Here is a 57671-nt window from a genome sequence, read left to right on the forward strand (position 1 = left end):
CACCTGGGCGAAAACTTCGCGACGGATCAGACCGTCCGTTTCCAGCTCACGCAGCTGCCGGGCCAGGGAGCGTTCGTTCACGTCACCGACCGAACGGCGGAGTTCGCCGAAGCGCATGGTGCCGTTTTCCAACAAGCAGCTGAGCGCAGTGAGTTTCCAGGCACCGCCGATCATGCAGATGGCGACTTCCACCGGACAGACCTCGATTGCTTTGGCGATAGAATCTCTCATGGCTCAATACTGACATATTTGACGGTATGTGTAAGTAAGATCGGTACTTATATTAAATCGCGCTACGCGATATTTTCATAGGTATGACAACAAGGAAGCAAAAAGCGCTCTGGGTGTACGCGAACCCGTCCAACCCCTCCTTCAACCAGCAGATCTTCGAGGCCGGGGTCGTAGCCCTGGGCGATGGCTACGACGTCGAGACGTCCGACCTGTATGCCATGGACTTCGACGCGCGCCTGTCCAGCCGGGACCTGGGCACGGTAGGCGAGCAGGCCGAACCGGGCAGCTCGTTCGTGGAATTGACCGGGGATGCTTTTGCGGCTGGCCAGTTGCCCGAAGAGGTGCAGCGGGAGCAGGCCAAGCTGGCCGAGGCAGATCTGCTGGTGCTGCAGTTCCCGCTGTGGTGGTATGGCGCCCCGGCAATGGTCAAGGGCTGGTTCGACCGGGTGCTGACCAACGGCTTCGCCTTCGGCGATGACATCGATGGCGACGCCGGAGTTCCGCGCCGTTACGGCGATGGAAAATTCGTCGGACGCAGAGCACTGATCGTGGTGACCGCCGGTGAGGACGCGGCTTCGATCGGCCCGCGTGGCATCAGCGGCGACATCGACTCGTTGCTCTTCCCGATCACGCACGGCACTTTCTGGTACCTGGGCATGTCCTCCTTGCCATTGCACGTGATCACCGACGCGGACGGACTCGGTGCCGAGGACGTGGAACATGAGATCAACCGGTTGGTGGAGCGGCTCAAGGACATCGATTCGGAATCCCCGGTCCCGTTCCGGAAGCTGAACGAGGGCCAGTACCGCCCCGGCCGCGCACTCAATCCGGAAATCCTGCCCGGGCGCACCGATCTCGGCATCCACTTGCACGCCTGATCGGCGTGGCCTTGCTGCGGCAGCAAGCAAAGACGAAACTCGGAATTGATGGACCAAGATGGACCAAGATGAACCGGGAACAACCAAGCAGAACGAAACACGTAACTGGAAACGAATATTTGGTGCTCGGTGCGAGCGGAAAGACCGGCAGCCGCGCGCTGCTCTTGTCGTCGCGCAATCTGGAAGGCAATTTCCTGTTCGAGGCCTCGATGGAAGTCGCTGAAGCCGCGTTGCAGCAAAGCAGCCTGGAGTGGACGATCGTCCGGGCGAACTTCTTCATGCAGAACTTCGGCGAAGAATTCCTGCTCCCGACGATTGAAGCAGACCGGCTGGCGGTGCCGACCGGGGGCACGCCGGAGGCGATCACTTATGCCGATGCCGTGGCGCAGATCGCCGAAGCCTCGGGACGGTCTCTACTCGGAAGTGACCGAAACCGTGCGTCAGGTGACCGGTCACGGTGCCTGCTGGGCCTTGAGCGCGCTCAGTTTCCGGTTCAAATAGCGCTGTTCCGCCTGGCTCCGGGTGATCTGGGCGGCCAGCGCGAAATGTTCGACGGCGGCCGGCCGGTTGCCGGCCGCGTCGAACAAGTGCGCCAAGACCGCATGGGTCCGGTGGTGTTTGCGCAGCACCGGGTCCGCCAGCAGCTTTTCGACGATCGCGATGCCGGCGTCGGGGCCCAACACCATCGCGGTGGCGACCGCGCGGTTCAGCGTGACCGCTGGACTGGGCGCGATTGAATCCAGCATTCCGTAGAGCAGATTGATCTGGAGCCAGTCGGTCTCCTGCCAGGAGGCAGCCTCTGCGTGGACTGCGGCAATCGAAGCCTGCAATTGGTAACGGCCCACATGTCCGCGGGGCAGCACGGCCTCGAGCAGCGCCACGCCTTCGGCGATCAGCTTCCGATCCCATTGCGAACGGTCCTGGTGTTCCAACGGAACCAGGTTGCCGGCGGAATCTATGCGGGCCGCCGAACGCGCGTGCGTCAGCAGCAGCAACGCCAGCAGCCCGGCCGCCTCGTCGTGGTCGGGCAGCGCCGCGCGCAGCATCCGGACCAGGCGGATCGCCTCCTGCGCCAATTCGGGGCTGTGCAGCTCCACTCCGGAACTGCGGATGTACCCCTCATTGAAAATCAAATGGCAGACGTCCAGGACTGCGGCCACGCCGTGCGGCAGCTGCTCCGGTGCCGGAAAGCTGAACTTCGCCCCGGCCTCGCGCAATGCCGTGCGGGCCCGGGAAAGCCGTTGCGCCATGGTCGACGCCGGCACCAAATAGGCGGCCGCGATCTGCTCGGTGTCCAGGCCGGCCACGCAGCGCAGGCTCAAGGCGACTTGCGAAGCCCGGCTCAACGCCGGGTGGCAGCACAGCAGCAGCAATTGCAGCGAATCGTCACGGTCCGGGACCGGTTCGGATTCCACGGCGGAATCGAGGCGTTGTGCACCGGCGTCGAGCATTTCCCGTCGTCGCCGGCTGGCATCGCTGCGGAACTGATCGGTCAACCGCCGTCCGGCGACTCGGATCAACCAGGCCCTGGGATTGTCCGGCCGGCCTTCGTCCGGCCACTGCTGGGCCGCGGCAAGCAGCGCCTCCTGGGCCGCATCCTCGCAATCGGCGAGGTTGCCGTGCTTCCGCAGCAACGCGCCGAGGACGTGCGGCGACTCGCGCCGCCACACGTCCTCCAGCGCGTCAGGAGTCACGAGTCGTCGCCACCGGGCCACATCGCGGGCCGCAGCTCCACGGTGTCGCCGGGTCCGCTGAACTGGGCTGCGATTTCTTCAGCCCTTTGCTGCGATGCGACATCGATCATGAAGAAGCCCGCGAAGTGCTCTTTGGCCTCGGAGTAAGGGCCGTCGGTGACCACCGGCTGCCCGGCGGACCATCGGTACAGTTTCGCGCTCGCCGGATCGGCCAGAGCCTCGCCGGTGACGAGTTCGCCCTGTGCTTGCAGCTCGCCGAGCAACTTCTCGAAGTCCGCGTTCATCTGTTCGCGTTGGGCTTGCGGCAGGGCCTGGAATTCGGCGACGAAGTCCGAGGTCGGGTGCCCCCAGGGCTGTGGGTTGGAATGGATCAGGATCACGTATTTCATGGTGTGGATTTCCTTGTCTCGTGGAAACATTTGCCGGCTGATAACGATGCTACGTCGGAGCCGGTGTGCAGGACTCGACATCGCGGCCGGGATTTTTTCCCGGAGATCTGTTCAGAGTCCGGCAAGGAGCAACCGCATTTCGTCGATTTCGCCCTGCTGGGCGCCGATGATGTCCTTGGCCAATTGCACGGCTTCGGGGTTCGAGCCGGTGCGCAGCTCGGTTTTGGCGGATTCGACCGCGCCTTGGTGGTGCGCGATCATCTGGCTGAGGAAGAGCTTGGCAGCTTCGACTCCGTTCGCGCCGGCCAGCTCGGCGAGTTGGCTTTCGTCCAGCATCCCCGGCATGGACATCGATCCGGACATGGTTTCAGGCTCGCCCCAGGTGCCGAGCATGGTTTTCATCTTCTCGATTTCCGGGTCCTGGGCGGCCTTGATCCGCTGGGCCAGTCCGGTGACCCGCGAATCGATGCCGGGCGCGGCGAGCACGGTGTCGCTCATCGACACCGCCTGCCGATGGTGCACGATCATCATTTGGGCGAACATCGTATCGGCGGCATTGTGGTTCGAGGACGCCGTCGCGGATCCGGTCGGCATGGCGCCATGATCCATTCCGCTCATCGAAGATCCGGTCGGATTTCCGGCACAGCCGGCAAGCAGCAGGATCAGTGCCGAGGCGGCAAGGGCATGGCTGGTGGTCTTTTTCATGGTTCAACTTTCAGTAAGCGAAGCGGAAGGAATCGGCCGACCCCGGAAACGGGCGGGCCGCAACAAGGTCTCCGGACGGCGTGCTGCCGGCGGAGTCCGCTGACGCTATCTGCGATCGATGGAAAGTTGCTCGAGCGATGGTGGCTGTGGATCGACGTCGGCCGGGAACGCCAGTGCCTCCGGGACCGGCATCGAGGGTGCGGACGGTTGCAGCCGGGACTCCGCGTGGATCGCCGCGCTGAAGGCGTCGCTTTGCAAGGGCACGCACGGGGTGGCCATCCCGGTTCCCGGTTCCGTCGGGTTGCCGCAGGGCATTGCCGGCGCCGGGTCGGCACTGCGGTTGCCGGAGTCCGGCTCGCCGGTAGCCCGCGGTGAATGTATTCCAGAAGCGGAATATTCCGCCGATGCCATGTTTCCCGACATGGAGGTCTGTGGCATGCCCATCGGTGCACTGCCCTTCGCGACTGCGTGCATGCCGACGAATCCGAGCAGCAATACCGCGACCGCGAGCACCAGGAACACCGGGTGGAACCCGGTTCTGGTGCTGATTCGCTTCCTGCTGGTCATCGGATCGCTGCCGTCCATCGGTTGTCTGCCAGTCGCCGTGGGAGTTCGCCGCCGAGTTCGGATCCAGGCGGTCCCCAGGCTGAGCATACCCCGGTTTTCCCGGACTTCGTGGAAGTTCGGGCACGATTGACATATACCCCCCCGGGGGTATATGTTCACTGGCATGAAAGACATGGTGCAAACGCACGGGCATGCCGGCCATCCAGTTGCCGCAACGCAGACGGACCACCCCGAGGCCGCTCAGGCAATGGACCACGGGCACGGTGGTCACGGTGATCATGTGGCCAGATTCCGGCGGCTGTTCTGGATCATGTTGCTGATCGCTGCCCCCGTGGTGCTGCTGAGTCCGATGTTCGCGATGATTGCCGGCTATTCGTTGCCCGACCTGCCGGGCCTGCCCTGGGTTTCGCCGGTGCTGGGCAGCGTGGTGTACTTCTGGGGCGGCGCGCCGTTTCTGACCGGCGCGGTCAGTGAAATCAGGAGCCGCAAGCCCGGGATGATGCTTTTGATCGGATTGGCCATCACGGTGGCCTTCCTCGCTTCTTGGGGATCGAGTCTGGGTCTGCTGGACCATGAATTGAACTTCTGGTGGGAGCTCGCGCTGCTGGTAGTGATCATGCTCCTGGGGCATTGGATCGAGATGCGTTCGCTGGCCCAGACCTCCTCGGCTCTGGACTCGCTGGCCGCCCTGCTGCCGGACGAGGCCGAACGTCTGGTGGACGGGCAGATCGTCAAGGTGGCACCGGCCGGGTTGGCGCTCGGGGACGTGGTCATCGTGCGGCCGGGCGGATCGATTCCCGCCGACGGGCGGATCCTGGAGGGCTCGGCGAGCATTGACGAATCCATGGTCACCGGCGAGTCGCTGGCGGTGCGACGGGGCGTCGGTGCTGTGGTGGTGGCCGGCACCGTCGCGGTGGACTCCGGTCTGCGTCTGGAGATCACCGCGGTCGGCGAGGATACCGCCTTGGCCGGGATCCAGCGTTTGGTGGCCGATGCGCAGAACTCCTCCTCCCGGGCGCAGCGGTTGGCGGATACCGCGGCCGCTTGGCTTTTCTGGTTCGCGCTCGGCGCAGCAGCGGTCACCGCGGTGGTCTGGACGCTGCTCGGGGTACCCGACATCGCCGTCGTCCGCACGATCACGGTGTTGGTGATCGCCTGCCCGCACGCGCTCGGCCTGGCGATACCGTTGGTGGTCTCGATCGCGACTGAGCGCGCGGCGCGCGGCGGCGTCCTGGTGAAGGACCGGATGGCGCTGGAGAGCATGCGCACCGTGGATACCGTGCTGTTCGACAAAACCGGTACCTTGACCAAGGGCGAACCGGCGGTGCTCGGCATCGCGCCCGCCGCGGGATACACCGAAGACCAGGTCCTGGCTTTAGCTGCGGCTGCGGAGCTGCCCAGTGAACACCCTTTGGCCCGGGCGGTCGTGACCGCGGCGGAGGCCCGTGGGCTCCGGATTCCGGAGGCCGTCGATTTTTCCTCGGTGCCGGCGGTCGGTGTCACGGTCACCGTCGGGGCCCGGTCGGTCAGCGTGGGCGGGCCGGCGTTGCTGGAAGCGCAACAACGGGCCGAGCTGCCGATCAGCCGGCCGTGGAGCGCCGAGGGTGCCATCATCCTGCACCTGCTGGTCGACGGAGAAGTCGCCGGGGCGTTGAAATTGGCCGATGAGATCCGCGCCGAATCCCGCCAGGCCGTGGCCGCACTGCGGCGGCTGGGCGTGCAGGTCGTGATGATCACCGGCGATGCTGAAGCGGTGGCGCAATCGGTGGCCGGGGAACTGGGCATCGACCGGGTCTTCGCCAGGGTCCGTCCGGAGGACAAGTCCGCCAAGGTGGCGCAGTTGCAGCAGGAAGGCCGGAAGGTGGCCATGGTCGGCGACGGGGTCAATGATGCTCCGGCCTTGGCCCGGGCCGACGTCGGCATCGCGATCGGCGCCGGTACCGATGTGGCGATCGCTTCCGCCGGGGTGATCTTGGCCAGCGACGATCCGCGTTCGGTGCTTTCGGTGATCGAGCTTTCCAAAGCCAGCTACCGGAAGATGAAGCAGAACCTCTGGTGGGCCGCCGGCTACAACCTCCTGTCGGTGCCGTTGGCCGCCGGAATACTGGCACCACTCGGGTTCGTCTTGCCGATGTCGGTGGGTGCGATCTTGATGTCGCTGTCCACGGTAGTGGTCGCCGCGAATGCCCAGCTGCTGCGCCGCTTGGACTTGTCACCGGAAGCCAGCACCGCCGCGGTGCTGCGCAAGGCCGGGCTGCCGTCGGGTACTTCCCGTTGACTCCGGGCGCCGGTCGACCCGGCTGAACCTGGGTGCTGCCTGGGAATTCGTCCCGCGTGGAACAAACTCCGGCCGGCCGGAGTTTCCGATGGATGCAAACGCATTTATTGGCAGACGAGGCAAGGAAGCAGCAGATGACCACGGTATGGGATTCATTCGTTTTGGGGCAGGTTGAGTTGAAGAACCGCCTGGCGATGGCACCGATGACACGGAACCGGGCGACCGTCGGCGGGGTGCCGACCGACCTCATGGTGGATTATTACCGGCAGCGTTCCGGTTTGGGCCTGTTGATCACCGAAGGCACTCAGCCCTCCGCGGAAGGCCAGGGGTACATGCTCACCCCCGGCATTTACAACGATGCGCAGATCGCCGGTTGGTCCAAGGTCGCGGATGCGGTGCACGCCGAAGGCAGTGCGTTGTTCATCCAGGTGATGCATGCCGGTCGGATCAGCCATCCGGACAATACCCAGGACGGCACTCTGCCAGCGGCTCCTTCTGCGGTGAAGCCCGAAGTCCACGAGATGAACACCGCCAATGGACCGCAGGAAATCCCGACTCCGCGCGAGTTGGCGACCGATGAAATCCCCCGCATCGTGGAAGAATTCCGGACCGCAGCGCGATCGGCGGTCGCTGCCGGGGCGGATGGCATCGAACTGCACTCCGCCAACGGCTACCTGCTGCACCAGTTCCTGTCGCCGAACACCAATCTGCGCAGCGATTCCTACGGCGGCAGCGTCGAAAACCGCGCCCGGCTGATCGTCGAGATCGCCAAAGCCGCAGCCGAGGAAATCGGCGGGGACCGGGTCGGCATCAGGCTTTCGCCGAACAACGGCGCCGGTGGCACGGTGGAGGGCCCGGATTACGCGGACACCTACCGGCATCTGGTCGGCGAACTGGCTCCGCTCGGTTTGGCTTATCTGCACCTGATGCATATCGGTGACCAGGAATTGTTGTCCTGGGTCCGGGCCAATTGGCCGCAGGCTTTGATCATCAACCGGCCCGGACGCGACGCGGCCGAGGTGGGTGCCGATGTCTCGGCCGGGGTGGCCGACCTGGAATCAGTGGGCCAGCTGGCCTTGTCGAACCCCGATCTGGCTGATCGGCTGAAAGTCGGCGGCCCGCTCAATGCAGCCGATCCGGCGACCTTCTTCGCCGGTGCGGAGCGCGGCTACATCGATTACCCGGCTTTGGTTTCCTAGGCCGCGACTCGCCCGCAGCTGACCGCAGTGTCCCGCCGAGCAACTCGACTCGGCGGGACACTGCTGTTTTTGGCCGCCTCGGTGGCGGTCCGGGCGGGCAGAAAACAAGGTGCCGTTGGCAACTAGATTAATCCAGGGTGAAATCAGCGTGAATCTCTACAAGTGGTGTGTCGAGAAAACCGCGTGAATACGCGGAATGTAGATGAACATGTCCAATTGGCTCGCAGCAACCCTGCGTATATTCAACTCGGATGATCACACTTGTATAGACATATTGAGGTGATCTGAACACTTTTTCGCCGCGACGGTTGCTTCAGCTTTGATTTAATGTGATTGTTTTGTCTGTACTTGATTCAAATCTGTTCACTGTCGAATGATTTGGGAGTTGCTGATGCGTCGCCTCGTCGCCGTCTTGGTCGCGGTTTTCGTCACGATGCTGGCTGTGCTGCAGCCAGTGCATGCCGAGCCGGCCGGGAGCTTTTCATTGCAGAACCAAGTGGCCGTCGTCGGCGACACGCTGACCTTCAACTACCGCACCGGGCTGCCGGATGCACTGAACTGGATCGCGCTCTACGACGATCCGGGCAAGGGCCCAAGCGACCAGAAGTACCACGCGCCGTCGAGCACCTGGGACCGTGCGCCGAAGGCTTCCGGAAGCCTGAGCCTGAGCAGTGCGAAACTCACCGCCGGGCACGACATCGCCGCGTACTTCCTAGCCAAGGACGGTTACACCTGGCTTGCCCCGCCGATTACTTTCCGGCTGACCTACGCCGGTGCCAGCGGAAGCCTGGTGCTGACCAATCCGGCGCCCAGCCAAGGCGATGGGCTCAGCTTCAGCTACCGTACGGACCGGCCGAACCCGATGAACTGGATCGGCCTGTACGACCCGCCCAGCGGCGGGCCGAGCGACCAGAAATACCATTCCGGGTCCACCACCTGGCTACGTGCCCCGGAGGCGTCCGGCACGATCACGATTCCTTCCGGCGCTTTGCGGGACAGCCGCGACATCGCCGCCTACTTCCTGTTCGACGACGGATATTCCTGGCTTGCCCCGCCGGTCACCTTCCAGCTCAAACCCCAACCCCCGTACGACGGCGGTCCGCGCGGTCCGCACTGGGTGACCGATGCCTTCACCACGGCGACTTCGGCACCTGGTTCCAAGGTATCCGTTCCAGTGAGCGGACTGTGGTTCGGTACCGACGACCGGCCGCCCGCCGCTCCCGTGCTGAGCAAGACCGGGGGCGACGATTGGTTGTCCCTGGGCCCGGACGGGGTGATCACTGGCACTGCCCCCGAGGCCCGCGACGAGCCCTACCGGATCGAGGTCGCCGCAACGGATCCCGCCGGGGCCAAGGCCAGATTGCTGGTCGACGTTCCAGTGGGCCGAGATGCCGTGACGCTCAAAACCGCGAGCCTGAATGCCTGGAACGGCGGGGGCCACGTCAACAACCCGGTGGAAAAGCTGGCCAAAACGGTGCTGCTCAACCGATTCGACGTGGTGGGCCTGCAAGACTCGTCGGGCCTCGCCGCCAAGCTGGCTGCCCGGCTCGCCGGGAACACTGCAGCGGCTTCCTGGCAGTCCAGTGAGGACCGGGCCGGGAATGCGCTGCTCAGCCGGTACCCGATGCAGACCAGTGCCGATCAGCAGCCCGCGGCATCGGCGGCAAGCAGTGCGGCAGCCGCCGACCTGCCTGCAATTCACGCCAGTGTGCAGATCGGCGACCGCGCGGTTTCGTTGTGGTCTGCGGCTTTGGACCCTGCGGACTATGGGCCGGCGATTGCTTGCGGGCCGGATGCGCCGACCTCGGACGCTCTGATCCAGCGGGAAAAGAACACCAAGCGCTTCGCCCAAGCCCAATCATTGGCCAAGGTTCTGGCCTCGGATATCGCAGCCAAGACGCCCACCATTGTGTTTGGCTCCTTGGCCTCGCCCAGTGCTGCCGACTGGACCGCGGCGACCGACCGGTGCGCAGCCGGCGCAGTTGCCTGGCCGGTTCCGGAGCAGCTTTCCGGAGCCGGACTGCACGACGCCTTCCGGGCGCTGAACCCGGATCCGCAGGCCCAGCCGGGCAACACCAACAATGCAACCGGCCCCACGGCGGTTCCGGACCGCACCGATTACGTGTTTGCTGCGGGAGCGCTCAGGCCACTCGAGGCGCATGTGCTCGTCGACGGGTTCCCGAAACCGCAACCGGACGTGTTGGCCAATTCCTGGATTTCCGACCACGCTGCGGTAGTGGCCAGTTTCGAGTTGTCGGCCGTGCCGGAAACCGTGAATCCCGGTACCGGGGACCCCAGCGCCGGAGACCCTGGCAGTGGTTCCGCAGGTGCTGTACCGGGCAGCCGGCCGGATGGCTCGCCGACCGCCGACCGCCTCGCCCAGCCGGATGCCGAGGCCTTCGCTTTCACCGGTGCGGAGGCCTGGCTGTGGCTGGTCGCCGCAGTCGTCCTGATCACCCTGGGCGGCACGGTATTGATCGCCAAAGGAAATTTCCCCGCCAGATTCCGCCGCTCCGCCGGCCGCAAGTAGAAAGCACCCAATCATGAGCACCAAGAAACCCGAACACGGCAGCCCCGAGATCAGCTGGCCGGAAAACCGATTGCCAACCGCCGAACAACTCGCGGCCCCGCCCCTGGCACCGCAGTTGAAGCATGCTTCGACGGTACCGGCCGGACTGAGCCGCCGGGCCGCCTTGGCGCTCGGCGCTGCCGCCATCGCCGCCGGTGTGACCGGGGTGCAGGCACTGCGCCAGGCCGCACCGGCAAGCGCCGCGGATCTGAGTGCAGCGCCGCTCACCGGAACCATCAAGGACGTCAAGCACATCGTGGTGCTGATGCAGGAAAACCGGTCGTTCGACCACTATTACGGCAGCATGGCGGGAATCCGCGGGTTCAGCGACAAGCAGGCCCTGGAGTTGCCGCCGTCGGGCTCGTATCCGGGCGGAACCGTTTTCCAGCAGCCTTCCAGCTCGCGCAGCGACGGCGGCGCGGTTTTGCCTTTCCACATGGATTCGGCCAAGTTCAATGCGCAGAACGCCGACGGACTGGACCACTCCTGGTCCGGTGGCCATTCGGCTTCGAACAAGGGTGCCTGGAACCGCTGGATCGACGCCAAGTCCCCGCAGACCATGGGCTATTTCACCCGGGATGACCTGCCCTACCACTACGCGGTCGCCGATGCTTTCACGATCTGCGACCACTACCACTGTTCGGTCACCGGCCCCACCACGCCGAACCGGCTCTACCAGTGGTCCGGCACGATCAATGCCGAAGGCGGCAAAGGCGGCCCGGCGAACAGCAATCCCGCCGACTACAATCCGGTGTACTCCTGGGGCACCTACGGCGAGGAGCTGGAAAAGGCGGGCAAGACCTGGAAGACCTACGCCAATGACGAGGTCGGCGACTCCGGGTCGCACCCCTATGTGGGCGACTACGGCGACAACCCGCTCTGGCTCTTCCAGGCCTACCACGATGCGCTGGCCTCGAAGGATCCGAAGCAGCGCCAGCTCGCCGAGCACGGCGGCCTGCACGACGGTTGGAAGCCGGATTCCGGCAAAGGCCTGGACGTGAACTACCTGCTGCGCGATTTCGGTGCCGACTGCGCTGCGGGCACGCTCCCGGAGGTCAGCTACGTGGTGGCGCCGTACGGCTGGAGTGAACACCCGGCGGCCAGCCCGGACTACGGCGCGCATTTCACGAATGCGGTGGTACAGGCGATTTTGAGCAACGAACAGACCTGGCGGAACACCGTGCTGTTGCTCAACTTCGACGAAAACGACGGCTACTTCGACCACGTGGTGCCGGCTACGCCGGAGCCGGGAACGGTCAATGAATTCGTCGAGGGGCTGCCGATCGGCCTCGGCGTGCGCGTGCCGATGACCGTGGTTTCGCCGTGGAGCCGCGGCGGCTGGGTCAATTCGCAGGTCTTCGACCACACCTCGGTGATCCGTTTCATGGAAGCCTGGAGCGGCGTCAAGGACAAGAACATTTCGGCCTGGCGCCGGTCCATCTGCGGCGATCTGACCAGTTGCTTCGACTTCGCGAATCCGGACTTCAGCATTCCGAAGCTGCCGGATACCGCGCCACTGCTGGCTGCCGCCGACGCGGACAACGGCAAACCCCGGGTCAAGGCGCCGGCGGCCGGAGAGCAGAAACTGCCAGCCCAGGAACCCGGCAGCAAACGCCGTCGGCCGATCCCGTACGCGCAGAACGCGAATGTCCGGGTGGACCGGAGCACCGGCCTGGTCGAGGCGACGCTGTCCAATGACGGTTCGACGGCGGTCTCCATGGGCGTCTACCCGAATGCCTATCTGCCGTTCCAGATCACGCCGTTCGACGTGGCCAAGGGCAAAGCGCGCAGTTACCAATGGCAGGCGGCGAGCCATGATGGCCGCTACGATTTCAGCATCTACGGGCCGGACCGGTTCCTCCGGCGGTTCGCCGGAACCGTGATTTCGGGCAGCCACACGGATCTCGGACTGCCCGCCGTGAGCGCGGAATTGCTGCCCGGCGGCGGGTTGCGTTTGACGCTCGGCAACACCGGCTCGGCAGGGGTGCGGTTCAGCTTGGCCGCGAATGATTTCGTCGACCGCAAGGAAGACTCCTGGGTGCCGGCGAATTCCAGCAAAACCGTGGACTGGACGCTGGCCGGCGGCTATTACGACGTCGTGGTCACGGCGAATACCGGTACCGGATTCCGCTACCGCTTCGCCGGTTACGCCGGCTGAGCTCGACGGAGCCCAAAGCTCTCCGCTCTCCGCTCCCTTCCATCCCTACCCTCCCCGCCCCAGCGCGAGTGCACAGTTGTTGCGGGTGTTTTCCGAAAACACCCGCAACAACTGTGCACTCGCGCGAAATAGTTGCGGGTTACGGTAGCGGTTGTGGGGCTGCTGGACCGACGTATCGGGCGGTGGGCCGGATGATCTTCGGGTCTTCGCATTGCTCGATGATATTGGCGCACCAGCCCAGCACTCTGGCCACCGCGAAGGTGGGGGTAAAAAGTGCTCGGTCCAAACCGCAGATTTCCATCACAATGGCGGCGTAGAACTCCAGATTGGTGTGCAGTTCACGCCCTGGTTTGAGCTGCGCCAACAGTTGCGGAATCCGTTCCTCTACTGCCACCGCGAAATCGACCCGGGGACCGCCGAATCGCAACGCCACGCTTTTCAGCAGTGCCGAGCGGGGATCTTCGGTTCGGTAGACCGGATGGCCGAAGCCCATAATCCGATGCCCGGCAAGGACCTGCTCGGTGATCCAGGGGTCGATGTTAGCCAACGAACCGATCGCATCCAGTGTGTCCAAGGCTCGGCTCGGCGCTCCACCGTGCAGCGGTCCGGACAGCGAGCCGAGCGCCCCGAGCAGGCAGGAAACGGCGTCAGCTCCAGTGGAGGCGATCACCCGGGCGGTAAAGGTCGAAGCATTCAAGCCATGGTCGACGGCGGCCACCAAGTAGGTGCCGAGGGCATCGGCGTGCGCCGGGTCCGGCCGTACTCCGTTGAGCATGTAAAGATAATTCGCCACGTAGCCGAGCTCCGGGTCCGCCGGGATCGGCTGTGAACCTCGCCGCAGCCGGTGCAATGCCGCGATGATCACCGGCACTCGGGCGGCTAGCGCGAGCAGGGCTTCGGAGCGGGCGTCCCGGTCGAGGTCGAAAAGCGGCACGCCCCATGATCCCGGCGCCGTTATGGACTCGAAAGCCAGGGCCGCTTTAAGCCCGGCCAAATAGTCACCGTTTGCAGCCAGCCTGGGCAAGACGCCCTGTAGACCGACAGAGAGCCGGGATTGGGCGGCAATCCGCGCGGTAAACGCTTGAAGCTGCCCTGCTGATGGCAGATTCCCGGCCATCAGCAGGAACCAGACTTCCTCGAGGCTTCGGTGCTCTGCGAGCTCGATTGCTGAGTACTGCCGGTAATGGTAAAAGCCCTCGGTCCCCCGGACGTCGCTCAGCGCGGTTTCGGTAACGATCACGTTGGCCAGTCCGCGAGGAACCTCGATCGGGGTCTTGTCGAGTCTGGAAGGTGTTTGCATAAGCTCATGAGAACATTGATATTGATTGCCATGTAGTCAATGTTGATTCGGTCAAGATCGGAACCGGATGGATTCGCAACCGAGATTGAGCACTGCCCAGGCGGCATCCCGGCTGGGCATCAAGCCTGCGACCCTGTACGCCTATGTCTCCCGCGGCTTGATTTCGAGCGAGCCGGCGGTCGACGCATCCGGTTCCACGTTCGATGCTCTGGACGTGGAAGCGCTGGCCCGGTCTCGGAGCAACGCTTCCCGCAGCAGTGGTGTCAAGAGCGGAGCGCCCCGGCCCGCAACGGCCACCGGTGTGCCTTTGATGGTCCTGGACGCACCCTTCGCCTTGTTGAGCGATGAGGCGCTCTACTACCGGGGCCTGTCGGCTGATCGACTGGCGCGCGAGTACAGCTTCGAGCAAATCGCTGTCTGGCTGTGGGGAGATGGGCCGGCTCCCAGCGCCGATCCGGTGTTGTTCCGGGCAACCGCCGCGGGTGCCCGTGCCGCAACGGCGGCCGGTCGATTGCTGGGTCCCGGGGCGCGGGGCATCGATTTCATGCTTCAGGCCTTGCTCTCGGCGGCAAGCCACGATCCGCTGAAGCGAGATCTCCGTGATCGATCCACGGCAGCCCTGGGCGGTGATCTGATTGCGCAATTGGTGGCGGCCCTCCCGGGCGGACGAAGTTCCCGGGCCGGCATTGCGGAGTCCCTTTGGCGCAAACTGACCGGGCGGGAGTCCCGGCCCGTCGAGTTGCGATTGGCCACCATGGCGTTGGTGCTTTCGGTCGATCACGATCTGGCCGCCTCGACGTTTGCGGGCCGGGTCGCCGCCAGTGCCGGAGCCCACCCGTATGCGGCCATGATCAGTGCGTTGGCTGCAGCGGATTCAAGTCGGCACGGATCTGCCAGCGTCGCTGCTTGGGAGATGTTGTGCGCGGTGCATTCCGGACAGTCTCCGGAACAGGCGATTTCACATGAATTGAGCCGTGGCAACGGCATTCCCGGATTCGGACACCGAATCTACCGACGCCAAGACCCGCGGGCTAAGGCGTTGCTGACGGCTTTGCAGCAGGCACCCGAATACCGGCCGGCGCTGAAGGCTGCCGCGGCTTTGATCGCCGTCGTGCATTCTCGTACGAATTACCCGGCGAACATCGATTTAGCATTGGCGGTTCTGATGCTGGGTTCCGGCATGCGCGAGGACGCCGGGCAAACGTTGTTCACCGTTGCCCGGAGTGCCGGCTGGTTGGCGCACATCATGGGCGAATATCGGCAGAAACCGCTGCGTTTGCGGCCGATAGGCGAATACACCGGCCCGATGCCGGCTTAGCGCCAGCGGGTGGTCATCAAGAAGCCGACAATGACGATGCCGAAGCCCACCGCGATGTTCCAGGCGCCGATGCCGGGAATGGGCAGCGGGGTCGCCGTGTTGGAGGTGATGTAGAAAGCGATGATCCACAGGAGCCCGATGATCATCAAGCCGAACATGACCGGTTTGTACCAGACCGGATTCGGCTTGATGGCTTTGCTCGCGCCGGAATCCGGCTGCGGGCGGTTGGAACGGCGGCGCGACTTCGATTCGGGCACAGGTTCTCCTTGACGGGCGGGCGGCACCGGCCGACCACCGAACTGGGGCGCTGACCAAAGCTGTTGATATCCTGCTAAAGGACATCGACTGCCGGTCCACACGGTTTCTCGCAGCAATTCTAGCGGCAAAACCAAAGTACGGCCTTAGCCGAAGAGGCAGAGTGGACATCAGGAGCGGTATTGGGCACCTCCAGGAGCAGCCAATCGGCTGACGTGGGCATGGACGAACTGATTTCGTCTGCCCAGAAACGGGATCGCTCGAATCGTTCCGGCACCCGGAAGACCCGACCCAAAAAAGGCGTGTTCCGCACCATCGTGCAGGTTTTCGGCGAGCTCCTGATCACGGTCGGCGTGGTGCTGATGCTGTTCGTGGGCTGGGAGTTGTGGTGGACTAATATCCAGGCCGATCAAACCCAGCAGGCCGCGGTGCAGGAATTCGCCAAGGGCTTCCAAGGGCCGGTCACCCCGCAGGATCCAGGGAAAACCGACTACGGCGAGCCGGTAGTGGCGCAAGCGCCGAGCACCGCCGGCGAAACACTCGGCTTGGTTTACATTCCCCGGTTCGGTGCCGACTACAAGCCGCGTCCGGTGGTGCAGGGCACGGCGTTGCGCGAACTGAACACTTTGGGCTTGGGGCATTACACCTCTACCGCGATGCCGGGAGCCGTGGGCAACTTCGCCGTGGCCGGGCACCGGCAGACCAACGGCGCCACTTTGGACGCGATCCACACCCTGGTGCCGGGCGACCGCATTTATGTGCAAACCGCGGACGGTTACTACACCTACGTGTACCGCAACAATGAGATCGTGCTGCCGAATCAGACCAATGTGCTCGCCGCGGTGCCGACCCAAGCCGGGGCGCCGCCGAACGGAAGGTACATGACCCTGACCAGTTGCAACCCGCGCTTCGGTTCGGCCGAACGCTTCATCGCCTACGCGGTAATGGAGTCCTGGCAGCCGATCAGTGCCGGCCCGCCGCAGGAGATCGCGCAACAGGTCCAAGCAACCGTCGGGAAGGGCTGAGCTCATGTACGGCTGGATTTTTCGGATGCTGCCCGGTCCGCTGTGGCTGCGGATCATCTTCGCGTTGCTCCTGATTGCCGCGGTCCTCGCGGCCCTGGTCACCTGGGTGTTCCCTTGGCTGTCGCAGTTCAACCCCTTTACCGACTCCACGATTGGACAAGCTTCGATGATCGGACAGGCACTCGACGAGCCGGGGATGCTGCGATGAGCGCGCGAATCCTGGTCATCGACAACTACGACTCCTTCGTCTACACGTTGGTGGGCTATCTCCAGCAGCTCGGCGCGGAGACCACCGTGGTCCGCAATGACGACGTCACGCTCCAGGAAGCGGTCGCACTGGCCGAGGCCCGGGACGGCGTGCTGCTTTCACCGGGGCCGGGCAACCCGGCCGAGGCCGGAGTCTGCATCGAACTGATCCGCTGGTGCGCCGAGAGCCGGAAACCGATGTTCGGCGTCTGCCTGGGCCACCAAGCGCTCGCGGAGGCCTTCGGCGGCACCGTGGGGCACGCTCCGGAGTTGATGCACGGGAAGACTTCGTTGGTCGAGCACGACGGCGCGGCGATCTTCCGGGGCGTGCCCTCGCCGTTTACGGCCACCCGCTACCACTCGCTGACCGCGGAGCGCGACAGCATCCCCGCGGAACTCGAAATCACCGCGCAGACCGCCAGCGGGATCGTGATGGGGTTGGCGCACCGCGAAGCCCCGCTGGTGGGCGTGCAGTTCCACCCCGAATCGGTGCTCACCGAGGGCGGCTACCGGATGCTGGGCAATTGGTTGGAATCCCTCGGCCAGACTGGGGCCGCGGAACTCTCATCCGGGATGAGTCCGCTGATCCACCGCTGACCCGCAGGGCCGGCCGACCGCTTCCCACGCCCGTCTAATCGGCGGCTTCAGTGGGCTGGGCTGTCTGTGCCCACTGAACCTGGGAATGGGACCGGCCTGGTGCTCGCGTCCGGTCAGGGTTTGCTGGTCGGACAGCCAGGCGGGGCCCCGGGAGCCGGCACTGCCGGGCAGCTCGGCGTGCCCGACGTCGAAGGGCTCGTCGGCGGACTCGGCGGCGGCGACGGCGGCGCCTTGGCGATCGTGATGTTCACCGTGGAACCCAGCGCGACTTCGGTGTCGGATTGCGGCGTCTGGCTGGTCACATTGCCCGGAGCCACCTGACTGTTCTCTTCCTCGGTGAAGTTGGGCACCAGGGTCGGTGAGGCCGCTTTGAGCGCTTGGGTCGCCTCGTCCTTGGTCTTGCCGTACAGCGCGGGCAACTTGACCTTGCCGGTGGCGATGTTCAAGGTGACTCTGCTGTTCGGCGCGACGCTCTGCCCGATTGCGGGCGATGTCGAGACCAGTTGCCCTTGCGGGATCAACGGGTCGTCGATCTGGTTGGTGTCTCCGGGTTGCAGGCCGAGCTGGCGGAGCGCATCCCGGGCCTGGGCTTCGGTCATTTTCAACAAGCTGTCCGGGATCAGCACGCTGGAGGGCCCGCTGGAGACCCGCAAGGCGACCGTGGAGCCCAGTGTCACGGAACTTCCTTCGGCCGGATTGGTGTCGATGACCAAGCCGGTGCGAACGTTGCTCGAGGTGACTCGTTCGACGTTCACCTTCAAGCCGAGATTGTAAATCGCCGAGAGCGCGTCGGTCTCGGACTTTCCAGCGACCGATGGAATCGACACCGTCTCCGGCGCCGGTGGTTTGGCGTTGAGCTGGTTGACCAGCAGAAAACCGCCGCCACCGAGGATCAGGATCAAGACCACGAAGAGCGTGATGATCCAGGCTCGGCGTTTCCGCTTGGCGCCTTTGCTCAGTTCCCTTTCGTCGAGCAGCCCGAGCGGCATCTGTTCCGGCTCGTCTTCGTGCGGCTCGCCGGTGGTCAGAGGTCCTCCGCTGATCACTTTGGCCATCGCCCGGGTTGCCGGGCCGTTGTCCGGATTCTGATCGTCCGGGGTTTGGTTGTCCGGGGTGGCAACCAGGACCGTGGCGGGAAGCTTGGTGGGGATTTCCGAGGCCAACTGGTCGGTGGTGGGTTCCGGTGGTTTGACCGGGCTCAGTTCGACGCCTGCTTTTGCCGCACGTAGCGCGCGACGGAATGAGGCGGCGTCCTGGAAGCGGTCTTGCCGGTCCTTTTGCAGGGCCCGCAGGAGCACGCTGTCCAGGGCCGGGCTGACCTCCGAATTGAAGTGGCTGGGCGCTTCTGCGGCTTCACGGACGTGCTGGTAAGCCACGGACACCGGGCTGTCGCCGATGAACGGCGGCCGTCCGGTCAGCATTTCATAGAACAGGCAGGCCGCGGAGTACAGATCGCTGCGCGCATCCACGGTCTCGCCGCGGGCCTGCTCCGGGGAGAGGTACTGCGCGGTGCCGATCACGGCCTGGGTTTGGGTCATGGTGGCGGAAGAGTCGGCGATCGCCCGTGCGATGCCGAAGTCCATGACTTTGACCGCGCGTCCCTCTTTGGTCACCATCACGTTCGCCGGTTTGATGTCCCGGTGCACGATCCCGGCCCGATGGCTGTACTCGAGTGCGGAAAGCACGCCCAAGGTGTATTCGATGGCGTGATCGATGCTCAGATCACCGGCGCGGATCAAGGTCCGCAAGGTATCGCCTTCGACGTACTCCATGACGATGTACGGCAGATGGGTGTGCTCGGTCGAATCGATGTCCGGCAGGGAATCCCCGGTGTCGTAGACGGCCACGATCGAGGGGTGGTTCAATCCGGCGACAGCTTGTGCTTCGCGCCGGAATCTGGCCTGGAATTGCGGATCCCGGGCCAGATCCGAACGCAACAGCTTGATCGCGACGGTGCGGCCGAGCCGGATGTCTTTGCCCAAGTAGACATCGGCCATACCTCCGCGGCCCAGCAACTTGCCGAGTTCGTAGCGACCATTGAGCACGCGCGGTTCACTCATGTGGTTGCTCCTTTCCGGTCAAGTCGATGGTTTTGCGGTGTTGCGGCCGGGGGCTTCACCTGCCCGAGTTGCCTGAAGGCGGCGTCGTCGGAGTGGTCTGCGCGGCCACGATGGTCACGGTGCTGCCCTTGGCGACTTGGCTGCCGACTCCGGGGCTGACGTCGGAAACCAGTCCGGTAGTGGCGCCGGCGGCGGTCAAGCCCAGACCGCGCAGAGTGGATCGGTACTGTTCCACCGTGGTCTGCGATGTGAAGCTCGGCACTGCAATGGTTTCCGGGCCCTTCGAGTAGGTCACGGTGACCTCGGAACCCTTTTTCACCACGCCGGTCGGATCCACTGAAGTGACGATTCCAACCGGAGTGCTGGCGTCGAAGACTTCGTTTGCCTTGACCGTCAGCCCGAGGTTGATCAACTGGGCCTGCACCGTGGAGAACTGTTGGCCGCGGTAACGGTCCGGGTAGATCGTCACGGTATCGTCCGGGGTCGGCGATGGGGTGGTCGGCGTGCTGCTCGGGGTGGTCGGCGTGCTGCTCGGGGTGGTCGGCGTGCTGCTCGGGGTGGTCGGAGACGCCGAGGTGCTGGTCGAGCTGGACATCGTGGCCGAATCGGAGGTGGTCGGCCTGGGGTTGAACACGCCGAGCGAGTTCAGCAGCAAGGCGACGAGCACGAAGACCACGAGCACGATCAAGGCGACGAGCGGCCAGGTCCACGGGCTGCGGCCGCGGCGGACCGGCTCTTCGGCCTCATCCTCCAAATCTTCGGGACTCCAATCGCGTTCCGCTGCAAGCTGCGCTTCGCTGCCCACGGCCGGCATCGCCGAGGTCGCCGGCGCCGAACTGCCGACCGGAAGCGGAGAGCTCACTACCGAGGTGGGCGCGGTGCCACCGAGGTCGACCGGCGCAGTGATCGGGCCGGTCATCGATTCGAAGAGCAGCATTCCCGGCACTGCGGCGTGGGCGGCGTCGATGTCCCCATTGCGGATCGCATCCGCCGCGTCCGCGAGCTTGTCCGCATTGGCCGGCCGGTTGGCCGGGTCTTTGGCGAGCATCGACATCAGCAGCGCCCGGACCGGCGTCGGCAAGGATTCGGGCAGCGGCGGCGGTGCATCGTTCACCTGGGCCAGCGCGATCGCGATCTGCGACTCGCCGGAGAACGGACGATGGCCGGTGAGGCACTCGTAGCCGATCACGCCGAGCGAATAGATATCGCTCGAACCGGTGGCCAATTGCCCGGTGGCTTGCTCCGGCGCCAGGTACTGGGCGGTGCCCATCACCTGGCCGGTTTGCGTCAACGGCACCTGATCGGCCAGCCGGGCGATGCCAAAATCGGTGATCTTCACCCGGTTGTCCGGGGTGATCAGCAGGTTTCCCGGCTTGACATCGCGGTGCACCAGGCCCTGGGCATGCGCGGCGGAGAGCGCCCGGGCGGTCTGCGAGATGATGCTCAAGGTCCGGTCCGGGGAAAGCACGTGCTCTTTTTCGATGATCGAAGAGAGCGGCTCGCCGGGCACCAATTCCATCACCAGGTACGCGGAACCGTCTTCTTCGCCGTAGTCGAAGACATTGGCGATGCCCACGTGGTTCAACAGCGCGGTATGCCGTGCCTCGGCGCGGAAACGCTCCAGGAAGCCGGGGTCGCCGGTGTATTCCTCTTTGAGGATCTTGATCGCCACGGTTCGGCCCAGGAGCTGGTCCTGGGCCCGCCAGACCTCTCCCATACCGCCGATGGCGATACGAGATGTGAGCTGGAATCTGCCGCCTAAGGTGATTCCCGACGTCGGTCTCACTTTTTCAACACCGCCTCAAAGAGTTTGCTTGCGTTAGGACTGGTCAATTTGTTGCTGTCCAGGATGTTCGCCCCCTGGACCATGATCGAAACCACTACTTGGGGATCATTGGCCGGAGCGAATCCGGTGAACCAGGAATTCTTCACCGAATCCGGGATGGTCGGATCGGATTCCGCAGTGCCGGTCTTTCCGGCTACCGGGATGCCGGGCACCGCAGCGGCCTTGCCGATTCCGTTGTCCACCACGCCCTGCATCCACTGCGTGATCTGCTGGGCGATTTCCGGAGTGGTGGACTGGCGCAGCACCTCGGGCGTGAAGTCGTATTTCGTGATCGGCTTCAAATCCGGCGTGCGCACGGCCTGGATCAGGTTCGGTTTCATCTGGGTTCCGCCATTCGCGATCGCCGCGGTCATCATTGCGACCTCGAGCGGGGTCGCCCGGACGTCCTGCTGGCCGATCGCGCTGCGGGCCAGCGAGGCCGGGTCCAGAGTGCTGTTTTCCTGATTCGGGAACACGCTGCGGACCACCGGCGAGGGCAGCCTCAGGCTGGAGTCGTTGAAGCCGAACTTGGTGGCCTGGTCGGTGATCGCCTGCTGCCCCAGGTCTGCGGCGATACTGGCGAACGGGGTGTTGCAGGACTGGGCCAGGGCGAAGGCGAAATCCGCCTGGCTGCGTGCCGCGCAACCGCCGGAGGTGTAGTTCGGCAGGCCCACCGTGGTGCCCGGGAAGTTGAGCACCGCGGGGTTCGGCAGCACGGAGTCCTTGTTGTACTTCCCGGAGGCCAGGGCCGCCGCGGTATCGACCAGTTTGAAGATCGAACCCGGGTAATAGGTGTCCCGGTAGGCCCGGGAGCCGTACATGTTGATCTGCGGGACGTTGACCAACTGCTGGTAATTGCTGTTGACCGCCGCGAAGTCGTGGCCGGCCAGCAGATTCGTGTCGTAGCTGGGTTTGGAAACCATCGCGATGATCGCCCCGGTCTTCGGATTCAGCACCACGATCGAGCCCTGGACCCCGTCGGGGAGCATGTCGTAGGCCATTTTCTGGATCGCCGGATCGATGGTCAGCTCGACCGAGGAGCCTTTGGGCTGGGCCCCGGAGAGGATCTGGCCGACCCGGTCGAAGAACTGGTCCGGCGAATCGCCCACCAAGACGTTGTTCATTTCGTTCTCCAGCCCGGAGGACCCGTGGTCGCGGGAGAAGAACCCGGTCAGGCCGGCGTACAGCGCGCCGTCGGTGTACTGCCGGACGAATTTGCAGGAGTCGCCGGAAGGCACGGACTGGGCGATGGCCTGCCCGCCGACTAGGATCGGCCCGCGTTCATTGCAGTAGTTCTGCGAAATCACCCGGTTGTTCAACGGATTGTTCTTCAGGCTGTCCACGGCGAAGAACTGCACGTAGGTCACCGAGCCCAAAATGAGCGCGAAGAGGGCGACCGCGACCACCCATGAGGATCGAATTGCCTGGTTCACTGTGTCTGCACCGCCTCAGTCGGTTGGTCTCGGGATTCAGGTTTGCCGCCGGGTGTCCCGGCGTCCCGGCTGGCGCTGATCGTGCCGGGATCGGCATCCAACGGCGCCGGAGTGGTGGAGATCGGCCGACGCGCGGAATCCGAGATCAGGAGCAGCAGCGCGACGATGATCCAGTTCGCCAGCAACGAGGAGCCGCCGGCGGCCAGGAACGGCGTGGTCAGGCCGGTGAGCGGGATCAACCTGGTTACTCCGCCGATGACGACGAAGCACTGCAGTGCGATCGCGAAGGAGAGTCCGCAGGCCAGCAGTTTCCCGAAGGCGTCGCGGGTGCCCAGGGCGGCCCGGAAGCCGCGGGTGATCAACAGCATGTAGAGCATGATCACCGCGAACAGGCCGATCATGCCCAGCTCTTCGCCGACCGAGGCCACGATCATGTCCGAGTTGGCGAACGGGACCAGATCCGGTTGGCCTTGGCCCAAGCCGGTACCGATGGCTCCGCCGTTCGCCATGCCGAAGAGTGCTTGCACCACCTGGCCGCTGCCACCGGGGAAGCGGTTGTAAACCGTCGGGTCGAAAGCATTCCACCAGGAATCGATGCGCAGCCCTACGTGGCTGAAGATCTTCGAGGCGGCGAATCCTCCGACCGCGGCCAGCACCAGACCGATCACGATCCAGGAAACCCGGCTGGTGGCAACGTAGATCATGGTCATGAAGAGGCCGAAAAACAGCACCGAAGAGCCGATGTCCCGTTGGAAGACCAGGACGCCCACGCTGGCCAGCCAGGCGACGATCATCGGGCCGAGGTCGCGGGCCCGCGGAAGCTGCAGCGGACCGACTTTCTTGCCAGCCAGCAAGATCAGATCGCGGTTGGAAGAGAGGTACCCGGCGAAGAAGATCGCCAACGTGATTTTCGCGATCTCACCCGGCTGGAAGGAAGCCCCGCCGATGTTGATCCAGACGCTGGCGCCGTTGATCTCGCCGCCCGAGACGCCGGGCACCAAAGGCAGGATCAGCAGCATCACGCTGACCGCGAGCGAGATGTAAGTGAACCGGCGCAGGATCTTGTGGTCCCGCAGGTACCAGATCACGGCCACCGCGGCGATCACCGCCACCGTGGTCCACATCCACTGCCGCTGCCCGGCGGTGCCGTTGGTCGCCACGTCGATCCGGTGGATCATGGCCAAGCCGATGCCGTTGAGCGCCACCACGATCGGAAGTATTACCGGGTCGGCATATTTTGCTCGGAAGCGCAGCGTGATGTGCATCGCGAGAGACAGCACGGTGAGCACCGAGGACTGGAAATAGAAGTCGGCGTCAAGGGTGGCCTGAAGATTTATGTCGACCAGGGCATATGCGCCGATGCCGATGATCAGGGCAAAGATCAGCAAGATCAATTCGGTGTTGCGCCGAGGTTTGGGAATGGTCAGGACTTGGCTCATGGCGCCCCTCCCGGACACGGAGTGGCTGCGGGGCCGGTCGGCGGTGGTGGGCAGCTCGGGGAATTGCTTGCGGCGGTGCTCGGGCTTCCACTCGGGCTGCTGCTCGGTGTGCTCGGACTCGGGCTGTGGCTGGGGGTCCGGGACGGCCCGGTGTCCGGCGGGCTGACTACGCCGAGCTGCAGGTCGCTGACAATCTGATTGGCATCCAGGAGTGTCGCGGCGGGCAGGGTCTGCTGGAGCCTTTGCTGGGAGAAGGCAGGCAGCGAGTCCACGGTCACCGGCGTCTCGGTGTAGACGTGGGACAGCCGGATTGGGCCGAGGGACTGCGAGATGCCGTTGTAGATCGCGACTTTGCCATTCGATTCGCCGACGTAATAGCGGGTCTGGGTCCAGGCGTAACCCCACCAGGTTCCGGCACCGAGCACCAGGATCACCAGCACGCCGGCCACCAGGGCAAACCATCTGGGCCGCCGGGGCGGCTCGGAGATGATCAGCAGCTCTCCGTCGTCGTCCGGTTGTTCCGGTTTGTGGGTGAGCACCGCAGCGGCGCGCTTCGCCGTGGAGCGCCCGGCGATCATCGGGATCCGGCCGTCTTCCGCTGCGGTCACCGCAGCGCCGACCAGTTCGTGGGGGCGGGATGAGAGGTCTTCCCGGACTACCTCGGCGGTGATGTGCACGCCGAGCTGTTCGCCGCGGCCGCCGGCCGGCTCGGGTTCCTCGGCTTCGTCGAGTTGCTCCGGATCCGCTTCGGGATCGTCGGGGTCCGCCAGGTCCGGGTCTTCCGGCAGCTCCAGGGTTTCGTGGACCGTCCCGGCCGCTGCGCCGGGAGGCACGATTTGGATCCGGTCGGTGTTGACGTCGTCGCTGCCCGATTCGGCGACTTCGACCATGACCACCGTGACGTTGTCCGGAGCGCCCGCCTCCAGGGTCAATTCGATGAGCCGCTCGGCAGTGACGGCAAGCGAAGGGGTTTCCCGGACCACCTGTTCCACGGTCTGCAGATCGACGAAATTGAGTCCGTCGGAACAGAGCAGCCAACGTTCGCCCGGGCTGGCTTCGAAGCTGGTCAGATCCAATTCGGGCGAGGCGTCGACGTCGCCCAGTACCCGCATCAAGACGTTCTTGTGCGGATGCGTTTCCGCTTCTTCCGGGCTGAGCCGGCCTTCGTCGATCAGCCGCTGGACGAAGGTGTGGTCCACGCTCATCTGTTCGAAGACTCCGGCCTTGAGCCGGTAGGCCCGGGAGTCGCCGATGTGCGCGAAGGCCAGTTTGTCGTCGGAAAGCAGCAGCGCGGTCACCGTGGTGCCCATGCCGGTCAGCTTCGGGTTGACGTGCACCATTTCGGAAAGCAACGAGTTCGCGGTCTGGATTTCGTCCGCGAGCTGGGTTCCGGCGTCGCCCCGGTAGTCGTCGCGGTCCAGATGGATCAAGTCCAAAACGGTCGACGCGCTGGCGACATCGCCGCCGGCGTGACCGCCCATGCCGTCGGCGACCACTGCCAGATACCGCCCGGCATAGGCGGAATCGTCGTTTTTGGCGCGTACTTTGCCCACGTCCGAGCGGGCCGCGTAGCGCAGGATGAGCGAAGTGGATCCGGCCACGGCTACGGCCTCAATTCGATGACCGTCTTACCGATCCGGACCGGGACACCGAGTTCCACCGGCAGTGCGCGGGTGAGTTGCTGGTCAGCGAGATACGTCCCATTGGTCGAGCCGAGGTCTTCGATGAACCAGCGGCTGCCCTGCGGGAAGAGCCGGGCATGCCGTCCGGAGGCGTAGTCGTCCTCCAGTACCAGGGTGGATTCCTGGGCCCGGCCGAGCAGGATCGGCGTACCGTCGAGGTCGATGACGCGACCGCTCAACGGACCCTCGACCACGATGAGTTGCCGGGCGTGCTGCCGCGCGGGGGACTCGTCGACCAACTCCGGGTGCTTGCGCGCCTGCCTGGCGGTCGGCGTTCCGGTGCGGACCTTGCGGCCGATCACCAGATCCCGCCGCATCGCGGTGACGATGCTGAAAATCAGCACCCACAGGAGCAGCAGGAAGCCGAATCGGAGCACGGTCAGGGTCAGCCCGTTCAGGTCCAGCATCAGCGGCCGCTTCCCGGGCGCGAGCCGGTTTTCGCAGGCAACAGCCGGAAGGTCATCTTGGTGCGCCCGATGGTGAGCACATCGCCGTCGCGCAGGGCAAGGCTGCCGTTGATCCGGGAGCCGTTCAGGAAACTTCCATTGGTCGAGCCGAGGTCGACTGCAGTGCCTTGGCCGTCGTCGAGCCGGATTTCCAAGTGCTTCCGGGATACCCCGGTGTCGTCGACCAGGATGTCGGCTTCCGAGGAGCGGCCCAGGGTGATCGATGAGGCATTGAGCGAGTAGCGCTGGCCATCGATGTCCAGCACCGGTTGCAGGGCCACCGCCGGCCGCACCGGGCCGGCGGATTCGGGTGCCGCGCTCCTGGGCGCCGGCTGGGCCGGCCGGGGGGCGCGGGGTGGTTGCATCGCCGGATAGGCCGGTTGCGCTTGTTGCGCCTGGCCGTTGCTCTTCTCGGTATTCGAGAGCACCTGGAATTCGCCGGACTTGTTTTCCACGGTCTGGGTGAAGGAGACCTTGACCGGCCCCTGCAAGGTGTATCCCTGGGAGCGGGCGTGCCGGATCGCGACATCGCAGAGCTCTTCGGCTAGCGCGGTTCCCCAGCTCCGGGCACGCTCGAAATCAGGGCCGCTGAGCCGGACGTCGTAGACGTTCGGGGCGAGCGTCCGCCCTGCGGCCATGGTCATAGCTTTGTCGTCCATTTCGCGACGCAGCCGACTGGCGATCTCCACCGGCTGGACTTGCGATTTGGACCCGCGGGCGAAAGCGCCGCGGACGGCCTTCTCCAAGCCTCGCTCAACATTGTCGAGTAGTCCCACGGACACCTCCTCAGGTTCTCGGTTTCCGGTGCACAGGGCACCGTTTGTCGGCTGGTCCGACGAAGCGGCCAGGTATTGCTTCTGGGCTAGATACTACTTGGTGAGCCCGGCAAAGACCTTAAAGCACAACGTCCGAGGGTTGCCGAAAGTTCTCCGCGCGGCTGCTCCGCGCCCGCCCGGCCCGCTAAATTCCAGGCCTCCGCGGACTGTTGGGCACCGAGTTTAGGAATATCGGCCGGTTGTCCGCTATGCTTGTTTTCGCTGTGATTCCGGGATCCGGGCAGAGAAAGTTTCTGTCGGTCCGGAATGAGCACTCTGCGCGAGTGGCGGAACGGCAGACGCGCTGGCTTCAGGTGCCAGTATCCGAAAGGGTGTGGGGGTTCAAATCCCCCCTCGCGCACAAAAGTGAAGGCCCCGATCTCTGGATCGGGGCCTTCTTTGTGTTTGCTTCCGCACGAGTGGCCAGTTCTGCAGGCTAAATCTGGTTTTTAACCTGCAGAACTGGCCACTCGATGAGGGCAGGGCGGAAGTACGAAGAGCTCAGGGGGCCAGGCTGGGCGGCTGCAGCCCGAAAACCTCGCTGAGTGCCAAATGGGCCGCGTGCATGCCGCCCATGCCGTGTACGCCCGGCCCAGGGGTGGTCGAGGCGGAACCCAGGTACAGCCCGCGGACCGGGGTCTTCCACGGCGTGCCGCCGAACACCGGACGGGCCAGCAGCTGGCGAAGATCAGTGGTTCCCGCGCCGAAGTCGCCGCCGATGTAATTGGCGTTGTATTCGGAGAGCTGCTGCGCGGTCGTCGCTTTCGACTGGACGATGGTGTCCCGGAAGCCGGGTGCGAACCGTTCGATCTGGCGTACTACGGCTTCCGTCATGTCCGTGGTGGAGCCGGCCGGCACGTGGCAATAGGTCCAAAGCACCTGCCGGCCCGACGGCGCCCGGCCGGCGTCGAACTGGCTGGGCTGGGAAAGCAGCACATAGGGCTTCGCGGGATGCACGCCCCGGGCCACCTCGGCTTCGGCCCGGGCCATTTCCGCGCGGGTTCCGGCGACATGGGCAGTTCCGGTCGCGGCGATCTCCGGATTCTGCCAGGGGACCGGCTCGGAAAGGATGAAATCGACCTTGCAGGCCGCATTGTTGTACCGGAAGCGTCGCAGCGCATCCGCATACCGGTCGGGGAGCCGGTCTCCGGCGATCTGGAGCAATGCTTTGGGCGTGGTGTCCAGGAGCACCGCGGAAGCGTCGGAAAGCTCGGCCAGGTCATCGATCCGGCGACCGGTGTGCAGCCGGCCGCCATGGGCCAGGAAATCGTCCAGCATGGCCTTGGCGATGCTCGCCGAGCCGCCGCGTGGAATCGGCCAGCCGACGGTGTGCGCCAAATGGCCCAGCACCAGCCCGGCCGCACTGCTGGCCAGCGAAGGCATCGGGCCGACCGGGTGCGCGGCGACGCCGGTGATCAGTGCGGGCGCCGTCGCCCCACGGAAGCCGGTGTTCCACCAGGGCCCGCCTTGCCACAGCGTGCCCAGGCCCAAGGCCAGCGGGCCGGCGATCCCGGAAGGGACCCGCCACACCTGATTCAGCGCCAGATCCAGCACCGCCTCGGTGTTCCGGACCAGCGGTGCCATCAACCGCCGGTACGCCGCGCCGTCCACGCCGAGCGAGGCGACCGTGCGCGCCAAATCCCGATAGGCCAAACCGGCCTGCCCGCCGTCGAGCGGGTGCGCGTAGGAGATTTCCGGGACGAACCATTCGATCCGTTCGGCGAGGCCGAATTCCCGGAAAAACGGCGAGGCCAGGGCCATCGGGTGCACTGCGGAACAGACATCGTGCCAGCTGCCGGGCTCGATCAGTTCTTCGGTCCGGGTGCCGCCGCCGATTGTGTCTTTGGCTTCGTAGAGGTCCACCGGCACGCCGGCGCGGGCCAGCACGACGGCGGCTGCCAAGCCGTTCGGCCCGGAGCCGACGACGGCGGCGCCGCTCACTGGATCGCTACTGGTTGTTTGCCCATGGATTCACGGTACTTCGTCCGGATCCGGTTGCCCACGTTCTTCCAGGTCCGGTCGCGGATGAAGATCGAATCGATGGCGATCATGGTCAACGAGAACCAGGGCAGGCCCATCAGGACCGCGATGCCGATGTGGAAGGACAGGATGCCGAACAGCGCCAGGATCCGGGTCGGCCGGGTCAGCAGCATCAGGGGGAAGGACATCTGGATGATGATCGAACTCCAGCTGATGATCGCGACCATCGGCGCCCAGTAGGTGAACAGCTGGCTCAGCTCGGGCCAAGTGCCGAAGCGGTCGGTCATCAACGGGTTGTAGATCGCATAGCCGGTGGACCAGGGCGTGCCGCCGGCCTTGTACAGGGCGCCGGAGACGTAGACGAAACAGACCTGGGCGGTGAGCACGACCAAGGTCAGATTGTGGAACAAGTTGCTGATCTGCGGGTCGAAGAGGCCTTCGCCGCGCCATTTGCGCACGATCCAGGGGGTAGCTTCGGTGAACGTGCCGGCGAACTTCCGACGCCGCCGGGCATCGAGTGAGAGCCGGGCGGCGGGGTCGGCGAAGAACAGGAAGAGCAACGCGATGCGGTACATGTTGTCGCCCTGGTCACCGAGCATGTCGTTGGCTTCGATGAAGGAGACCCAGAGGATGAAATAGACCGGCAGCACGAACTTGAAGCGCCAACCGATGGTGAAGAGCACCGCCACGAACATCAGGACCAGGTAGAGGAAGGTGTAAACCGCCCCGTTGGTGATCGCATCATGGAAGACCGAGAAGATCCAGATCTTCGGGAAATCGCTTTTCGCCGTGGCGGCTTCGCCGTTCCAGACCGATCCGGGGCCGAAGCTGTACAACCGGGTGGAGAAGTTGAAGAACAACAGCCCGAAGCCGGTGACGCCGAACACGATCCGGGTCACGGCCAGGCCGTAGAGCGACTTCTTGCTGTCCAAGAGCCAGGCCTCGGTCCAGAAGTACCCGCGCTTGCCCACGTCGGTGATCACGTCGATCAAATCCTGGAACAAGCCGGTCAAGAACGCCCAGAAGCCGAAGACGAAGCGCAGGAACGGGTTCGCCGAGGTGCGCGCGGGCTTGGCCGGGGCGGGCCCCTGCGGAGCTTTCTCCGGTGCGGGTTCGGGAGCGGGCTGGGTTTCTTCGGCCTTGGTGCTGGTCATCGCGGAAGCCTTTCGTACGCGGCTTTGAAGACATCGGCGAAATCTTTGTCCGACTGGCCGGGGGCGACCTCCAGGCCGCGCCAGCCGGTGTCCGCAATCTGCATCGGTTGCGGCTGCACACCCGGGGTGTTGCGATCCGCGAACGGGATCACGTTTTGCCGGTAGACCTGGAACTGGACCCTGGTCACCGAACTGCCCCAGACCGCTCGGGCGACCTGGGTGGCGTACTTGATCACGGTGTTCTCGGAGTCCAAATAGGGTGCGATCACGTCCGGGGTGCCGTACGATTGCAGCTTTTCGTTCAACCGGATCGGCCAGTCGTTCCCGTTGAAGTAGTTCAGCGCGGTGACGACTTTGTGGTCGGCGGTCAAGGCGTCCCACTTCCCTTTGTACTCCGAAGCCAACTCGCCGGCGCCGATGCCGGCCCGGGGTGGGAAGAGGTTGTGCCGGATCATCGAGGTCTCGACTTCGGTGGCGTCGACCCAGTCGGTGATTTCTTCCGCACCGTCCTTGGGCAGCGCGGCCCGGACTTTCAAGACGTAATTGCCGTTGATCGGCTCCGGGGCGAAGACGCTCCAGGATTGGCCGAACATCGGGATCATGTAGGACGAGAGCACTTGCTGCCCGCCCGGGAACAGTGCCCGGGCTCCGGCTGAATACGGTGCTATCCACAAAAAAGAAGCGGCGATGTGCCATACCGCCGCCAGGACCGCGACGACCATCACCGCCCGAACGATTTTCTTCCGTGCCGGTCTTGCCGGCGGCACCGCTTCAGCCATCGATCATTACCCTTCAACACGACTGTGTGCTGGCCAGAAATCGCATTCCCGGCCAGCACACAGTCTATTCATTTGTGAGAATGATTCCGCTCTCGAAACACCAGAGCCGGATCATCCGTGCACGGTTCGGCGCTAGCTGCCGATCTCAGTTCCCCGGCGCTTGCGGCTGACCGCAATGCTGACCAGGGCTGCACCGAGCAGGAGCGCGATTCCAGCCCCGACGAAGATCGAGGTCGGATCGTTGGAGCCGGTGTTGGCGAGGCCGTCACCGGATCCGTTGCTGCTGCCCGAAGCATTGACATTGCCTGCGCCAGCCGGAACCACCTTGAACGAGACCGAACCGGTCTTGGCGGCATCGACTGTGGAGGTCAAGGTCACCGTGTGGTCGCCGAGTTCGAGGTTCTGGCTGTTGAAGGTGAACACGACCTGACCATTGGCGTCCGCCACCTGGCTGCCCAGCGGGCTCTGCTCGGAGAACAGGACCCCGGCCACCTTTTCGGTTGCCTTGAATCCGGTACCGGTCACCTTGAGCACGACATTCGCACCCTTGTTGACCAGGTTCCGGTCGATGGTCACCTTGATGCCCGAGGCATTGCCGTTGGCGTCCGCTGCGGCATTCGACGAGGCGCTGCTCGACGAATTCGCATTGGATGCCGCCGAGGCCGCTGCGCTAGCGTTGGCGTTGGCCGCTGCCGATGCTTTGGCATTCGAATCGGACTGCGCTGCGGAGTTCGCGGCTGCGGTTGCCGCAGCTTGAGCCGAGGCATTCGCTGCGCTGGTTGCGTCAGCGGATGCATTGGCGGTGGCATTGGCGGTTGCTGCGGACTTCGCGGCGGCGTTGGCTGCGGTGTTGGCTGCGGCCGATGCCGTGCTGGTCGCGTCGGCGTTGGCGGCTGCCTGAGCTGCTGCCTGGGCCGCGGCGTTCGCCTTGGAATCGGCGTTGGCCGAAGCCGCAGCCGAGGCCGAAGCGTTCGCATTCGCGTTCGCCGTGGCATTCGCGTTAGCTGCTGCGGCTGCCGAAGCATTCGTCGACGAGTTCGCAGTCGCCGCGGCCTTGGAGGCCGCGTTGGCGTTCGCGGTTGCCGCAGCCGAGGCCGTGGCGTTCGTGTCGGACTGTGCTGCGGAGTTCGCGGCTGCGGTTGCTGCGGCTTGTGCCTGTGCATTGGCTGCGCTGGTTGCGTCAGCTGATGCGTTGGCGGTGGCATTGGCGGTTGCTGCGGACTTCGCGGCGGCGTTGGCTGCGGTGTTGGCTGCGGCCGATGCCGTGCTGGTCGCGTCGGCGTTGGCGGCTGCCTGAGCTGCTGCCTGGGCCGCGGCGTTCGCCTTGGAATCGGCATTCGCGGATGCGGACGCCGATGCCGAAGCATTCGTGTTCGCGCTCGCGGTGCCGTCCGCCGGGGTCACGGTCAGCGGAGTGCTGGTCGTGGTGGCGCCTTGGGTCCCGACGACGGTGTCGTTGCCGGGTTTGGCGTCGGCCGGTACCGGCAGGTCGGTTGCCGGCAGCGAGCCGTCAGCCGCCGGGGTGATCGAAACCGGGGCTCCGACGTTTGCACCGCTGGGGTCCTTGAGCTGGACCGAGACCGGGGTTCCGGGGGTCCAACCGGTGCCGGTGACGCTGGTCTTCTTGCCAGCGGGCACCGACGTCGGGTTGACCGTCAGAGCCGGGGTTCCGGCCGGCGTCACGGTCAGCGGCGCCGACTGCGTGTTGCTGCCTTGGGTTCCGACGACGGTGTAGGCGCCCGGGGTGGCGGTTGCCGGTACCGGGAGGTCGGTTGCCGGCAGCGAGCCGTCGGCAGCCGGGGTGATCGACACCGGAGTGCCGACTGCAGCGCCCGCCGGGTCGGTCAGCTGGACCGAGACCGGGGTTCCGGGGGTCCATCCGGTGCCGGTGACGCTGGTCTTGGTGCCAGCGGGAACCGAAGCCGGATCGGCCTTGATCGTCGGTGCCGCAGCATCGGTGACGGTCAACGGAGCGGTCTGCGTGTTGCTGCCTTGGGTACCGACGACCGTGTAATCGCCGGCCTTGGTCCCGGCCGGAACCGGGAGATCGGTTGCCGGCAGCGAACCGTCGGTGCCCGGGGTGATCGAAACCGGGCTGCCCACATTGGCTCCGGCAGCATCCTTGAGCTGGACGGAGACCGGTGAAGCCGGGTCCCATCCGGTGCCGGTGACGCTGGTCTTGCCGCCGGCCGGGACCGAGGCCGGATCGGCCTTGATCGTCGGTGCCGCAGCATCGGTGACGGTCAACGGAGCGGTCTGCGTGTTGCTGCCTTGGGTACCGACGACCGTGTAATCGCCGGCCTTGGTCCCGGCCGGAACCGGGAGATCGGTTGCCGGCAGCGAACCGTCGGTGCCCGGGGTGATCGAAACCGGGCTGCCCACATTGGCTCCGGCAGCATCCTTGAGCTGGACGGAGACCGGTGAAGCCGGGTCCCATCCGGTGCCGGTGACGCTGGTCTTGCCGCCGGCCGGGACCGAGGCCGGATCGGCCTTGATCGTCGGGGTGGCGGCAGCCGTGACCGTCAGCGGGGTGCTGACCGGCGGTGTGGTGCCTTGGGTGCCGACCACGGTGTATGCGCCCGCAGCCGAACCCGCAGGTACCGGGAGGTCGGTCGCCGGCAGTGAACCGTCAGCGTTCGGGGTGACCGAAACCGGGGCTCCGACGTTCGCGCCGCTGGGATCCTTGAGCTGGACCGAGACCGGAGTCCCGGTAGCCCATCCGGTGCCGGTGACGCTGGTCTTGCCGCCGGCCGGGACCGAGGCCGGGTTGACGGCCAGTGCCGGAGCGGCTGCTGCTGCGCCGAAGTCGGCCGTCGACGAGGAGATGCTGACCCGGGCCAGACCATCACGCGGGTCCGGAACCTGGCCGCCGCCGGGTGCCGGCGGGGTCGGGAATCCGGGCAAACCGCCCGGGAACAGGACCAAGGTCAGCGCGCGGACCGAGTAGGCGGTCGGGCTGGCAATATCTGCCGGGCGTCCGTCCAGCGTCGGTTGATCGTTGATGATCAGTCGGGCAACCTGCTTGATCGCTTGGAAAGCCGGGCTGAGGGCGTCTCCGGCAGCCTTGACAATCGGCTCCACGATGGCTTGGATCGGGCCGGGATTAGCGGTCAGGGTGGTATTCAAACCATCGATCGCCGTACCGAGGACCGTCTTCAGCGCGGTCAACAAGACCGGCTTCAGAGCATTGACGATGGTTCCGGCCGGAATGTTCACGGGAGGAAGCAACGGCGGCTTGATGCTCAGATCGGTTGCCGTGATGGTCGGATCTCCGGCACCGGTCACGCCGGTGAACTGCGCCAGCGTACCCGTGATGTTGATCGAGGTGTTCGCGCTGGCCACGCCGCCCACCAAATCAACCTTGGCTGCCAAGTCGATGGTCAGCTTCAAGTTGTTCAGCAGAGCGTCTTTCAGACCGGTATTCAGTTTCTCGATCACGGCATCGGCAACATCTGCGACTCCGTTGACCAGAGCCTCGACCATCTTGTCATCGAGCACATCGGTGTTCGGCGGCAAACCGTTCAGATCCTTCGCGCCACCAGTGGCGTTGTAGATCTTGGCGACGTCCACGTCTGCCAGGCCGGTGGTCAAGTCGAGCGTGACGCCACCGTTCTTGCTGACGATCTTGGTCGGCAAGCTGGCCGCCAGAGCTGCGACGACGGCGTCGGTTCCGGTGATCGAAACCGTGCTGCCGGTGGTCTTCAGGCTCGCTACCACCAGGTCCACGTTCAGCGCTGCCAACGCGGCCTTCAGTGCAGTGTTCAGCGCTCCGGTGTCACCGATGACGGCATTGATCGGGGTCTTGAGTTGATCCAAGCCACTGGTCAGGAGCCCGGTCAGACCAGCCACCGGGGGCAACTGCAGGCGGGCGTGCGCATCTGCGAACGCGTAGCTGGTGTCTGCTGCCGTGATCGGTTTCTTGGTCGCATTGATCGAGCTGGAGAGCGCGTTGGCGTCGACTTCAGCGGTGCTGATCAGTTGGTGAGCGGTATCGAGGCCGAGCTGATCCAGCAAAACGCGCAGATCGATCTTGGCGTTGATGTTCTTGCTCGGATCCTGCGCAGCGCTCGGATCGATCGATCCGCTGTCGGTGATCGCTCCGGCAGCAGCCTTGCCGGCGGCAGCCTGGGCCGCGGCGTAGCTGTTCAGGGCGCCGACGGCGCCACCGATGTCGAGCAATCCCGGCTGGCCTGGACCGTTCTTCACGATCGGCAGGTTGATGTTCGGCAGTTGTAGGGCTTTGCCACCGAAGACATTGAGGTTGAGGGGTTGCTTGTCCGGACCGGGGCTCTTGACCGAGCTTGCGCTGGTGAGACCGGCCTCGGCAAGCGCCATGCCGCCGAGGAAGGCGCCGACGATGGAGCCCCGAGCTTCAACCGGATCACCGGACGGTGACTGGATTGCCTGTGCGGAACCCGCCAATGGCAGGGCGAGAAGCGATGCGGCTACCGCACCACTCACGATTTTAACGGCTATGCCGCCGGGCGATCTGCCCTGGCGCGCTCGGCGCCTCTCGAAGATGTTCAAGTTATTTTCCCTCGAATCTAACTCTGCATTGATCTGGATTTACGTTCAGCATCGATTCCCGGATCCGTGGATCATGAGCTCCGATGGCCAGCCACCTGGTTGGTGTACAAGCAGCGCAACTGCACATGAATGCAAAAGCGCCCCAAGTTATGCAAAGAGTATTCCTAACTATTGATTGCCGCAACGGGGCCGGAAATGCAGCTATGACCTGCAACGAAGTGTCATTTGGGGAACTTTTTCGACATATTCAGATGAATTCCAGAGCGCCTCCCAGCTCCGGTGCAGGTGCGCTCCAGATTGCCCTGCCAGGGCCTAGCGCCAGCAGCCGGTGCCGTCTGGGTTTACCGGGCAGTAGCAGGATACTTCCCTTTGTTTGCAAGGAATACGTTGGGGTGAGGCGGTTCTGCCGGCAGCTGCGGCGGGGTGCTGCCGCGAGCCGGTCCCGGTGCTCCACACGCCGGCTCCGGCGGTTTTCTGCCGGTTCTCGGCAGCTTCATTAACTAAAGGAATGCGGAACCGATGGTTTTTGTAAAAAAGCTCCGGTTCCCGGAGAGCGGATTTTTTAGCCAAAGGGATTGGTTGAACAACCCTTAAGGCGATCCAATTCCATGATAAATAGACATTCGGTAAACTCGTGACACAAAATATAGCCAATCGGCTATCGAAGAAATATACTGATGGCTATGAATATGGGCTCGTCACGGATTGATTCCGAGTGAATTCTCAGGTATCGCCCCGGCGAGCGAGCAGGCCGTCCACGATCGCGTCGAGGCCGAGCGCGAAGGCGCGGTCGGCGGTGTAGCGGCCGTGCCGCGCTTCCCGGGCCTGCACTGCGCCGGTCAAACCCGGTGCCGCGGGCTGGCCTCCGCCGTCGAAAATGTCTTCCGGTGCGTTCACGTCGAACGCGGAGCCGTAGATGAACGATTCGAGTGCGACGATGGCGTCCACGATCTCCGATTCGGGCCAGCCGGCCCGGCGGAATCCGTCGGCCACCGCTTCGTAGCTGCGCAGCGTTTGCGGGGAGTCGGCGATCGGCTGGACCGCGATGATCGGGATCAGCGGAGTGTGCTGCGCGAAGACGTCGCGGTAGGAGCGGGCCCAGGCCCGGACTGCTTCCGGCCAGGCTGCTTCGGCAAACGCGCTGACGTCCACGAAAGACATCAGGTGGTCCTGGACCAGGGCCAGCACGTCCTGTTTCGAGCGGACGTGGTTGTAGAGCGCCGAAGGGGCCACATTGAGCCGCTTGGCCAAAGCCGCCATGGTCAGGCCCTTGTAGCCGTCGCGCCGGATCAGTTCCAAAGCCGCCTGCGTGATCGGGGCTACCGCGAGGATTGCTTTTGCGGGACGCCCGGCCCTGCGCTTGGCGGGCTGCTGGTGCGCTGGGTCGGGCATCGCTTCCTGGTCCGGCATCGTCCAATTATGGCATCCGCGCCCTTGCCGGATCGGCGGTCGGGACGTACAGTGGTGATCAAAATGAATTATATTCATTTTGTGATCCGGGATACATCCGCCGTGCCGGCGGGAAATGAGGAAGCATGAATGCAGAGGCCAAAGACGTCATCATCGTCGGAGCCGGCCCGTCCGGACTCACCGCAGCGTGGCGGCTCAAGCAGGCCGGGCTGAGCGTCCAGGTGCTCGAAGCCCGGGACCGGGTCGGCGGACGCACCTGGACCGATACCATCGACGGGGCGAGCCTGGAGATCGGCGGCCAGTGGGTTTCGCCGGACCAAACCGCGCTGCTGGCCCTGCTCGCGGAGCTGGGCCTGGAGACCTTTCCGCGCTACCGCGACGGCGAGTCGGTCTACCTGGCTCCGGACGGCACGCGGACCCGCTTCACCGGCGAAATATTCCCGGCCTCGGCGCACACCGTCGCCGAGATGGAACGGCTCATCGGGCTGCTGGACGATTTGGCCGCGGAGATCGGGGCCGGAGCGCCCTGGGCCCATCCGCGGGCACGCGAGCTGGACACCGTCTCCTTCCACCATTGGCTGCGCGGGCAATCCGATGACGAGGAGGCCTGCAATAACATCGGGCTCTTCATCGCCGGCGGCATGCTCACCAAGCCCGCGCATGCTTTTTCCACGCTGCAGGCGGTTCTCATGGCCGCCTCGGCCGGCTCCTTCAGCAACCTGGTGGATGACAATTTCATTCTGGACAAGCGCGTCATCGGCGGCATGCAGCAGGTGTCCGAGCTGTTGGCGGAACGGCTGGGCCCGGATCTGCGCTTGAACGCGCCGGCGCGCACGATCCGCTGGGACCGGGACTCGGTCCAGGTCGAAGCCGACGGTGTCACGGTGTCCGGTCGCCGGGTGGTCATGGCGGTGCCGCCGAACCTGTATTCCCGGGTCTCCTTCGACCCGCCGCTGCCCCGGCGGCAGCACCAGATGCACCAGCACCAGTCCTTGGGCCTGGTGATCAAGGTCCATGCGGTCTATACGACACCTTTCTGGCGCCAGGAAGGGCTTTCCGGGACCGGCTTCGGCGCTGCCGAGCTGGTCCAGGAGGTGTACGACAACACCAATCACGGGGACCCGCGGGGTACCTTGGTCGGATTCATTTCAGACGAGAAGGCGGATCGGGTGTTCGAACTCGACGCCGATGAGCGGCGCGCCGAAGTCCTCGCCTCGCTGGCCCGCTACCTGGGCCCGGCGGCCCTGGACCCGGAGGTCTACTACGAATCGGATTGGGGTTCCGAAGAGTGGACCCGCGGGGCGTATGCCGCGAGCTTCGATTTGGGCGGCCTGCACCGTTACGGCGCGGATCAGCTGACTCCGGTCGGGCCGATCCATTGGTCCTCTTCGGATTTGGCCGCGGAAGGCTATCAGCACGTCGACGGCGCAGTCCGGATGGGCGAATACACCGCGCAGAATCTGCTGCGCGAACTGGGCCGGAGCAGCTGATGCGCTACGTCGTCGGCTATACCGCGAATGCCCGTGGCCGGGAGGCGCTCGATTTGGCCGTCGCCCTGGCCAAACGGCAGGACGCCGAGCTGGATCTGGTGCTGGTCCTGCCGCAGGACTCGCCCTTCAAGGCGGCCTATCCGCCGGCTCCGGGATTCGACCGTGCCTTGCAGCAGCAAGCCCAGAGCTGGCTGGATGAAGCCCTGGCGATGGTTCCGGCCGAGGTCGTTGCCCGGGGGCAGCTTCGCTTCGCCGAATCCGAAGCCGAGGCGCTCAATGCCGCGGCCGCCGAACTCGACGCCGGATTGCTGGTGGTAGGTGCGGCCAGCAATGGCCTCTTCAAGCGATTCACGGTGGGCAGTACGGCGAGTTCGCTCCTGCATTCGGCGCAGATCCCGGTGGCTTTGGCGCCGGGCGGGTATCAGAACACCGAGCCGATCAGCCGGCTCAGTTGCGGCGTGGGTACCCGTCCCGGAGCCGACGAGGTTCTGGGCTTGGCCTTGGACACCGCGGCCCGGCGTGCCCTGCCGTTGCGCCTGATCTCGCTTTTGGCGCTCGACCAGGACCTCGAGCCGGGGGCCTCTGGAACCTTGCAGGAGGCGGCCCGGAGCTATCTGGAAGAAAAGCTCCGGACCGAATCGGCGGACCGCCCGCCCCTCGGCTCACCGGTGGAGATCGTGGTGGCACAAGGCCGCAGCATCGAGCAGGCGGTCGACGCGCTGGCCTGGCAGGACGGTGAGGTCCTGCTGATCGGATCCAGCCGGCTGGCCCAGAACCGGGCGTTGTTTTTGGGCAGCACCGCGCAACGGATTCTGCGCGCCCTGCCCGTCCCGATGATCGTGCTGCCCCGCGGGCAGCAATCCGAGCAGAGTTACTAGAGGGTGATATGAGCCAGACAAAGACGTCTTCAGGCCACGGAGAAGCAGGCCCGAACAGCTCCGGATTGAGCGAGAAGGGCCTGAAAGCCGGATCGGTCGGGCTGCTCGGGGCGGTGGTGATCGGGATTTCCACCATTGCGCCGGCCTATACCCTGACCGCCGCGCTGGGACCCACGGTGTCCGTCGTCGGCGTGCATTTGCCGGCGATATTCCTGGTCGGGTTCATCCCGATGATCCTGGTAGCGTTCGGGTACCGCGAACTCAACAACGCGATGCCGGACTCCGGGACCTCCTTTACCTGGGCCAGCCGGGCCTTCGGCCCCTGGATTGGCTGGATGGGCGGCTGGGGCCTGATCGCGGCGACCGTGATCGTGCTCTCGAATCTGGCCGCGGTCGCGGTGGATTTCTTCTACTTGCTGCTGGGCCAGATCTTCGGGAATCCGGAGTTGGGCGAGTTGCGCCACGTGCTCTGGTTGAACATCCTGACCACCCTGGTGTTCATTGCGTTGGCCTGCTGGGTGTCCTACCGGGGCATGGAAACTACCAAGACCGTGCAGTACGTTTTGGTCGGATTCCAGTTGCTGGTGCTCGGCTGGTTCGCGATTTCGGCCTTCGCCCACGTGGCCAACGGCACCGCGTTCGACGCGACCATGATCACGCCCGAATGGTTCAACCCGTTCGGGGTGAACTCCTTCTCCGAATTCGCCGCCGGGGTGTCGCTGTCGATCTTCGTGTATTGGGGCTGGGACACCACGCTGACCATGAACGAGGAGATGAAGAATCCGAAACGGACGCCCGGCAGGGCCGCCATGCTCACGGTGCTGATCATCGTGGTCATCTACATGACGGTTGCCCTGGCCACGCTGTCCTACGCCGGAGTGGGCGAAACCGGCCTCGGCACCGGGAATCCGGACAACCAAGCCAGCATCTTCGCGGTTCTGGCCGGGCCGGTGATGGGTCCGTTCGCGATCCTGATGTCTTTGGGCATCCTCTCCAGCTCGGCGGCGTCGTTGCAATCGACTTTCGTCTCTCCGGGCCGCACCTTGCTGGCGATGGGCCACTACCGGGCGTTGCCGAAGTCGCTGGGCCGGATCAGCCCCAGCTACAAATCGCCGTCGACGGCGACGGTCACGGCCGCGGTCGCAGCCGGCGCCTTCTACGCGATCACCCGCGTGGTCTCGGAGAATGCGCTTGCTGACACCGTGACCGCCTTGGGCATGATGATCTGCTTCTATTACGGGATCACCGCCCTGGCCTGCGTCTGGTACTTCCGCCGGAGCTGGTTCGGTTCGGTGCGCTGGTTCGTCTTCCGGTTCCTGCTGCCGCTGCTCGGCGGAGTGATGCTGTTGCTGTTCTTCGTCAAAACCGCGATCGATTCGATGGACCCGGAATACGGTTCCGGATCCGAGCTCGGCGGGGTGGGGCTGGTTTTCATCCTGGGCATCGGAGTGATCCTGCTGGGCGCGGTGTTGATGGTCGTGATGTACTTCCGCGATCCGGACTTCTTCCGGGGCCGGATCCTGCATCGCGGGGCGGACATCCCGTAACCGCAGCGCCGCCGATCATGCGTAGAATGGTGGGCGGCCTGGGTGCAGACGGGCCATCGGATATCAGCCCAGCCAAAGGATTCTTCCGTGAACCCGACCGCACCCCCTGCGCCCAGCCTGCAATACGCCGCCGTCGGCAGCCGGTATTTCGGCATTCTGCTCGCCATCATGGGCACGATTGTGATCCTGTCCGGCATCGGCGCGGTCAAAGGCGTGCAGTTCGGTCCGATCATCACCGACGGCGGCTTCTTCCTGTTTCCGTTCGCGTACATCCTGGGCGATGTGATCAGCGAGGTCTATGGCTTCAAGATGGCGCGGAAAGCGGTTTTCACCTGCTTCGGGCTCTCGATCTTCGCCTCGCTCTGCTACTGGGTGATCATCATGCTGCCCGGGTTCGACGACGATTTCGGCCGGGCGAAGCAAGCCGCCTTGGAGGGCGTACTGGGTCCGGTCCCGCTTTTGGTGGCCGGATCGTTGCTCGCCTTCCTGGCCGGGCAATTGCTGAACTCGTTCATCATGGTGCGGCTCAAGGCGCGCCAAGGCGAGCGGCGGCTGTGGGTGCGGCTGCTCGGCTCGTCCGGAGCCGGCGAGTTCGTGGACACGTTGATCTTCTGCGCCGTCGCCGCGCCGATCATCGGGATCACCGATTTCGGCGGCTTGGTCAACTACACCCTGGTCGGATTCGTCTACAAAGTCGCGCTGCAGTACCTGTTGGTACCGGTCACCGCGATGGTCATCGGCTGGATCAAAAAGCGCGAGCCGAGCTACGGCGCGGCTCCGGCGACCCAGGCCTGAGCCGTTCCGGTTCAGCGGCCGAGTTGCCCTTTGGCGTAGGCAGCCTGCCCCACATGCTGGGAGCAGTCGGAAAACACGCTGACCAGCCGGGCGCCCAGGGTGACCGGAGGATTCCACCGGGTGTCCACGATCCGGTCCAGATCCGCGCCCTGCAGGGCGCTGAGATAGTCCGCGGTCATCCGGTGCACCGCCGCATGGTATTCGGACAGCAGATCCGGCCCGTCGAACCGGACGCCGGCTACTTGTGCTTCGGTGTGGCCGTAGCCGGTGTCGGTCTCGGGCAGGGGTAGTCGGGCCCGCGCTTGGTAGCCCGAGCCGAGCCAGATCTGCTCCCGGCCGGCGACTTCGCTCAGATGGTCGTCTTGGACCCGGCTCAAATGCCAGACCAGCCAGCCGATCGAATTCGCACCGTCCGGCCCGGTGTTCAAAGCCTGCTCGTCGAGACCGTGCAATACGTCGCGGACTTCTTCGTCGATCCGGTTGAAGGCGTCGAGCAATAGTTCTGAGATTTCCATCCGATCCTCCAGTGTCTTCGGCGCTCAGCGTCCGGCTGCGTAGCCCTGCATGCCGCGTGGATTCGCTGCTGCGTAGAGTACTCCGTCGCCGGTCCGCCCGGCCACCGAGAGCCGGCCCAGGCCCCAATCGCCGGCGCGGGCCACCACGTGGCCGCGACGCTCCAACTTGGCAATGACGTCGGTGCCGATCCGGTCTTCCACGACAGCGCCGCCGGGCTCCCAGGTCCGCGGCCAGAATGAGCCGGCCAGCGACGTGGTGTGCAAAGCCGGGGCGTCGATGGCTTGCTGCGGTTCGTAGCCGCCGACGATGGTGCGCAGCAGATAGAGCAACTGCCACTGGTCCTGCTGATCGCCGGGGGAGCCTAACGCCGCGACCGCCCGGCCGTCTTTGAGCACCATGGTCGGAGTGAGCGTGGTGCGTGGCCGTTTGCCCGGCTCCAGGGTTGCCGGGCCGCCGGTTTCGAGCCAGCTCATCTGCAGCCGGGTGCCCAGGCAGAAGCCGATCTCCGGGATGTAGGGCGAGCTCTGCAGCCAGCCGCCGGACGGTGTCGCGGAGATGAAGTTCCCCCATTGGTCGACGACGTCGAGGTGGCAGGTGTCGCCCCGGGTTTCGCCGTTGGGCCGTATGGTGGGTTCGCCGACCCCGGCGCCCGAGCCGTCTATGTCGGAATTGGAATATTCGGTGCGCAGCGGCGGACGGAAGGCCTCGGTTCCGGCGACACGGCCGGGTCTGAATTCGTGGCTCGCGGTCTCCGCGATGAGCGTACGGCGCTGTGCGGCGTATTCCGGCGAAAGAAGTACGTCAAGCGGAATATTTTCGTCGTCGCCGTAGTAGGCATCCCGATCGGCGAAGGCGAGTTTTTGCGCCTCGAGGATGGTGTGGGCGCCCAACGCAGTCGAAGGGTCCAGCCGGTCATCGCTGAAGCCGGCCAGGATCTGCAGGGTTTGCAGGAGCACCGGGCCCTGGCTCCAAGCACCGACTTTGGCGATCGTGTACCCGCGGAAATCGATGCTGACCGGACGTTCGTAGCCGGCTTCGAAAGCCGCGAAGTCCGCTGCGGTGATGACCCCGGAATGATCGCGGCCGGAGGAATGCCGGTGCGCAGTAGCGGCGAAATCGCCGGCGGCGCGGCCGGCTTGCTCGCGCCAGAGCGCCCGTGCGGCGTCGATCCCGGAGACCCGTGCACCGTGTGCGGCGTCGGCCAATCGCTGCAAGGTGCTTGCCCAGGCCGGATTCCGGACCAAATCACCGGCCTGCGGGACTTTCCCTTCCGGCAGCCATTGCGCGGCCGACGTCGGCCAATGCTCGAGGAAGAAATCCGAAACCGTCGCGATGGTGCGACAGACGCCGGCCGCAATCGGGTGCCCATCCCGGGCATAGCCGATCGCGTAGGCCAAGACCTCGGCCAAGTCCCAAGTTCCATGATCCCGCAACAGCAGGAGCCACGCGTCCACCGCACCGGGGACCGCAGCCGCCAGAACGCCCGATCCGGGAATCAAGTCCAGCCCTTCGGCGAGGAAGTGTTCCCGGGTGGCCGCCGCCGGCGCCGGCCCTTGGCCCATCAATACCGTTGGCTGCGGATCGGCGCCGGAGACGAAGATCGCGGTCAGGTCGCCGCCGGGACCGTTCAGGTGCGGTTCGACCACGTGCAGTACGAAGGCCGCCGCAGCTGCCGCGTCGAAAGCATTCCCACCGCGTTCCAAGACCGATTGCGCCGATGCGGTGGCCAACCAGTGGGTGCTCGCGCTCATGCCGAACGTTCCGCGCAGGGTCGGTCGGGTGCTGAAAGCCGGTGCGGGCGTGAAGGGCGGGTTCATATCGCCAATCTACGCCGAAGCGGCAGTTTTCTTCGCAAGCACCTCGGGCAGCGCAGCAGTCCGGATCAGGAGACGGCGAGCGTGAAGCTGCCGATGCTGCCGTAGTCGCTGTAGCCGTCGACCTGGGGATCGCCTTGGCCGACGCCGTCGATGGTCAGGTAATAGGTGCCGGGGGCCAGCGTCCCGCTGAGCTTGGCGTCGATTCCGGCGGCGGTGCTGCTCGCCGCTTTGGTGGCCACCGGGTTGTTGGAGTCGAGCTGGGTGCCGTTGGCATCCAGCAGGCTCAGCTTGATGTCCAGATTGGCGCCCACCGCGGGCGGGGTCGCGGCGAAGGTGTAAGCTCCGGAAGCGCTGACCACCACCTTGTAGTAAGCCACGTCGGTCCTGCTCAGGATGGTTCCGTTGTAGCTGCTGCCTTTGGCCATCACGCTGGCGGAGGCGGTGCTGGTGCCGTGATTGGCCGGGATGTAGGACAGGCCGTGCCCGGCGATCACCGAAAGGTCGTCTTCCCTGTTGTTGGCGTCTTTGTAGTCGCCGTTGCTCCACTGGGACAGTGGTTTCCCGTAAGCGGCGCCCATGATCGGGGCCCAGATCCCCTGCCCGCGGGAATACGACCGCTGGCTGTCGCCGTCATGGCTCAAGCCGAGGTTGTGCCCGACCTCATGGGTGGCCGCTTCGGCGATATTGCTCGCGACATTGCTGAGGTTGCTGCTGAAGACCCAGGCCGGCTGGTTCTGGCCGTTGTTGGCACTGTTGAAGGTCCCCACATAGGCCACGCCGCCCACGCCGGGGCGGACGTCGGTGGTCGGCGTGATGACCACGTGCGAGCCGTAGACGTTGTCGCTTGCCGAGCTGCGGTTCAGCGCGGCGTCACCGGGGTCCGCGGTGGTGACGTCCACGTCGAAGACCGCGTAGTCCTCGGAAACCCGCTGCCAGGACTCGATGATGGCCTTGCGTTCACTGTCGCTGAAGCTGCTCGGATCGCCGTCGGTGTCGAAGGGCTTGGCGTCATAGCTCGGGTGGCTGCTGTCGTTCCACGCGGTTCCGGTGATCACGGCACCGTCGAAGTCGAGGAAAATCGTTTTCGTGGAACCCGGCCGGGAATGCAGTGCGAAGGCGTCGGCCGGGGCCGGGGCCGGGGCCGCCGCGCTGCCGGCGGCCGGAGCCGGGCGTTCGGCCGCGGAATCCGCCTTCTGCTGCGGGGTCAGGCTCGGTTCGACGAAGAACGGCGATCCTTGGCGGTCGATCCACAGGCCATTGTCGCCGCGGAGCAGATTCTTGAGCCGATCGACGCTCAAGCCGGATTTGGCCGAGGCGATGTTGAGCAGGCCGGGGCCTTTGGCCAGCGCGTCCTGGCCGGTGACTGCGTCCGGGCCGGCGGAGGAGCCGGTGACCGGTGCTGCATTGGCCAGTGGCACGTTGGCGATAGGAGCGAGGAGGAGGCCGATTGCCGAGGCGAGTACCGTGCCGGGCAGGATGAAGCTGCGCAATTTCATCAGAAGTTCCCTCGGGTAGAGTCGGGCGATGAGCCGATCCTATGGGTTCCCTGTGATTCGGACAATGGAATTCACGGAACTCTCGGGATGCTCCGAGCTTGGCATCACCAAGCCTCAGGCGGGGTAGTAGTTGGCCAAGGTCTCCGCTTTGAACTCGAAGAACGAGCCGTCGTCGATGGAGCGCCGCGCGTCGTCCACCAGCTTCACCACGAAGCGCTCGTTGTGGATCGAGATCAACGTGGCGGAGAGCATCTCTTTGGCCTTGAACAAGTGGTGGATGTATGCCCGGCTGTAATGGGTGCAGGTGTAGCAATCGCAACCGTCCATGAGCGGGCCGAAGTCGCGTTTGTATTGTGCGTTAGAGAGGTTTTTGCGTCCGAACGGCGTGTAGAACGCGGAGTTCCGGGCGACCCGGGTCGGTGAGACGCAATCGAAGGTGTCCGCACCGTTTTCGATCGCCACGAAGATGTCGTCCGGCTCCGAGATGCCGAGCAAATGTTTGGGCTTGGCTTCCGGCAGTTCCTCGCAGCACCAGCGCACGATGGTGCCCAGATTTTCCTTCTCCAGGGCGCCGCCCAAGCCGAAGCCGTCGAACTGCATGCCATCGATTTCCATCCCGCCCAGGTCGCGCGAGGCCTTGCGGCGCAGGCCCTCGTACTGTGCGCCTTGGATGACGCCGAAGAGCGCCTGGTACGGCTTGGCTTCCCGGACTTCGGTGAGCCGGCGGTGTTCGGCGATGCAGCGTTCGGCCCAGAGCCGGGTGCGTTCCAAGGCTTCTTCCTGGTAGCCGCGGGAGTTGTGCAGCGTGGTCAGCTCGTCGAAGGCGAACATCACGTCCGCGCCGAGCTGGTGTTGGATCTGCAGGGAGACTTCGGGGGTGAACCGGTGCTTGCTGCCGTCCAGGTGGGACTTGAACCAGACGCCGTCGTCGTCGATATGGGCCAGGCGTTCCTTGCCGGGAGCCACCCGGTCGTCTGCGCCGCTCTGGTCGACGTTGACCATGTCGATGACCTTTTTGAACCCTGAGCCCAAGCTCATCACCTGGAATCCGCCGGAATCGGTGAACGTCGGCCCGGCCCAATTCATGAACTTTCCCAGGCCGCCGGCCGCATCGACGATGTCTGGCCCGGGCTGCAGGTAGAGGTGGTACGCATTGGCCAGCAGGGCTTGCGCGCCGAGTTCCTTCATCGACTCCGGCAGTACGGCTTTGACCGTGGCTTTGGTGCCGACCGCGATGAAGGCCGGCGTCTGGATTTCGCCGTGCGGAGTGCTGATGGTTCCGGTCCGGCCGAGGAATTCGCCGCCGTCGTCGGTTGTCGCCGAACCGGTGTCGCGGAGTCTGGAGCCGACCGTGAAGCTGAAATCTGATTGAGGCACCCGTCTATTCTCTCAGCCCGGCGCGAGTCGTCCGCTTCGGTTCCGTTTTCGGATAGCTGGGCGCTCTTCGGATAGCCGTTTGACGTGCAAAACGCTATCCAAAAGACATGCGGCTATCTGAAACGAGGGGCGGGCTCCGAAAAGTGTTAATGCGAATGAGAATCATTAATGATTAGACTGTGCAAGTCGCCTACTTCGGAAAGCTCTGCCAGATGCCCCGTTCATTCCCCGCCTCGCCTGCTCCCGGCCGGGCCATTGGCGCAGCGCTCGCTGTCCTGCTGCTGCTCTCTGGCTGCTCGGCCACCAGTACCTTCGACGCCGGCGATCACCGGCTCAAGGTGGTGGCCAGCACCGGGATCATCGCCGACTTGGCGAAAAACGTTGCCGGGAACCGGGCCGAAGTGCTGCCGCTGGTTCCCGAAGGAGCTGATCCGCACAGCTATGAGCCGACTTTGCGCGATGTCCGGAACATCGCGTACGCGGATGTCGCCTTCACCAACCACCTGCTGCTCGAAGAACACAACCTGATCAAATCGCTGGATGCCAATCTCCGCCCGGGAACCCCGAATATTTCCTTGGCCGAAGCGAGTGAAAAGTACGGGGCGCACATCATGCCGCTGCTGGAGAATCTGACCCTGGATACGATTTGGCTGGGTTTGCGGGTGCGCGGCGCCGGCACCGGGCTGGGCGCCGACCGGAACTCCGATGTGCTGCTCAGCGCGGTCTCGGTGGACGGTCCCGGAGCGTTGCTGGCCTACGGCACGGAGACCTTCGGCAAAACCGAGCTGTACTTCGACTCGACTGACGGGGTGTCGCCGGAGAAGGACCGGACTACGCTCCCGCCGGATGCGCACACGCATTTGAGCTGGGCCTTCACCGCACCGGGCATTTACCGGCTCACCGTCCAAGCGGACCTGAAAACCGCTGCCGGCACGCAGCGAATCGGCGAGCAGACTTTCAGCTTCGCGGTAGGCGTCAATCCGGCCGAGGCCGGCCCCGGGAAAAAGGTCCTGGGCAGCGGGCATGCCGATGTCACCGCTGATCTGGACCGCAAGGAACTGTACCTCTACGCGGATCCGGAGGGCTCCGGAGATTACACGCAAAGCGAGTTCGACGCCGGCAATACCGTGATCGAAGTGCCCAACAAAGCGCTGCACGAAGTTCCGGCCGGGCCGGGTTACCGGTTCCTCGGTAGTTCCGGCGCCCAGGTCTACCAACTGCCGCAAGCGGTCCTGGGTAAGCACGTGCATGGCGAAATCGACCCGCATCTCTGGCAGGACGTCCGCAATGCCAAGGCCTATCTCGGCGTGATCAAGGACGCCTTGATCGCTGCGGACCCGGCCGGCCGGGAGGATTACACGCGCAATGCGCAGGATTATTCGGTCCAGCTCGACGAACTGGACCGTTATGTGGAAGCCAAGATCGATTCGATTCCGGAGGCAAACCGGCAGCTGATCACCACGCACGACGCCTTCGGCTATTTCGCCGACCGGTACCGGCTCAAAGTCGCGGGTTTCGTGACCCCGAACCCGGCCACCGAGCCCAGTGTCCAGGAACGCCAGAAGCTGACCCAGACGATCCAGAATCTGCAGGTTCCCGCGGTCTTCCTGGAGCCGAATCTGCGGACCCGCTCCGCAACGCTGACCCAGCTGGCCGCCGAGCTGGGGATCAACGTCTGCAGCATCTACGGCGACAGCTTCGACCAGCAGGTCAGCACGTACCTGCAGATGATGCGGGCCAATGCCGATTCGCTCGCCAATTGCCTGAACCCGAGGCACTGACCCCGCGGGTCGGAATCCCGGCCCGCCGATACCCGTCCGCAACCTAGAAAGCTGTCCCATGAAACTGCTCGCCCTCCTCCTCGCCGGGAGTCTGGCCCTCGCCCCGTTCGCCACCGGCCGGTCCGGCTCGATTCCTTCGATCCGTCCGGCCGGGGACCTCGACCAGACCATTTCTGCCCAGGAGCCGGCGGTCGCCGGGCGCGCGGTGATCGAGCAGGGCCATGTCGACATCGGTCCGCGCTTCGACGGCACGGCTGCGGGCCAGGGCGGAACCGGGAATTGGCTCATTCAAATCCATGATTCTTCCGGGCCGCAGCCGGTGTGGCGGAACCTGCCCGACGTCGTGCTCAAAGTGGCGGATGCCGCGAAGCAGGTGGTCCCGGACGATCCGAGCTATGCCTTCCTGGGCGCGACGCCGGGCAGTGAGGTCTATGTGGTGCCGCAGACCCAGCAGCAGGGCGTGGTCTGGGCCGGTTGGAATACCCAGGACCCGCAGGTGATCACCGCGATCAAGCGCCAGGCCCGGTTGAGCCTGACCGGAGTGCAGGGTCCAGGCACGGTGATGATGTATCTGCAAAGCGGAAATCTGGGCCAACCGCAAGTGCTCTGGGATTCGCGCAGAACCGGCCAGCAGGACGTGTTCATGGATGCGAACGCGCACACCCATGCCAACTGGGTGTTCAGCACCCCGGGCATCTATTTCTTGTCCGTGGAGTTCACTGCCGAGCTCACCGACGGGAGCACCGCATCGAGCAAGCAGGTGCTCCGTTTCGCAGTAGGCTCGGCCACGGACCCGGAGCCGGGGTTCGCCCAGCTGGCTCTGGCGAGTAGCCCGGCTGCCGTGCCGGCCGGGTCGGCAGATCCGGCCGGCGGCCAGTTGCTGTGGGCCGCCGGCGGGGTGCTCCTGGCGCTGTTGCTTGCCGGGCTGCTCATCGGCTTGCTGCGCTCGATCGTTTCCAGCCGGCGGGCCAAATCCGAGGTGGAAGCCGTTGCGAAGCTGGGGCAGCAACGATGAACCGGCGGTCCGGAGCGGGGACTCCGGTGGATGAGGTCTTGGCGATCCGCGGCCTGCACGTGGAGTTGGCCGGCCGCAGGGTCGTCGACGGGGTGGATCTGCGCGTCGCCGCCGGTGAAATGGTGGGCCTGCTCGGCCCGAACGGCGCCGGCAAAACTACGATGCTCCGGGCGGTGCTCGGCCTGCTCAAGCGGTCCGGTTCGGTGGCGGTCTCCGGGCGGCCGATCGGCAAGGCCCGGGATCTGGTCGGATATGTGCCGCAGCGGCACGAGTTTTCCTGGGACTTCCCGATCAGCATTGAAAACGCCGTGATGACTGGTCGGGTGGCCAGAATCGGTTGGTTCCGCCGCCCGGGGGTCACGGATTTCCGGGCGGTGCACGAGGCGATCGACAGGGTCCGGCTGGCCGATTTGGCCAAGCGGCCGGTCGGCGAGCTCTCCGGTGGGCAGCGCCAGCGGGTGTTGGTCGCCCGGGCGCTGGCGCTCAATCCCGAGCTGCTGCTCCTGGATGAGCCGTTCACCGGGTTGGACGTGCCGACCCAGGAGCTGCTCACCGGGCTGTTCGCCGAGTTGGCGGCAGAGGGCCGGGCCATTGTGATGACCACGCACGATCTCTACAGCGCGGCCCTGGAATGCAGCAGGCTCTGCCTCCTGGACCGGCGGATTCTGATCGACGGCGAGCCGGCCGAGGTTTTGAACTCGGTGCATTGGCGCCGGCTGTTCGGCGCGAGAGTGCTGCTTCCCGGCGTTGCCGCGGATGTGGCGGCAAGCCCGGCCGGCGATCCGCGGGGGATCGCATGAGTCCGCTGGATTTCCTCAATGACCTGGGCAACCCCACGCTCAGCTTCTTGCCCAAGGCCTTGCTGGTCTCCTTGTTCTCCTCGGTGATCTGCGGGGTGATCGGTTCCTTCGTGGTGCTGCGCGGCATGGCGTTCATCGGCGACGCGGTATCCCACGCGGTCTTCCCGGGCCTTGCCGTGGCTTTCGTGCTGCAAGGGAATCTGATGCTCGGCGGAGCCGCTGCCGGTGTGCTCACCGCGGTCCTGGTGGCGCTCTTTTCGCAGAACCGACGACTCAAGGAGGACAGTCTGATCGGCGTGATTTTCGCCGCGGCTTTCGCGCTGGGCATCATCGTGATCTCGCGGGCTCCGGGCTACGCCGGCTCGTTGGAGTCGTTCCTGTTCGGTTCGATCACCGGCATCCCGGCCGAGGACGTCTGGACCGTCGGCATCGGCGGCGCGGTGCTGCTGTTGATCGTCGCGGTGTTCTACAAGGAATTCGTCGCGGTGAGCGTGGACCGGGAGATGGCCAGGTCCGTGGGCCTGCCGGTGCTCTGGCTCGACATGGCGCTTTACGTCCTGGTGACGATCGCCGTCGTGCTTTCCTTGCAGACGATCGGGAACATCCTGGTGCTGGCTTTGTTGATCACCCCGGCGGCGGCGGCCCGGCTGCTGACTGACCGGATGGGCCTGATGATGCTGATCGCCCCGTTGATCGGCGCGGCTTCGGCATTGATCGGGTTGTACATCTCCTGGAGCTTGGACCTCCCGGTGGGCGGCACGATCGTGTTGGTGGCCACCTCGCTGTTCGTCCTGGCTTGGCTGTTCGCACCGAAGCACGGCCTCTTGGGCCGGCTGACTGCGACGAAGAAAGTCCCGGAATCCGGCGGCGGAGGCCCCGCCTTTGACATTGCACTGGATCTGAACCAGGATGAGGTTGTTGAGAATCATTCTCAACAACCTCGCAACTCCGACGCTAGAAAGAGCGCATTGTGACTATCAGCAAAACCTTTGAATCCGCCACACCCAGCAAGCAGAAGTTCTTCCGGACCGGTTTGGCCAGCACCGTCTTCGCCGGCATCGCGGCACTGAGCCTGGCGGTCGGCGCACCGGCCCAGGCGGCCACCGCCGTGATCTCCGAAGGACACATCGACATCGCCCGGGCGTCGATCAGCGCCAACGGCAAGAACCTGGTCCTGGGCACCAACGACGAGTTCCACGGGAACTATTACACCGCGGCACAGGTCGGCGACGTCGAGTTCGACGTCAGCAAGAAGGAAGGCGGCAACTGGATCATCCCGGCCACGCAAACCGGCAACGAGCTGTTCACCGGGTTCGCTGGTTCCGGCAACGAAGCCCCCGGTGAAGCGTCCGGAGAGCAGGGCCTGTACAACAAACTGTCGGCTGGCGACCATGTGAAGTTCACGGTCGTCCCGGCGGCCGGCAACCCGGGCACGGTGCGCCTGGACTTTCCGGCCAGCACCGGCGTCGTGACCTCGGGCAACAGCTACACCGCGGCGCTCAAAGCCAATGAGGACGAAGCGTTCCATGCGCACCCGAAGTGGACCTTCAGCGCCAAAGGCACCTACCTGGTGACCATTTCGGCAAGCAACCCGGAGAACAAGGTCGGTGCTTCCAGCCCGATCACCGTGAAGTTCGTCACCAAGTAATCAGCCCTCCATGCGGTTGCGGGGCCGGACCTGCCGTCCGGCCCCGCAACCGGCCCGTTCACCGACGTCGGAAAGCATCCCGTGAAAATCCGCTCTGCTCTGCTCGCATCCCTGCTCCTGATCGGAGCGGCCGTTGTCCCCGGGCAACTGGCGGCTGCCGTATCGGCTCGGGCAGACAGCCCGCCGCCCACGGTGATCGACTCCGGCTACGCCCAGATCGCACCACTGGCCAAGGCCTTCGACGGCAATCCGGGGCGGGTCGAGTCGTTCCGGGCCGGGATCGCGCTCACCCAAGGGGCCTGGTCCGACGCCGATGGCGGCAAGGATTTCAGCAAGCAGACCTTCATTCCGGCGGAACAGGCGATTTTGCACCTGGCCGCCGCGGACCGGCTGCCGCAGGGCGGATTCGGCACTCCGGCCACCGAAAACTACCTCGCCGCCGGAACAGTGCTCGGTTCCGCGGAGACCGGCTCGGAATACTCCGGTTCCGGCCGGTTGTTGATCGGCGCGGGCACCTTGGTGAGCAGAGGAGCCGGGAAGCCGTCCTCCGAGCTCAATGCGCGCGGGGAAAGCACCCGGGATTTCACCGGCACCAATGCGGCAAACGTGTTCGCGCTGCTCGAAGCGAGCACGCCGGCCGGCGGCAAGGCCGTGCTGACCGGGAAAGGGGCCACTGGCCCGGTTTCATTGGACAGTTCGTTGCTGAACGGGTCGGCACCGGGCGGCTCCGAGCCGGCCCTGTTCGGCGTCACCTCATCGCTCAGCACCGAATTCACCGTGCCGGGACGGTACTGCTTGACCATCAGCCAAGCGCTGAAGACCAAACAGGGCGGGATGCTGACCGCCTCGGGCCGGTACACGGTTTACGTGGGGGACTTGCCCGCCAAGCCGCTCAGTTGCGCCACCGGAAACCCCGACCCCGGAAACCCTGACCCGGGAAACCCTGACCCGGGAGACCCGGCTAAACCGGCCACCGTCGTGCGTGCCGGTCACCTCGACGTGCGGGCACCGTTGAGCGGCGACGGGAAGTCGTTGCAGTTGCAGATCGCGAATTCGCAGCAACGCGTGCCGTTCCAAGACCTGGTGCTGACCGGCGTCCGTTCCGGCAGCGTCCCGACTCCGGACCCCGGCCGGGACTTCAGCGTGGTCGGCGCACCGGGCAGCAAGTACTGGTATTTCGGCCAGGGCGAACCGGATCCCGAGCACTACGTTTGGCCCGGCTTCAGCGGCGAGGATTTCTCGCCGTCGGACTTGGCCTTCGGATTCCAGGACGCTACCTTGACCGAGGTCTCCGGCCCGGCCGGCGGAAACTTCGCGATGTTCTACGATGATGCGGTCGCCGACCGGCTGCGTCCGGATGCGGTCTATTTCGATACCCGGCAGGGCATGCCGCAGAGCCTGCCGATCGCTGCCGCCAGCCACAAGCACTTCACCTGGAGCTTCACGCAACCCGGGAAATATTGCCTCGCGTTCCAGGCCAAGGCCCTGCGCTCGGCCGGCGACTGGGTCCGGGATAGTGCGCAGTTGACCATTTGGGTGGGTGATCCGGGCCAGGCCGCGGCGCAGGTCCCGTGCGATCGGGTCGGCGGCACGGCCGGGCTCAGCCTGCTCTCCCATGACCGGGCTGCACCGAACCAGGCGCCGGTGGGCCCGGTACTGCGCTCCGGGATGCTCCGCCTGGAACCCACCGTCGACGTGAAAAGCGGTGGCTTGAATGCCCGGTACCAGGCTGCCAGCAATCTCCCGGCCCGGGATGCTGCGCCGGGCGAACTCGTGGTTTCCGCCACTTTGTACTCCGGCGGGAAATACCTGATCGACGCCAATGACAGCGAATCGTCGCCGGCCCTGGTATTCGATTCGGGTCGGATCGCCCCGGGTGCGCTCAGTGGCCTCCTGACCGTGTCCTTCGGCCAGGTCCAGGGTCCTGGCACCGTCCAACTGCTCAACGGCAGCAGCGCACTGCTTTCCAGCAATCCCGCCGATTCGCTCGGCCAAACCCTGTTTGCCGGGCAAAGCCGGGCTGATGGCTGGCGTTGGTCCTTCGACCAGCCCGGCGTCTACTGCGTGCCCTTGACCATCGACGCGCAACCGCTGGGCAGCGTGCAGCCGGTGCGATCCAGCAGCATGCTGACCTTCGCCGTCGGCTCGGAGACTCCCGGAACACCCGGGTACCTGGACCGCTCGGCGATCAAACCGTGTGCCGACGGCGGCTCCGCCAGCAAGCCGGGCGACGTCGCCAAACCCGGAAAGCAACCCGGCGGCGCTGACCGGCCGACCGGCGTGAGCGTGCTCGCCGAAGGGCACATCGACTTGGCCAGCCGCTTGGGCGCGCATGGTTTGCGCACCGAAATCAAGGACTCCTCGCAAGGCCAAGTGGTCTACCGGGATCCGGCCAAAACCGTGTTGCAGGCGAAGAACCCGGCCAAGCGGACCATCCGGGGCGGTTCCAGCTTCGGCTTCCTCGGCGCACCGGGTTCCGAGGTCTATGTTCTGGGGCAGACCCAGGAGCCGGGTCTGCTCTGGCCCGGCTGGTCCACCGAGGAGGTCCCGCAGCTCGGCGCCATCGATTGGACCTTGACCCGGCTCGGCACCGTGGGCGCGGGGCCAGCGCCCGGTGATTTCGCGATGTACCAGTTGGGCGAATTGGCGCAACCGGAAATCAAATTCAACTCCGCCGCCGGAATCAACCGGTTCACGATCCCGGCCGGTGTGCACCAACACGGTTCCTGGGTGTTCTCCGCGCCCGGGGTCTATTGCACCGCGTTCCAGCGCAGCGCGGCCGACGGTCAGAGCAGCGATTTCACGGTGGCCTGGGTGGTCGGCGAGGAGGTCGACCCGGGCACGGTCGATCCGGCGAGGTGCTTCGACGGGGAACAGGTGCATGGGTTGCCCGACCAGATCAAAAGCGCGGCCGAGGCGCCGGGCCACGTTCCTACCGGTAATCGGACGGCTCCGGCTCCGGTCTGCCCGGTGCCCGGCGCAGGCTCATCCACCGGACCGGCGCCCGGATCCGCCGTGCTCGACCAAGGGCACGTGGACTTCGCTTCCCGGCTGGTGGACGGCAAGTTCCGTTCGCAGATCAAGGACGGCACCACTGGTGCGGTGACCTGGCACGAGCCGGGCAGTACCGTGATCAAGGTCAAGCCGGAAGCGGCGATTTCGGCCCCGGGCGGAGCCTTCGGATTCCTGGGTCCGGCCGGAACTACGGTGTACCAGATTCCGCAGACCCAGCGCCCGGGGCTGGTCTGGCTGGGTTGGAATACCGAATCGCTGGCTCCGCAGGAGGTCTCCGGCCCGGTCGACTGGTCGCTGGACGCGGTCTCCGGCCCGGGCCAGGTGCACGTTTTCGAACTCAGCGCCTTCGGGTCGCCGATCCCCGTGCTCGACGCCGGAGGTTCCTATCGGATCCCGCTCAATACGCACGCGCACGGGAACTGGTCGTTCAGCGCTCCGGGGCTTTACCGGTTGACCATGACGCAGCGCGCGGTCTTGGCGTCCGGGCAGAGCGTCAGCGACACCCAGGTGCTCACGGTGCAGGTAGGCGAGCCGACTCCGGCCGCAGACGCCGGCGCTGCGCCGTGCGCTGCAGCAGTGCCGGCTGCCGCCGCGTCGCCGGTGCCGGCAGACGGAGCGCCGGGCAGCGGGATGAATGCTGCGGCCTTGCCCGTCGACGGCGCCTCCGGTGCCGGGTGGCCGGCTTGGGTCTGGGGCTTGATCATGGGCGGGGTGCTGCTGCTCGGCACCGGGCTGGGCACCGGCGGAGCGTTCTGGGTGTTGCGCAAACGATAGAGTTGGAGCGCCGGCGGATGCTGCCGCCGGCGCTTCAAAAGGGGGGGTGCGCGGTGGGCCGGTTCGGTGACTTTTTCCGGATGGGACCGTACCGGGCGGACCACTTCCCCGCGCTGCGGGCCGCCGTCGGAATCGCCGTGCCCTTGCTGGTCCTGCTGATTCTGGACCGGCCCGACTTGTCCCTGTACGCGGTATTCGGCGCATTTTCCGGAGTCTACGGCCGGATGTCGGGCTACCGCGAGCGGCTTTTCCAACAGAGCCAAGCAGCGTTGATCATGTTGGCCACCGTATTCGTGGCGCTTTGGCTGGGCCGGCTGGCTCCGGGGCCTTGGACCTTGGTGCTGTTGACCGCGCTCGCCGCAGCGGCGGCGACGGTGCTCGCCACCTTGCTCCGATTCGGCCCAGTCGGCGGGTTCTTCGCGATCTTCGCCTTCGCGGCGATCAGCCACAGCCCGGGGACCGTCCCTGGCAGACGGCCGCGGCAGTTCGGCCGATCGATGGGCGCCACCTGGGCATGCAAGCGCTGCGCTATCTACTGGCGGTGGCATTGGCCGGCGCGGTCTCGACCCTGTTGGGGCTGGGGCACAGCTACTGGGCGATGGTCAGCGCCGCAGTCGTGATGATGGGCGCGGACCGTTGGGGGCGCATGGTCCGCGGTGTGCACCGGGTGGTCGGCACTTTCGGCGGCCTGCTGATTTTCTGGGCCCTGTCGCAGTTCCAGATGCAACCCTGGCAAGTATTGCTGCTCCTTGTGGCGCTGCAATTCATGGCGGAATTCCTGATCGTGCGGCAATACGGATTGGCGATGCTCTTCATCACGCCGTTGGCCTTGACCATGATGAATCTGGTGCCGGGGGCAACCCCGGGCAGTCTGATCACCGATCGTGCCTTGGAGACTCTGCTCGGCGTGCTGGCCGGCTTGCTGGTGGCCTGGTCGATCCACGAGCCGACCCTGCGCCGGTTGAAAAACCAAGTCCAACGGAACTGACGGGCTTTTCGGCTTCAGCGCCCGGTTTCGGATAGCCAGATGTCTTTGGGTTAGCCGGATGCCGGACAACCGGCTAACCCAAAGACAGCACGCTATCTCAGGCGCAAGGGCTCAGAGGTCTCCCGCCGCGGGAACCCCGCCACTCAATTCGGACGGCGACATATCGGCGTAGCGCTTGGCCTTGGCCACCGCTTCCTGGAGTCCTGCCAGATCCAGGTTGGCCACGTAGCCGGGAGTATCCCGCTGGATCCGCCAGCCTTCGCTGAGCGGGCCGAGGTCCAGGACGTCGAAGCCCCAGCTCCCAAGATGGCCGGCCACTACGGACTTGCTGTCGGGATCGTCGCCCGCCACGATGAGCGCCCGGGCCGCGCCGGATTCGGGCCGCACCTGCTCGAGCACTTCGGAAGCGTAAATGTGGTTCAGGGCTTTCACCACGGACGACTCCGGAAGCACGTCCTGCAAGAGTTCGCTGGTGGTCGAGGTCTCTTCTTCCAGATCCGGGATCCGGCCGTCCCGGTCCGGGTAATAGTTGTTGGCGTCGATCACGATTTTGCCCCGCAGCTGCTCTGCCGGAAGCGAATCGATTTTATTCAACGGGATGGACACCAGCACCAGGTCAGCCTGGGCCGCGACCTCGGATACCGTTCCGGCTGACGCATTGTCGCCCAGCCAGGCAACCGTCTCGCCGAGTGATTCCGGCCCGCGCGAATTGCTCATCAGGACTTCGTTGCCGGCGTCCACCGCCAATTTCGCCACTGCTTTGCCGACATTTCCA

45 protein-coding genes and 1 tRNA gene (2 of these 46 only partly in view) are annotated in these 57671 nt (G+C 65.2%); 22 read left to right on the forward strand and 24 right to left on the reverse strand.

Going from position 1 to position 57671, the window contains the following annotated elements; all coding sequences use genetic code 11:
• Nucleotides 1-231: the 5' portion of a winged helix-turn-helix transcriptional regulator gene (locus tag JOE69_RS10140; RefSeq protein WP_309798358.1), read on the reverse strand. 126 nt of this gene lie to the left of the window's left edge; only the first 231 of its 357 coding nucleotides appear in the window; it begins with the start codon at nt 229-231; the stop codon falls past the left edge of the window.
• A gap of 83 nt (nt 232-314) precedes the next feature.
• Between JOE69_RS10140 and JOE69_RS10145 the strand changes: the two genes are divergently transcribed.
• The gene (locus JOE69_RS10145) at nt 315-1109 is read left to right on the forward strand and encodes an NAD(P)H-dependent oxidoreductase (RefSeq protein WP_309798360.1); all 795 of its coding nucleotides are present in this window, start codon (nt 315-317) and stop codon (nt 1107-1109) included.
• A 452-nt stretch (nt 1110-1561) separates the two neighbouring features.
• On the opposite strand, the gene JOE69_RS10150 is transcribed toward JOE69_RS10145, so the two are convergent.
• The 4 genes from JOE69_RS10150 to JOE69_RS10165 form a co-directional block, all read right to left on the reverse strand.
• Nucleotides 1562-2803 carry an RNA polymerase sigma factor gene (locus JOE69_RS10150; RefSeq protein WP_309798362.1) on the reverse strand — a complete coding sequence of 414 codons (1242 nt, stop codon included), beginning with the start codon at nt 2801-2803 and terminating at the stop codon, nt 1562-1564.
• Entirely contained in the window at nt 2800-3192 is a 393-nt protein-coding gene (locus tag JOE69_RS10155; protein WP_296362471.1) for a YciI family protein, read from the reverse strand. The genes JOE69_RS10150 and JOE69_RS10155 overlap by 4 nt, the downstream gene beginning before the upstream one ends.
• A gap of 111 nt (nt 3193-3303) precedes the next feature.
• Nucleotides 3304-3897, reverse strand: coding sequence for a DUF305 domain-containing protein (locus JOE69_RS10160; protein ID WP_309798366.1), 594 nt, complete (start codon nt 3895-3897; stop codon nt 3304-3306).
• A 105-nt stretch (nt 3898-4002) separates the two neighbouring features.
• On the reverse strand, nt 4003-4464 hold the full coding sequence (locus JOE69_RS10165; protein ID WP_309798368.1) for a hypothetical protein: 462 nt from the start codon (nt 4462-4464) through the stop codon (nt 4003-4005).
• A 163-nt stretch (nt 4465-4627) separates the two neighbouring features.
• On the opposite strand from JOE69_RS10165, the gene JOE69_RS10170 reads away from it, so the two are divergent.
• From JOE69_RS10170 to JOE69_RS10185, 4 genes are all read left to right on the forward strand, one after another.
• Nucleotides 4628-6742: a heavy metal translocating P-type ATPase gene (locus JOE69_RS10170; RefSeq protein ID WP_309798370.1), complete on the forward strand. Its 2115-nt coding sequence runs from the start codon at nt 4628-4630 to the stop codon at nt 6740-6742.
• 134 nt (nt 6743-6876) lie between these two features.
• Nucleotides 6877-7941, forward strand: coding sequence for an alkene reductase (locus JOE69_RS10175; protein WP_309798371.1), 1065 nt, complete (start codon nt 6877-6879; stop codon nt 7939-7941).
• Nucleotides 7942-8332: 391 nt separating this feature from the next.
• A complete protein-coding gene (locus JOE69_RS10180; protein WP_309798373.1) occupies nt 8333-10471 on the forward strand; it encodes an endonuclease/exonuclease/phosphatase family protein in 2139 nt (712 codons plus the stop codon).
• Between the two features lie 13 nt (nt 10472-10484).
• Nucleotides 10485-12668 (forward strand): phosphocholine-specific phospholipase C, encoded by a 2184-nt coding sequence (locus JOE69_RS10185; RefSeq protein ID WP_309798375.1) that lies wholly within the window; start codon nt 10485-10487, stop codon nt 12666-12668.
• Between the two features lie 139 nt (nt 12669-12807).
• Here the strand turns inward: JOE69_RS10185 and JOE69_RS10190 are convergent, their stop codons facing one another.
• Entirely contained in the window at nt 12808-13968 is a 1161-nt protein-coding gene (locus tag JOE69_RS10190) for a citrate/2-methylcitrate synthase (protein WP_309798376.1), read from the reverse strand.
• Nucleotides 13969-14035: 67 nt separating this feature from the next.
• Here JOE69_RS10190 and JOE69_RS10195 point away from each other — a divergent pair, with 67 nt between their 5' ends.
• Nucleotides 14036-15286, forward strand: coding sequence for a citrate/2-methylcitrate synthase (locus JOE69_RS10195; RefSeq protein ID WP_309798378.1), 1251 nt, complete (start codon nt 14036-14038; stop codon nt 15284-15286).
• On the opposite strand, the gene JOE69_RS10200 is transcribed toward JOE69_RS10195, so the two are convergent.
• Nucleotides 15283-15543: a cell division protein CrgA gene (locus JOE69_RS10200; RefSeq protein WP_296362456.1), complete on the reverse strand. Its 261-nt coding sequence runs from the start codon at nt 15541-15543 to the stop codon at nt 15283-15285. The two genes, JOE69_RS10195 and JOE69_RS10200, sit on opposite strands and share 4 nt — an antisense overlap.
• A gap of 219 nt (nt 15544-15762) precedes the next feature.
• Here JOE69_RS10200 and JOE69_RS10205 point away from each other — a divergent pair, with 219 nt between their 5' ends.
• From JOE69_RS10205 to JOE69_RS10215, 3 genes are read left to right on the forward strand one after another with little or no spacing between them, the layout of a single operon-like run.
• Nucleotides 15763-16566, forward strand: a complete 804-nt coding sequence (locus JOE69_RS10205) for a class E sortase (protein WP_374709747.1) — start codon at nt 15763-15765, stop codon at nt 16564-16566.
• A gap of 4 nt (nt 16567-16570) precedes the next feature.
• Nucleotides 16571-16774, forward strand: coding sequence for a hypothetical protein (locus JOE69_RS10210; RefSeq protein ID WP_309798381.1), 204 nt, complete (start codon nt 16571-16573; stop codon nt 16772-16774).
• Nucleotides 16771-17409 carry an aminodeoxychorismate/anthranilate synthase component II gene (locus tag JOE69_RS10215; RefSeq protein WP_309798383.1) on the forward strand — a complete coding sequence of 213 codons (639 nt, stop codon included), beginning with the start codon at nt 16771-16773 and terminating at the stop codon, nt 17407-17409. Before JOE69_RS10210 ends, JOE69_RS10215 begins: the two co-directional genes overlap by 4 nt.
• A 113-nt stretch (nt 17410-17522) precedes the next feature.
• Here JOE69_RS10215 and pknB read toward each other — a convergent pair whose 3' ends face one another.
• From pknB to JOE69_RS10250, 7 genes are read right to left on the reverse strand one after another with little or no spacing between them, the layout of a single operon-like run.
• A complete protein-coding gene (pknB, locus tag JOE69_RS10220) occupies nt 17523-19469 on the reverse strand; it encodes a Stk1 family PASTA domain-containing Ser/Thr kinase (RefSeq protein WP_309798386.1) in 1947 nt (648 codons plus the stop codon).
• 55 nt (nt 19470-19524) lie between these two features.
• Entirely contained in the window at nt 19525-21255 is a 1731-nt protein-coding gene (locus JOE69_RS10225) for a protein kinase domain-containing protein (protein ID WP_309798388.1), read from the reverse strand.
• A complete protein-coding gene (locus JOE69_RS10230; RefSeq protein ID WP_309798390.1) occupies nt 21252-22727 on the reverse strand; it encodes a peptidoglycan D,D-transpeptidase FtsI family protein in 1476 nt (491 codons plus the stop codon). The genes JOE69_RS10225 and JOE69_RS10230 overlap by 4 nt, the downstream gene beginning before the upstream one ends.
• Nucleotides 22724-24166: an FtsW/RodA/SpoVE family cell cycle protein gene (locus tag JOE69_RS10235; protein WP_309798392.1), complete on the reverse strand. Its 1443-nt coding sequence runs from the start codon at nt 24164-24166 to the stop codon at nt 22724-22726. Before JOE69_RS10235 ends, JOE69_RS10230 begins: the two co-directional genes overlap by 4 nt.
• Entirely contained in the window at nt 24163-25767 is a 1605-nt protein-coding gene (locus tag JOE69_RS10240; protein WP_309798394.1) for a PP2C family protein-serine/threonine phosphatase, read from the reverse strand. Before JOE69_RS10240 ends, JOE69_RS10235 begins: the two co-directional genes overlap by 4 nt.
• 2 nt (nt 25768-25769) lie before the next feature.
• Nucleotides 25770-26255 (reverse strand): FHA domain-containing protein FhaB/FipA, encoded by a 486-nt coding sequence (locus tag JOE69_RS10245; protein ID WP_296362442.1) that lies wholly within the window; start codon nt 26253-26255, stop codon nt 25770-25772.
• On the reverse strand, nt 26255-27070 hold the full coding sequence (locus JOE69_RS10250; RefSeq protein WP_309798397.1) for an FHA domain-containing protein: 816 nt from the start codon (nt 27068-27070) through the stop codon (nt 26255-26257). Before JOE69_RS10250 ends, JOE69_RS10245 begins: the two co-directional genes overlap by 1 nt.
• A gap of 317 nt (nt 27071-27387) precedes the next feature.
• On the opposite strand from JOE69_RS10250, the gene JOE69_RS10255 reads away from it, so the two are divergent.
• Nucleotides 27388-27470, forward strand: a tRNA-Leu gene (locus tag JOE69_RS10255).
• A 140-nt stretch (nt 27471-27610) separates the two neighbouring features.
• Here JOE69_RS10255 and JOE69_RS10260 read toward each other — a convergent pair.
• From JOE69_RS10260 to JOE69_RS10280, 5 genes are all read right to left on the reverse strand, one after another.
• The gene (locus JOE69_RS10260) at nt 27611-29050 is read right to left on the reverse strand and encodes a phytoene desaturase family protein (RefSeq protein WP_309798399.1); all 1440 of its coding nucleotides are present in this window, start codon (nt 29048-29050) and stop codon (nt 27611-27613) included.
• The gene (locus tag JOE69_RS10265) at nt 29047-30243 is read right to left on the reverse strand and encodes an HTTM domain-containing protein (protein WP_309798401.1); all 1197 of its coding nucleotides are present in this window, start codon (nt 30241-30243) and stop codon (nt 29047-29049) included. Before JOE69_RS10265 ends, JOE69_RS10260 begins: the two co-directional genes overlap by 4 nt.
• Entirely contained in the window at nt 30240-31022 is a 783-nt protein-coding gene (locus JOE69_RS10270; protein ID WP_296362437.1) for a DUF5819 family protein, read from the reverse strand. Before JOE69_RS10270 ends, JOE69_RS10265 begins: the two co-directional genes overlap by 4 nt.
• Nucleotides 31023-31154: 132 nt before the next feature.
• Entirely contained in the window at nt 31155-35483 is a 4329-nt protein-coding gene (locus JOE69_RS10275) for a choice-of-anchor G family protein (RefSeq protein ID WP_309798403.1), read from the reverse strand.
• Between the two features lie 789 nt (nt 35484-36272).
• Complete coding sequence (locus tag JOE69_RS10280) at nt 36273-36959, reverse strand: TetR/AcrR family transcriptional regulator (RefSeq protein ID WP_309798405.1); 687 nt, start codon at nt 36957-36959, stop codon at nt 36273-36275.
• 125 nt (nt 36960-37084) lie between these two features.
• On the opposite strand from JOE69_RS10280, the gene JOE69_RS10285 reads away from it, so the two are divergent.
• The 4 genes from JOE69_RS10285 to JOE69_RS10300 all read left to right on the forward strand — a co-directional run bounded on the left by JOE69_RS10285 (nt 37085) and on the right by JOE69_RS10300 (nt 41669).
• Complete coding sequence (locus JOE69_RS10285) at nt 37085-38449, forward strand: flavin monoamine oxidase family protein (protein WP_309798407.1); 1365 nt, start codon at nt 37085-37087, stop codon at nt 38447-38449.
• On the forward strand, nt 38449-39327 hold the full coding sequence (locus JOE69_RS10290; RefSeq protein WP_309798410.1) for a universal stress protein: 879 nt from the start codon (nt 38449-38451) through the stop codon (nt 39325-39327). Before JOE69_RS10285 ends, JOE69_RS10290 begins: the two co-directional genes overlap by 1 nt.
• An 8-nt stretch (nt 39328-39335) precedes the next feature.
• Complete coding sequence (locus JOE69_RS10295; protein WP_309798412.1) at nt 39336-40874, forward strand: APC family permease; 1539 nt, start codon at nt 39336-39338, stop codon at nt 40872-40874.
• A gap of 87 nt (nt 40875-40961) precedes the next feature.
• Complete coding sequence (locus tag JOE69_RS10300) at nt 40962-41669, forward strand: queuosine precursor transporter (RefSeq protein ID WP_309798415.1); 708 nt, start codon at nt 40962-40964, stop codon at nt 41667-41669.
• Between the two features lie 11 nt (nt 41670-41680).
• Here JOE69_RS10300 and JOE69_RS10305 read toward each other — a convergent pair whose 3' ends face one another.
• From JOE69_RS10305 to tgt, 4 genes are all read right to left on the reverse strand, one after another.
• Nucleotides 41681-42184, reverse strand: a complete 504-nt coding sequence (locus JOE69_RS10305) for a mycothiol transferase (RefSeq protein WP_309798417.1) — start codon at nt 42182-42184, stop codon at nt 41681-41683.
• Nucleotides 42185-42208: 24 nt separating this feature from the next.
• The gene (locus JOE69_RS10310; RefSeq protein WP_309798419.1) at nt 42209-44002 is read right to left on the reverse strand and encodes a gamma-glutamyltransferase family protein; all 1794 of its coding nucleotides are present in this window, start codon (nt 44000-44002) and stop codon (nt 42209-42211) included.
• A 65-nt stretch (nt 44003-44067) separates the two neighbouring features.
• Nucleotides 44068-45498 carry a DVUA0089 family protein gene (locus tag JOE69_RS10315; RefSeq protein ID WP_309798421.1) on the reverse strand — a complete coding sequence of 477 codons (1431 nt, stop codon included), beginning with the start codon at nt 45496-45498 and terminating at the stop codon, nt 44068-44070.
• 114 nt (nt 45499-45612) lie between these two features.
• Complete coding sequence (tgt, locus tag JOE69_RS10320) at nt 45613-46875, reverse strand: tRNA guanosine(34) transglycosylase Tgt (RefSeq protein ID WP_309798423.1); 1263 nt, start codon at nt 46873-46875, stop codon at nt 45613-45615.
• 212 nt (nt 46876-47087) lie between these two features.
• Between tgt and JOE69_RS10325 the strand changes: the two genes are divergently transcribed.
• The 8 genes from JOE69_RS10325 (at nt 47088) to JOE69_RS10360 (ending at nt 56896) form a co-directional block, all read left to right on the forward strand.
• Nucleotides 47088-48656 carry an anchored repeat ABC transporter, substrate-binding protein gene (locus JOE69_RS10325; RefSeq protein WP_309798425.1) on the forward strand — a complete coding sequence of 523 codons (1569 nt, stop codon included), beginning with the start codon at nt 47088-47090 and terminating at the stop codon, nt 48654-48656.
• 58 nt (nt 48657-48714) lie between these two features.
• Entirely contained in the window at nt 48715-49671 is a 957-nt protein-coding gene (locus JOE69_RS10330; RefSeq protein WP_309798427.1) for a choice-of-anchor M domain-containing protein, read from the forward strand.
• Nucleotides 49668-50471: an anchored repeat-type ABC transporter ATP-binding subunit gene (locus tag JOE69_RS10335; protein ID WP_309798429.1), complete on the forward strand. Its 804-nt coding sequence runs from the start codon at nt 49668-49670 to the stop codon at nt 50469-50471. The genes JOE69_RS10330 and JOE69_RS10335 overlap by 4 nt, the downstream gene beginning before the upstream one ends.
• A complete protein-coding gene (locus JOE69_RS10340) occupies nt 50468-51445 on the forward strand; it encodes an anchored repeat-type ABC transporter permease subunit (protein ID WP_309798431.1) in 978 nt (325 codons plus the stop codon). The genes JOE69_RS10335 and JOE69_RS10340 overlap by 4 nt, the downstream gene beginning before the upstream one ends.
• Complete coding sequence (locus tag JOE69_RS10345; RefSeq protein WP_309798433.1) at nt 51442-52119, forward strand: hypothetical protein; 678 nt, start codon at nt 51442-51444, stop codon at nt 52117-52119. The genes JOE69_RS10340 and JOE69_RS10345 overlap by 4 nt, the downstream gene beginning before the upstream one ends.
• Nucleotides 52120-52200: 81 nt before the next feature.
• Entirely contained in the window at nt 52201-55908 is a 3708-nt protein-coding gene (locus JOE69_RS10350; RefSeq protein WP_309798435.1) for a TIGR03773 family transporter-associated surface protein, read from the forward strand.
• 80 nt (nt 55909-55988) lie between these two features.
• Entirely contained in the window at nt 55989-56528 is a 540-nt protein-coding gene (locus JOE69_RS10355) for a hypothetical protein (RefSeq protein ID WP_309798437.1), read from the forward strand.
• On the forward strand, nt 56507-56896 hold the full coding sequence (locus JOE69_RS10360) for an FUSC family protein (protein WP_309798439.1): 390 nt from the start codon (nt 56507-56509) through the stop codon (nt 56894-56896). Before JOE69_RS10355 ends, JOE69_RS10360 begins: the two co-directional genes overlap by 22 nt.
• 111 nt (nt 56897-57007) lie before the next feature.
• Here JOE69_RS10360 and JOE69_RS10365 read toward each other — a convergent pair whose 3' ends face one another.
• Nucleotides 57008-57671, reverse strand: the 3' portion of a protein-coding gene (locus tag JOE69_RS10365) for an NADPH-dependent F420 reductase (RefSeq protein WP_309798441.1). It continues 26 nt past the right edge of the window; only the last 664 of its 690 coding nucleotides appear in the window; its start codon lies off the right edge, out of view — the gene reads right to left on this strand; it ends in the stop codon at nt 57008-57010.

Source organism: Arthrobacter russicus (assembly GCF_031454135.1).
In the GTDB taxonomy this organism is placed as follows: Bacteria; Actinomycetota; Actinomycetes; order Actinomycetales; family Micrococcaceae; genus Renibacterium; species Renibacterium russicum.

Bases quoted from the DNA above. Each gene is read 5' to 3' on its own strand.
- JOE69_RS10145 (WP_309798360.1), top strand. From the start codon at position 315: ATGACAACAAGGAAGCAAAAAGCGCTCTGGGTGTACGCGAACCCGTCC.
- JOE69_RS10155 (WP_296362471.1), bottom strand. From the start codon at position 3,192: ATGAAATACGTGATCCTGATCCATTCCAACCCACAGCCCTGGGGGCAC.
- JOE69_RS10160 (WP_309798366.1), bottom strand. From the start codon at position 3,897: ATGAAAAAGACCACCAGCCATGCCCTTGCCGCCTCGGCACTGATCCTG.
- JOE69_RS10165 (WP_309798368.1), bottom strand. From the start codon at position 4,464: ATGACCAGCAGGAAGCGAATCAGCACCAGAACCGGGTTCCACCCGGTG.
- JOE69_RS10170 (WP_309798370.1), top strand. From the start codon at position 4,628: ATGAAAGACATGGTGCAAACGCACGGGCATGCCGGCCATCCAGTTGCC.
- JOE69_RS10175 (WP_309798371.1), top strand. From the start codon at position 6,877: ATGACCACGGTATGGGATTCATTCGTTTTGGGGCAGGTTGAGTTGAAG.
- JOE69_RS10180 (WP_309798373.1), top strand. From the start codon at position 8,333: ATGCGTCGCCTCGTCGCCGTCTTGGTCGCGGTTTTCGTCACGATGCTG.
- JOE69_RS10185 (WP_309798375.1), top strand. From the start codon at position 10,485: ATGAGCACCAAGAAACCCGAACACGGCAGCCCCGAGATCAGCTGGCCG.
- JOE69_RS10190 (WP_309798376.1), bottom strand. From the start codon at position 13,968: ATGCAAACACCTTCCAGACTCGACAAGACCCCGATCGAGGTTCCTCGC.
- JOE69_RS10195 (WP_309798378.1), top strand. From the start codon at position 14,036: ATGGATTCGCAACCGAGATTGAGCACTGCCCAGGCGGCATCCCGGCTG.
- JOE69_RS10205 (WP_374709747.1), top strand. From the start codon at position 15,763: ATGGACGAACTGATTTCGTCTGCCCAGAAACGGGATCGCTCGAATCGT.
- JOE69_RS10210 (WP_309798381.1), top strand. From the start codon at position 16,571: ATGTACGGCTGGATTTTTCGGATGCTGCCCGGTCCGCTGTGGCTGCGG.
- JOE69_RS10215 (WP_309798383.1), top strand. From the start codon at position 16,771: ATGAGCGCGCGAATCCTGGTCATCGACAACTACGACTCCTTCGTCTAC.
- pknB (WP_309798386.1), bottom strand. From the start codon at position 19,469: ATGAGTGAACCGCGCGTGCTCAATGGTCGCTACGAACTCGGCAAGTTG.
- JOE69_RS10235 (WP_309798392.1), bottom strand. From the start codon at position 24,166: ATGAGCCAAGTCCTGACCATTCCCAAACCTCGGCGCAACACCGAATTG.
- JOE69_RS10245 (WP_296362442.1), bottom strand. From the start codon at position 26,255: ATGCTGGACCTGAACGGGCTGACCCTGACCGTGCTCCGATTCGGCTTC.
- JOE69_RS10265 (WP_309798401.1), bottom strand. From the start codon at position 30,243: ATGACCAGCACCAAGGCCGAAGAAACCCAGCCCGCTCCCGAACCCGCA.
- JOE69_RS10270 (WP_296362437.1), bottom strand. From the start codon at position 31,022: ATGGCTGAAGCGGTGCCGCCGGCAAGACCGGCACGGAAGAAAATCGTT.
- JOE69_RS10280 (WP_309798405.1), bottom strand. From the start codon at position 36,959: ATGCCGGACCAGGAAGCGATGCCCGACCCAGCGCACCAGCAGCCCGCC.
- JOE69_RS10285 (WP_309798407.1), top strand. From the start codon at position 37,085: ATGAATGCAGAGGCCAAAGACGTCATCATCGTCGGAGCCGGCCCGTCC.
- JOE69_RS10290 (WP_309798410.1), top strand. From the start codon at position 38,449: ATGCGCTACGTCGTCGGCTATACCGCGAATGCCCGTGGCCGGGAGGCG.
- JOE69_RS10295 (WP_309798412.1), top strand. From the start codon at position 39,336: ATGAGCCAGACAAAGACGTCTTCAGGCCACGGAGAAGCAGGCCCGAAC.
- JOE69_RS10305 (WP_309798417.1), bottom strand. From the start codon at position 42,184: ATGGAAATCTCAGAACTATTGCTCGACGCCTTCAACCGGATCGACGAA.
- JOE69_RS10310 (WP_309798419.1), bottom strand. From the start codon at position 44,002: ATGAACCCGCCCTTCACGCCCGCACCGGCTTTCAGCACCCGACCGACC.
- JOE69_RS10315 (WP_309798421.1), bottom strand. From the start codon at position 45,498: ATGAAATTGCGCAGCTTCATCCTGCCCGGCACGGTACTCGCCTCGGCA.
- JOE69_RS10325 (WP_309798425.1), top strand. From the start codon at position 47,088: ATGCCCCGTTCATTCCCCGCCTCGCCTGCTCCCGGCCGGGCCATTGGC.
- JOE69_RS10330 (WP_309798427.1), top strand. From the start codon at position 48,715: ATGAAACTGCTCGCCCTCCTCCTCGCCGGGAGTCTGGCCCTCGCCCCG.
- JOE69_RS10335 (WP_309798429.1), top strand. From the start codon at position 49,668: ATGAACCGGCGGTCCGGAGCGGGGACTCCGGTGGATGAGGTCTTGGCG.
- JOE69_RS10340 (WP_309798431.1), top strand. From the start codon at position 50,468: ATGAGTCCGCTGGATTTCCTCAATGACCTGGGCAACCCCACGCTCAGC.
- JOE69_RS10355 (WP_309798437.1), top strand. From the start codon at position 55,989: ATGGGACCGTACCGGGCGGACCACTTCCCCGCGCTGCGGGCCGCCGTC.
- JOE69_RS10360 (WP_309798439.1), top strand. From the start codon at position 56,507: ATGGTCAGCGCCGCAGTCGTGATGATGGGCGCGGACCGTTGGGGGCGC.